The sequence below is a fragment of the Hylemonella sp. GW821-FHT12C09 genome, assembly GCF_058807395.1.
The window spans coordinates 327769-382122 of the sequence record NZ_JBXAQQ010000001.1 but is presented as its reverse complement, the minus strand read 5'-3'; the positions used below and the strand labels follow the sequence as shown (position 1 = coordinate 382122).

General features: G+C 66.6%; 56 protein-coding genes (1 of these 56 only partly in view). 39 read left to right on the top strand and 17 right to left on the bottom strand.

All coding sequences use genetic code 11. The features are described from left to right. The 3 genes from AC1RRP_RS01935 to AC1RRP_RS01925 all read right to left on the bottom strand — a co-directional run. Window positions 1-1334 carry the 5' portion of a sensor domain-containing diguanylate cyclase gene (locus AC1RRP_RS01935; RefSeq protein WP_493032703.1) on the bottom strand. Its footprint begins 259 nt before the window's first position, so only the first 1334 of its 1593 coding nucleotides appear in the window; it begins with the start codon at window positions 1332-1334; its stop codon lies beyond the left edge, outside the window. A gap of 97 nt (window positions 1335-1431) precedes the next feature. Beyond that, complete coding sequence (locus AC1RRP_RS01930) at window positions 1432-2109, bottom strand: response regulator (protein ID WP_493033426.1); 678 nt, start codon at window positions 2107-2109, stop codon at window positions 1432-1434. Then, window positions 2099-4024 (bottom strand): type IV pili methyl-accepting chemotaxis transducer N-terminal domain-containing protein, encoded by a 1926-nt coding sequence (locus tag AC1RRP_RS01925; protein ID WP_493032701.1) that lies wholly within the window; start codon window positions 4022-4024, stop codon window positions 2099-2101. The genes AC1RRP_RS01930 and AC1RRP_RS01925 overlap by 11 nt, the downstream gene beginning before the upstream one ends. 135 nt (window positions 4025-4159) lie before the next feature. On the opposite strand from AC1RRP_RS01925, the gene AC1RRP_RS01920 reads away from it, so the two are divergent. Continuing rightward, window positions 4160-4597 carry a universal stress protein gene (locus AC1RRP_RS01920; protein ID WP_493032699.1) on the top strand — a complete coding sequence of 146 codons (438 nt, stop codon included), beginning with the start codon at window positions 4160-4162 and terminating at the stop codon, window positions 4595-4597. A gap of 148 nt (window positions 4598-4745) precedes the next feature. Here the strand turns inward: AC1RRP_RS01920 and AC1RRP_RS01915 are convergent, their stop codons facing one another. The 4 genes from AC1RRP_RS01915 to AC1RRP_RS01900 are packed head-to-tail and all read right to left on the bottom strand — an operon-like array spanning window position 4746 to window position 9182. Continuing rightward, window positions 4746-5501 (bottom strand): SDR family NAD(P)-dependent oxidoreductase, encoded by a 756-nt coding sequence (locus AC1RRP_RS01915; protein ID WP_493032697.1) that lies wholly within the window; start codon window positions 5499-5501, stop codon window positions 4746-4748. 17 nt (window positions 5502-5518) lie between these two features. Continuing rightward, on the bottom strand, window positions 5519-6184 hold the full coding sequence (locus AC1RRP_RS01910) for an RluA family pseudouridine synthase (protein WP_493032695.1): 666 nt from the start codon (window positions 6182-6184) through the stop codon (window positions 5519-5521). Continuing rightward, entirely contained in the window at window positions 6168-8249 is a 2082-nt protein-coding gene (locus AC1RRP_RS01905) for a PAS domain-containing hybrid sensor histidine kinase/response regulator (RefSeq protein WP_493032693.1), read from the bottom strand. The genes AC1RRP_RS01910 and AC1RRP_RS01905 overlap by 17 nt, the downstream gene beginning before the upstream one ends. Window positions 8250-8264: 15 nt before the next feature. After that, window positions 8265-9182, bottom strand: a complete 918-nt coding sequence (locus AC1RRP_RS01900; protein WP_493032691.1) for an adenylate/guanylate cyclase domain-containing protein — start codon at window positions 9180-9182, stop codon at window positions 8265-8267. Between the two features lie 287 nt (window positions 9183-9469). Here AC1RRP_RS01900 and AC1RRP_RS01895 point away from each other — a divergent pair, with 287 nt between their 5' ends. After that, window positions 9470-10015: a cyclic nucleotide-binding domain-containing protein gene (locus AC1RRP_RS01895; protein WP_493032689.1), complete on the top strand. Its 546-nt coding sequence runs from the start codon at window positions 9470-9472 to the stop codon at window positions 10013-10015. A gap of 5 nt (window positions 10016-10020) precedes the next feature. On the opposite strand, the gene AC1RRP_RS01890 is transcribed toward AC1RRP_RS01895, so the two are convergent. After that, window positions 10021-10959 carry a MerR family transcriptional regulator gene (locus AC1RRP_RS01890; RefSeq protein ID WP_493032687.1) on the bottom strand — a complete coding sequence of 313 codons (939 nt, stop codon included), beginning with the start codon at window positions 10957-10959 and terminating at the stop codon, window positions 10021-10023. Window positions 10960-11152: 193 nt separating this feature from the next. Here AC1RRP_RS01890 and AC1RRP_RS01885 point away from each other — a divergent pair, with 193 nt between their 5' ends. From AC1RRP_RS01885 to AC1RRP_RS01850, 8 genes are read left to right on the top strand one after another with little or no spacing between them, the layout of a single operon-like run. Further along, complete coding sequence (locus AC1RRP_RS01885) at window positions 11153-12445, top strand: NAD(P)/FAD-dependent oxidoreductase (protein WP_493032685.1); 1293 nt, start codon at window positions 11153-11155, stop codon at window positions 12443-12445. Next, window positions 12442-13242 (top strand): DUF1365 domain-containing protein, encoded by an 801-nt coding sequence (locus AC1RRP_RS01880; protein ID WP_493032683.1) that lies wholly within the window; start codon window positions 12442-12444, stop codon window positions 13240-13242. Before AC1RRP_RS01885 ends, AC1RRP_RS01880 begins: the two co-directional genes overlap by 4 nt. Continuing rightward, a complete protein-coding gene (locus AC1RRP_RS01875) occupies window positions 13239-14462 on the top strand; it encodes a class I SAM-dependent methyltransferase (RefSeq protein ID WP_493032681.1) in 1224 nt (407 codons plus the stop codon). The genes AC1RRP_RS01880 and AC1RRP_RS01875 overlap by 4 nt, the downstream gene beginning before the upstream one ends. Window positions 14463-14503: 41 nt before the next feature. After that, window positions 14504-15007 (top strand): chalcone isomerase family protein, encoded by a 504-nt coding sequence (locus AC1RRP_RS01870; protein WP_493032679.1) that lies wholly within the window; start codon window positions 14504-14506, stop codon window positions 15005-15007. A gap of 13 nt (window positions 15008-15020) precedes the next feature. Continuing rightward, window positions 15021-16292, top strand: a complete 1272-nt coding sequence (locus tag AC1RRP_RS01865; RefSeq protein WP_493032677.1) for an MFS transporter — start codon at window positions 15021-15023, stop codon at window positions 16290-16292. Further along, window positions 16289-16849, top strand: coding sequence for a DUF3833 domain-containing protein (locus AC1RRP_RS01860; protein ID WP_493032675.1), 561 nt, complete (start codon window positions 16289-16291; stop codon window positions 16847-16849). Before AC1RRP_RS01865 ends, AC1RRP_RS01860 begins: the two co-directional genes overlap by 4 nt. A 2-nt stretch (window positions 16850-16851) precedes the next feature. Next, complete coding sequence (locus tag AC1RRP_RS01855; protein ID WP_493032673.1) at window positions 16852-17658, top strand: SDR family NAD(P)-dependent oxidoreductase; 807 nt, start codon at window positions 16852-16854, stop codon at window positions 17656-17658. Beyond that, window positions 17655-18083 carry a nuclear transport factor 2 family protein gene (locus AC1RRP_RS01850; protein WP_493032671.1) on the top strand — a complete coding sequence of 143 codons (429 nt, stop codon included), beginning with the start codon at window positions 17655-17657 and terminating at the stop codon, window positions 18081-18083. The genes AC1RRP_RS01855 and AC1RRP_RS01850 overlap by 4 nt, the downstream gene beginning before the upstream one ends. Before the next feature lie 2 nt (window positions 18084-18085). Here the strand turns inward: AC1RRP_RS01850 and AC1RRP_RS01845 are convergent, their stop codons facing one another. Together AC1RRP_RS01845 and AC1RRP_RS01840 are read right to left on the bottom strand one after the other, a co-directional pair. Then, a complete protein-coding gene (locus AC1RRP_RS01845; RefSeq protein WP_493032669.1) occupies window positions 18086-18661 on the bottom strand; it encodes a TIGR02444 family protein in 576 nt (191 codons plus the stop codon). Between the two features lie 20 nt (window positions 18662-18681). Beyond that, entirely contained in the window at window positions 18682-19602 is a 921-nt protein-coding gene (locus AC1RRP_RS01840) for a LysR family transcriptional regulator (protein ID WP_493032667.1), read from the bottom strand. Window positions 19603-19765: 163 nt separating this feature from the next. Between AC1RRP_RS01840 and AC1RRP_RS01835 the strand changes: the two genes are divergently transcribed. The 22 genes from AC1RRP_RS01835 to AC1RRP_RS01730 all read left to right on the top strand — a co-directional run bounded on the left by AC1RRP_RS01835 (window position 19766) and on the right by AC1RRP_RS01730 (window position 44297). After that, window positions 19766-20776 carry a tripartite tricarboxylate transporter substrate binding protein gene (locus AC1RRP_RS01835; RefSeq protein WP_493032665.1) on the top strand — a complete coding sequence of 337 codons (1011 nt, stop codon included), beginning with the start codon at window positions 19766-19768 and terminating at the stop codon, window positions 20774-20776. Between the two features lie 86 nt (window positions 20777-20862). Further along, window positions 20863-22335 carry a UbiD family decarboxylase gene (locus AC1RRP_RS01830; protein WP_493032663.1) on the top strand — a complete coding sequence of 491 codons (1473 nt, stop codon included), beginning with the start codon at window positions 20863-20865 and terminating at the stop codon, window positions 22333-22335. Next, complete coding sequence (locus tag AC1RRP_RS01825) at window positions 22332-22928, top strand: UbiX family flavin prenyltransferase (protein WP_493032661.1); 597 nt, start codon at window positions 22332-22334, stop codon at window positions 22926-22928. Before AC1RRP_RS01830 ends, AC1RRP_RS01825 begins: the two co-directional genes overlap by 4 nt. Before the next feature lie 46 nt (window positions 22929-22974). After that, the gene (locus AC1RRP_RS01820) at window positions 22975-24186 is read left to right on the top strand and encodes an amino acid ABC transporter substrate-binding protein (RefSeq protein ID WP_493032659.1); all 1212 of its coding nucleotides are present in this window, start codon (window positions 22975-22977) and stop codon (window positions 24184-24186) included. Window positions 24187-24201: 15 nt separating this feature from the next. Beyond that, the gene (locus AC1RRP_RS01815; RefSeq protein ID WP_493032657.1) at window positions 24202-25068 is read left to right on the top strand and encodes a branched-chain amino acid ABC transporter permease; all 867 of its coding nucleotides are present in this window, start codon (window positions 24202-24204) and stop codon (window positions 25066-25068) included. 8 nt (window positions 25069-25076) lie between these two features. Beyond that, on the top strand, window positions 25077-26894 hold the full coding sequence (locus AC1RRP_RS01810) for a branched-chain amino acid ABC transporter ATP-binding protein/permease (protein WP_493032655.1): 1818 nt from the start codon (window positions 25077-25079) through the stop codon (window positions 26892-26894). Further along, entirely contained in the window at window positions 26894-27601 is a 708-nt protein-coding gene (locus tag AC1RRP_RS01805; protein WP_493032653.1) for an ABC transporter ATP-binding protein, read from the top strand. Before AC1RRP_RS01810 ends, AC1RRP_RS01805 begins: the two co-directional genes overlap by 1 nt. Window positions 27602-27614: 13 nt before the next feature. Continuing rightward, window positions 27615-28388 (top strand): sterol desaturase family protein, encoded by a 774-nt coding sequence (locus AC1RRP_RS01800; protein ID WP_493032651.1) that lies wholly within the window; start codon window positions 27615-27617, stop codon window positions 28386-28388. A gap of 21 nt (window positions 28389-28409) precedes the next feature. Next, on the top strand, window positions 28410-29192 hold the full coding sequence (locus AC1RRP_RS01795; protein WP_493032649.1) for an SDR family NAD(P)-dependent oxidoreductase: 783 nt from the start codon (window positions 28410-28412) through the stop codon (window positions 29190-29192). A 10-nt stretch (window positions 29193-29202) separates the two neighbouring features. After that, complete coding sequence (locus AC1RRP_RS01790) at window positions 29203-30660, top strand: aldehyde dehydrogenase family protein (RefSeq protein ID WP_493033424.1); 1458 nt, start codon at window positions 29203-29205, stop codon at window positions 30658-30660. Window positions 30661-30806: 146 nt separating this feature from the next. Further along, on the top strand, window positions 30807-31682 hold the full coding sequence (locus tag AC1RRP_RS01785) for a helix-turn-helix domain-containing protein (RefSeq protein WP_493032647.1): 876 nt from the start codon (window positions 30807-30809) through the stop codon (window positions 31680-31682). Between the two features lie 142 nt (window positions 31683-31824). Next, entirely contained in the window at window positions 31825-34809 is a 2985-nt protein-coding gene (locus AC1RRP_RS01780) for a xanthine dehydrogenase family protein molybdopterin-binding subunit (RefSeq protein ID WP_493032645.1), read from the top strand. Next, window positions 34806-35639: an FAD binding domain-containing protein gene (locus AC1RRP_RS01775; protein WP_493032643.1), complete on the top strand. Its 834-nt coding sequence runs from the start codon at window positions 34806-34808 to the stop codon at window positions 35637-35639. Before AC1RRP_RS01780 ends, AC1RRP_RS01775 begins: the two co-directional genes overlap by 4 nt. Then, on the top strand, window positions 35636-36139 hold the full coding sequence (locus tag AC1RRP_RS01770; RefSeq protein ID WP_493032641.1) for a (2Fe-2S)-binding protein: 504 nt from the start codon (window positions 35636-35638) through the stop codon (window positions 36137-36139). Before AC1RRP_RS01775 ends, AC1RRP_RS01770 begins: the two co-directional genes overlap by 4 nt. Next, on the top strand, window positions 36132-37688 hold the full coding sequence (locus tag AC1RRP_RS01765) for an AMP-binding protein (RefSeq protein WP_493032639.1): 1557 nt from the start codon (window positions 36132-36134) through the stop codon (window positions 37686-37688). The genes AC1RRP_RS01770 and AC1RRP_RS01765 overlap by 8 nt, the downstream gene beginning before the upstream one ends. A 33-nt stretch (window positions 37689-37721) precedes the next feature. Further along, window positions 37722-38534, top strand: coding sequence for an enoyl-CoA hydratase/isomerase family protein (locus AC1RRP_RS01760; protein WP_493032637.1), 813 nt, complete (start codon window positions 37722-37724; stop codon window positions 38532-38534). 53 nt (window positions 38535-38587) lie between these two features. Beyond that, window positions 38588-39757 carry an ABC transporter substrate-binding protein gene (locus AC1RRP_RS01755; protein ID WP_493032635.1) on the top strand — a complete coding sequence of 390 codons (1170 nt, stop codon included), beginning with the start codon at window positions 38588-38590 and terminating at the stop codon, window positions 39755-39757. Between the two features lie 8 nt (window positions 39758-39765). Then, entirely contained in the window at window positions 39766-40659 is an 894-nt protein-coding gene (locus AC1RRP_RS01750; protein ID WP_493032634.1) for a branched-chain amino acid ABC transporter permease, read from the top strand. Continuing rightward, a complete protein-coding gene (locus tag AC1RRP_RS01745; protein WP_493032633.1) occupies window positions 40652-41662 on the top strand; it encodes a branched-chain amino acid ABC transporter permease in 1011 nt (336 codons plus the stop codon). The genes AC1RRP_RS01750 and AC1RRP_RS01745 overlap by 8 nt, the downstream gene beginning before the upstream one ends. Beyond that, on the top strand, window positions 41662-42411 hold the full coding sequence (locus AC1RRP_RS01740; protein WP_493032631.1) for an ABC transporter ATP-binding protein: 750 nt from the start codon (window positions 41662-41664) through the stop codon (window positions 42409-42411). Before AC1RRP_RS01745 ends, AC1RRP_RS01740 begins: the two co-directional genes overlap by 1 nt. Window positions 42412-42419: 8 nt before the next feature. Beyond that, a complete protein-coding gene (locus tag AC1RRP_RS01735) occupies window positions 42420-43127 on the top strand; it encodes an ABC transporter ATP-binding protein (protein ID WP_493032629.1) in 708 nt (235 codons plus the stop codon). A gap of 465 nt (window positions 43128-43592) precedes the next feature. Then, entirely contained in the window at window positions 43593-44297 is a 705-nt protein-coding gene (locus AC1RRP_RS01730) for an alpha/beta fold hydrolase (RefSeq protein WP_493032627.1), read from the top strand. Window positions 44298-44373: 76 nt separating this feature from the next. Here AC1RRP_RS01730 and AC1RRP_RS01725 read toward each other — a convergent pair whose 3' ends face one another. Beyond that, the gene (locus AC1RRP_RS01725; RefSeq protein WP_493032626.1) at window positions 44374-45249 is read right to left on the bottom strand and encodes an NUDIX hydrolase; all 876 of its coding nucleotides are present in this window, start codon (window positions 45247-45249) and stop codon (window positions 44374-44376) included. Between the two features lie 79 nt (window positions 45250-45328). Between AC1RRP_RS01725 and AC1RRP_RS01720 the strand changes: the two genes are divergently transcribed. Beyond that, a complete protein-coding gene (locus tag AC1RRP_RS01720; RefSeq protein ID WP_493032624.1) occupies window positions 45329-46240 on the top strand; it encodes an SDR family NAD(P)-dependent oxidoreductase in 912 nt (303 codons plus the stop codon). 12 nt (window positions 46241-46252) lie between these two features. Here the strand turns inward: AC1RRP_RS01720 and AC1RRP_RS01715 are convergent, their stop codons facing one another. From AC1RRP_RS01715 to AC1RRP_RS01705, 3 genes are read right to left on the bottom strand one after another with little or no spacing between them, the layout of a single operon-like run. Beyond that, window positions 46253-46897: a glutathione S-transferase family protein gene (locus tag AC1RRP_RS01715; protein ID WP_493032622.1), complete on the bottom strand. Its 645-nt coding sequence runs from the start codon at window positions 46895-46897 to the stop codon at window positions 46253-46255. 49 nt (window positions 46898-46946) lie between these two features. Beyond that, window positions 46947-47228, bottom strand: coding sequence for a DUF1294 domain-containing protein (locus AC1RRP_RS01710; protein WP_493032620.1), 282 nt, complete (start codon window positions 47226-47228; stop codon window positions 46947-46949). Continuing rightward, window positions 47225-47464: an oxidoreductase-like domain-containing protein gene (locus tag AC1RRP_RS01705; protein WP_493032618.1), complete on the bottom strand. Its 240-nt coding sequence runs from the start codon at window positions 47462-47464 to the stop codon at window positions 47225-47227. The genes AC1RRP_RS01710 and AC1RRP_RS01705 overlap by 4 nt, the downstream gene beginning before the upstream one ends. Before the next feature lie 100 nt (window positions 47465-47564). On the opposite strand from AC1RRP_RS01705, the gene gshA reads away from it, so the two are divergent. Further along, a complete protein-coding gene (gene gshA / locus AC1RRP_RS01700) occupies window positions 47565-49121 on the top strand; it encodes a glutamate--cysteine ligase (protein ID WP_493032616.1) in 1557 nt (518 codons plus the stop codon). On the opposite strand, the gene AC1RRP_RS01695 is transcribed toward gshA, so the two are convergent. Beyond that, window positions 49083-49316 (bottom strand): hypothetical protein, encoded by a 234-nt coding sequence (locus AC1RRP_RS01695; protein WP_493032614.1) that lies wholly within the window; start codon window positions 49314-49316, stop codon window positions 49083-49085. The two genes, gshA and AC1RRP_RS01695, sit on opposite strands and share 39 nt — an antisense overlap. 656 nt (window positions 49317-49972) lie before the next feature. Between AC1RRP_RS01695 and ylqF the strand changes: the two genes are divergently transcribed. Genes ylqF through AC1RRP_RS01680 form a run of 3 tightly spaced genes read left to right on the top strand, consistent with a single transcriptional unit; the run spans window position 49973 to window position 52131 of the window. Then, on the top strand, window positions 49973-50962 hold the full coding sequence (gene ylqF, locus AC1RRP_RS01690; protein WP_493032612.1) for a ribosome biogenesis GTPase YlqF: 990 nt from the start codon (window positions 49973-49975) through the stop codon (window positions 50960-50962). Beyond that, the gene (locus tag AC1RRP_RS01685; protein WP_493032610.1) at window positions 50959-51870 is read left to right on the top strand and encodes a DHH family phosphoesterase; all 912 of its coding nucleotides are present in this window, start codon (window positions 50959-50961) and stop codon (window positions 51868-51870) included. The genes ylqF and AC1RRP_RS01685 overlap by 4 nt, the downstream gene beginning before the upstream one ends. A gap of 57 nt (window positions 51871-51927) precedes the next feature. Continuing rightward, window positions 51928-52131, top strand: coding sequence for a putative motility protein (locus AC1RRP_RS01680; RefSeq protein WP_493032608.1), 204 nt, complete (start codon window positions 51928-51930; stop codon window positions 52129-52131). An 8-nt stretch (window positions 52132-52139) separates the two neighbouring features. On the opposite strand, the gene AC1RRP_RS01675 is transcribed toward AC1RRP_RS01680, so the two are convergent. After that, window positions 52140-52433 carry a 2Fe-2S iron-sulfur cluster-binding protein gene (locus tag AC1RRP_RS01675; RefSeq protein WP_493032606.1) on the bottom strand — a complete coding sequence of 98 codons (294 nt, stop codon included), beginning with the start codon at window positions 52431-52433 and terminating at the stop codon, window positions 52140-52142. Between the two features lie 162 nt (window positions 52434-52595). Between AC1RRP_RS01675 and AC1RRP_RS01670 the strand changes: the two genes are divergently transcribed. Then, window positions 52596-53105, top strand: coding sequence for an NAD(P)H-dependent oxidoreductase (locus tag AC1RRP_RS01670; RefSeq protein WP_493032604.1), 510 nt, complete (start codon window positions 52596-52598; stop codon window positions 53103-53105). After that, entirely contained in the window at window positions 53102-53401 is a 300-nt protein-coding gene (locus AC1RRP_RS01665) for an NAD(P)H-dependent oxidoreductase (protein WP_493032602.1), read from the top strand. The genes AC1RRP_RS01670 and AC1RRP_RS01665 overlap by 4 nt, the downstream gene beginning before the upstream one ends. Window positions 53402-53411: 10 nt before the next feature. Here AC1RRP_RS01665 and AC1RRP_RS01660 read toward each other — a convergent pair whose 3' ends face one another. Beyond that, the gene (locus AC1RRP_RS01660) at window positions 53412-54305 is read right to left on the bottom strand and encodes a LysR family transcriptional regulator (protein ID WP_493032600.1); all 894 of its coding nucleotides are present in this window, start codon (window positions 54303-54305) and stop codon (window positions 53412-53414) included. Window positions 54306-54354 lie beyond the last annotated feature (49 nt).

Below are 54354 nucleotides of genomic sequence, written 5' to 3'. Positions count from 1 at the left end.
CGGGCCAGGAAATCGGAAGCCCGGATGCTGGCGGCCAGGGTCTTGGCCACTCGCCGCAGGACATGGTCTCCGGCTTCGTGGCCATGGCTGTCATTGATGCGCTTGAAGTGGTCGACGTCCACCATCAGCACCGTGTAGCGGGCCCCTGTGCGTTTCAGGCGCATGAATTCGCCGTGCAGGCGTTCGTTGGCCGCCATGCGGTTGGGCACACCGGTCAGGACATCGTGCCGCGAGAGGTGCCTCAGTTCCGAGTTCGCCTTCTCCAGTTCGGCGGTACGCTGGTGGACCTTTTCCTCCAGCTCCGCGTTGAGCTGGAGGATCCTTTTTTCCGTCGCGTCGCGTTCCGCTTCCTGGGCTTCCTCCAGCTGTTCGATGGCGCGGTGGCGGACCTGGTAGATGTAGAGGCCGAAGACCGAGAGGAACAGGATGACCGCAAACAGCGCTGCCCTGAACTGCACTTCCTTGTGCCAGGGGGCATACAGGACCGAGAGCCTGCGGTCGATGGAAATGACCAGGGGCTTGTCCACCGGGGTCGTGGTGGGTGCGATGCGGGCGAAGGCGATGGTGCGTTCCACGTTGGTGGCGGCGGCCAAGCCGGTGATGATGTCGTCTTTTTTGCCGCTGTCCATGAAGCGCTTGAACAGGGAGCCGGGCCGCTCGACCAGGTTGGTGCCGGTGACCTGTTCCGGGTCGGGCATGCGGAAGACGATCCTGCCGTCCGCGTGGATCAGCGAGGCATGCACATCCTCTGCATACAGCAGCGATTCCAGCAGGATCCGGAAGTAGTCGGGATCCAGGATGGCCAGCACATAACCGTTGAAACGCCCCCGGGCGTCGGCGACCATCATGCCTGCGCCCACCGCGTACTGGCCCAGGGGCGTCGCAAAAGGCGGGGAGATGTGCAAGAGGGGCGGGTCGGCCGCGCTGCGGATGGTTGTGTAGCGTTCGGAGTCGAGGAAGCTCAGCCCGCGCAGCTCCGGCCGGTTGCTGGCGATGACCTGACCATCGCGGCCGACCAGCAGGATGGAGCGCACCCCGGTCTGGGCGGCCACCATGATGGCCAGGAGTTCATCCAGTTCCCGGCGGTTCAGCGTCTGCGCCTGTACCGCCCCGCGGATCGACTGCAGGGCGTTGCTGGTGGTCTGCAGGCGCCGGCTGAGCGTAGCGTCGGCCACCTTGATGTTGTGCATCAGGCGGCTCCGGCCTTCCTGCGTGATGGACTGGAAGTCCCGGTGCAGGTCCCAGCTCAGCAGCAGGGCCAGGCCCAGCAGGCCGAGCAGGACCCCCACCCATTCCTTGCGGTGCTGCAACCGGTGCCTGCTTGCCTTGTCCAACTTGATTCCAAACGACGTATCAGTCCGGGTAGTCTATCGGCGGGCCGGACAGCACGGCAATCCCGGGTAGACCCGGAGCCGGCCGCTGTCGAGCGGCTCAGTTCACCCCCGCGCTGGTCGCCAGCACCGCCGCCTGCACGCGCGTGCTCACCGCCAGCTTGCGCAGCACGTGCTGCACGTGGATCTTGACCGTGGTTTCGGCGATGCCGAGGTCGGTGCCGATCTCCTTGTTGCTCGCGCCGCGCGCGATGCCGCGCAGGATGTCGCGCTCGCGCGGCGAGAGCTGGTCCAGCAGGGCCTGGGCCGGGCTGGGCGCGGCAGGTGTGGGCGCGGGGGGCGTGCGCCCGTTCTGGAAAGCCGAGACCAGCTTGCTGGTCATCTCGGGCGCCACCACGTTTTCGCCGCGCATGACACGGGCGATGGCCGTGGCCAGTGCGTCGCCTTCGATGGTCTTGAGCAGGTAGCCGGCGGCGCCGGCCTTCAGCGCCGTGCCCAGGTCCTGCTCGTCCTCGCTGACGGTGAGCATGAGCACACGGGCCTGGGGCGCGGCTTCGCGCAGCGCGGGCAGGGCGTCGACGCCGCGCACGCCGGGCAGGTGGTTGTCCAGCAGGATCAGGTCGGGCTGCAGTTCCTGCGCGCGGCGCTGGGCCTGGCCGGCATCGGCCGCGTCGCCCACCACCTCGAAGTTGGGTTCGCGTGCCAGCAGGGCGATCAGGCCGCGGCGAAACAGGGTGTGGTCGTCGACCACCAGGATGCGGATGCGCTCAGGCTGCATGTTCAAGGGGGCCGGTTGCCGGCAGGGTCGGGGCGGGCGCGCGGGCGGCGACCAGCTGGGCCGGCAGGGTCAGCACCATGGAGGTGCCGCTGCCCGGGGTGGAGATGAGTTCGACCCGTGCGCCGATGCGCTCGGCGCGCTCGCGCATGATGCGCAGGCCCACGTGGCTCTCGTCGATACCGTCGTCGCGGGTGTCGAAACCGCTGCCGTCGTCACGCACCTCGAAGCGCCATTCGGGCTGCTGCTGCACATCGAGCCAGACCTGCGAGGCGCGGGCGTGCTTGCGCACGTTGGAGAGCGCCTCCTGCACGATGTGCAGCACCTGGATCTGCAGGTCGGGCGCCAGCGGCAGGCCGTGGCCCTGCATCTGCAGGTGTCCCTTCAGGCCGCTTTGCAGTTCGAACTTGTGCAGCGTGGTGGTCAGCGCGGTCTCGATGTCTTCGGTGTTGGTGCGGGTGCGGAAGTGCATCAGCAGCTCACGCACGTCGCCATAACTTTCGCGCACGCCCGCATCGATCTCCTCCAGCACCTTGGCCATGCCCTGCGCGTCTCCTGCGGCCAGGGCGTCGCGCATGAGCTGCACCTGGATCTTGAGGAAGGCCAGGGACTGTGCGATGGAGTCATGCAACTCGCGCGCCAGCAGGTGGCGCTCCTGGGACACCGCGGCCTCCATGTCCAGGGCGTTCAGGCGCAGGTTCTCCATGGCGCCGGCCAGGTGGCTGGCCAGGGCTTCGAGCAGGGAGCGTTCGGCGGCCGAGGGCTCGGTGCGGGCGTGGAAAAACAGGTCCACCTCGCCCATGAGGCGTTCGTGCAGGCGCACCGGGATGTTGACCAGCGACTCGAAACCGGCCTGCCCGCACAGGCGGTCGCGCGTGTCGCCCAGCGTGTGGATGGGGATGACGCGCAGCCCGGCGCTGGTGGCCGTGCTGGCGCCGCAGTCGCAATCGCCCTTGTGGATGCAGTGCTCGGCTTCCACCATGTCGGCGGGCAGGCCCTGGGCGGCCAGCATGAGGTAGCGCTGGTTGGATTGGTCGGACCAGCGCAAGGCCACACCGTCGGCATGCGCGATGCGCTGGATGCTGCGCACGAAACCCTGGGCCAGCTCGTCGAGCGAGGTGCTGCGCGCCACCAGCGCGGTGATTTCGTAGAGGCTGGCCAGGCGTTCGCGTTTTTCTTCCAGCTCGGCGGTCTTCTCGGCCACCTTGGCTTCGAGGTTGCGGTACATGGACTGCAGGTGCGTGGCCATGTCGTTGAAGCCTTCGGCCAGGGTGCCGAACTCGTCACTGCTGACGCGCTCGACGCGCGCGTCGAAGTCGCCGCCCTGGATCTTCTCGATGGCCCGCTTGAGCAGGCCCACGGGTTCGAGCACCAGCAGCTGGCCGACATAGAGCAGCACCACCGCGCCCAGGACGACCAGGGCCATCAGCGTGGTCTGCAGCAGGTGCAGGATGGCCGTCCAGCGCGAGATATGGGTCTCGATGCCATGCACGAAAGCATCGATGTCGGCGACGAAGGCCATGGTCTGGATGCGCAGGCCCGACTGGGCCACGCCGGATTCGAGCAGGGGGCGGAAGGCTTTCCAGTCGCTCTCGATGACGACAAAGCGCTCCTGCACGGTGTCGTCCCAGGGCACGAAGAGCGGGCGCTCGGGGTCGCCCGTGCGCAGCACCTGCAGGCTGGCCTCGAACTCCTGGACCAGCGGCAGCAGCTCCGTTGTCTGCCCGGCGCTGCGCGCCAGGGCCATGCGGTAGGCCTGCATGCGCATGCGCCCGGCTTCGTTGACGGCGGCCGCACCGCCATCGAGCTGCCAGGATACCCACAGCGTGGCCGCCGTGGCCAGCAGGGCCAGCAGCAGGAAGGGGGTGGCGGCCAGCGTGAGCTTGGCGGCCAGGCTGCGTTGCTTCTGGGGTGTCATGGTGGTTGCGTTGCGGGGGCTCCAGTGTGCGGTCAAAGCGGTCGCCCGGGCCGGCTTGAATCTTGATACGGATCAAGCCGGCGCGCAATAGCCGGTCTAAAGTGAGGCGGTATCCGCTTCGACCAGGAGGTTTCCATGTTCCAGCATATCCTGTTGCCTACCGATGGGTCCGAGCCGGCCATGCGCGCGGTGGCGCGCGGCGTCGAGCTGGCCCAGCGTCTGGGGGCCCGGGTCACGGTGATGACCGCACTCGAACACTTTCCGGCCGGCATCATGGCCAGCGGCTACCGGCCCCACGACGAACCCCAGGAGGTGCCCGGCCTGCAGGCCGCCACCTACTGGCTGGAGCAGGCCGAGACCGTGGCGCGCGCCGCTGGCGTGCCCTGCGAACGCCTGCTCATGCGCGAGCAGAAGATCGTCTACCGCGCCATCCTCGATGCGGCACAACAGTGCGGCGCCGATCTCATCGTCATGGGCACGCACGGCATGGGTCTGATGGAGCGCCTCTTCGTGGGCAGCCAGACGCAGCGCGTGCTGGCGCACACCGCCATCCCCGTACTGACGCTGCATTAGAGAAGCTCCCCCAGGCTCCGCTCCTGCGTTCGTTACACCCCCCCCTTTCAAGAGAAGGGGCAACGCCAGTGGCCCGGCCAAGCCGGTTCCACGGCGTTCCGCGATCCATCCCGTAGGTCTGCCAGGTCTTCGTTGATCGGGTGTCTGCTCATCCACGCACGTCGGCTACGGGTTCGGCGCCGAAGTCCGGCCGGTCCAGATACGCCAGCACCTTGCGCGCGGCGGCCTCGGGGCTGTCGAGCTGGCCGGCACTCTTGAGCTGTTCAAAACGTGCGCGGTCGGGGAAGGCCGCGGCATCGGCGCCGCGCAGTTGCACCTGCATGTCGGTGTCGATCACGCCGGGCGCCAGCGAGCAGACCTTGGCGCCCTGGGGCTTGAGCGCTTCTTCCAGCGCCAGGCAGCGTGTGTAGTGGTCCATGCCGGCCTTGGCCGCGCAATAGACAGCCTGCGAGGCCATGGGCCGGCGGCCCAGGCCCGAGGAGATGTTGAGGATGCGGCGCGGTACGCCCCAGCCTTCGGTGGCGGCCAGGAAGGCCGCGCAAAGCGCCAGGGGCGCTTCCAGGTCCACGCGCAGGGCCTGGGCCAGGTCGTCGGGGTCGATCTCCGACAGCGGCGCAATGCGCGGGATCGTGCCGGCGTTGTTGATCAGCGTGGCGCCGGCATGGCGCATCCTCGGGCGGCCCAGCCATTGCCGCAGCATGGCCGCGGCCTCGCGGCTGTGCGAGAGGTCCAGTGGCCACTGTTCCAGCGGGCAGCCGGCCTGTGCCGCCAGCGCCGCCAGCGCCGCGTTGTCCTTGCGCGAGAGGCACAGCAGGGTGTGGCCGGGCGCCAGCAGCTGCTGTGCCATGGCCAGGCCCATGCCGCGCGAGGCGCCGGTGAGGATGTACAGATGGGTATCGGCCATGGGGTTCTCCTTGGACATCAGAAGGGGGGCGGGCTGTACCAGTGCAGGGCTTCGCCCGTGGCGGGGTGCGTGAGCGCCAGCTCGGCGGCGTGCAGTTGCAGGCGCGGGCAGCGTGCCTGGGTGTCGGCGTCCGCATAGAGGGCGTCGCCCAGGATGGGGTGGCCGATGGCCTGCAGATGCACGCGCAGCTGGTGCGTGCGGCCCGTCACCGGCTCGAGCTCCAGCCGGGTCTGCGGCCGGCCCCTGGCATCGTGCTCGTGCGCCAGCACGCGCCAGCGCGTCTGGCTGGGCTTGCCGCCGGCGTCCACCCTCTGGCGGGGCCGGTTGGGCCAGTCGCTCATGAGCGGCAGGTCGATCTCGCCCCCCTCGGCGGGCGGCGGCGGCACGTGGCCGGCGACCAGCGCCACGTAGCGTTTGCGGACCGAACGGGATTCGAAGGCCATGCTCAGCGTGCGCTGCATCGCGCTGCCGCGCGCCATCAGCAGCAGGCCAGAGGTGGCCATGTCCAGCCGGTGCACGATCAGCGCGTCGGGCCACAGCGCCTGGGCGCGGGCGCTGGCACAGTCCTGCTTGTCGGTGCCGCGCCCGGGCACCGAGAGCAGGCCGGCGGGTTTGTCCAGCACCAGCAGCGCGTCGTCGGCGTGCAGGCAGGCAATACCGACGGGTTCAGCGCTGGGGCTCACCCTGGATCAGGCGCTGCACGGTGTCGCACAGCTCCGAGACGTCGTTGGGCTTGTGGATCAGGGCACGGGCACCGGCTTCCAGCGCGCTGGCCTCGATCTCGGGCGTGATGTAGCCCGAGGCCAGTGCCATGGGCAGCTTGGGGCGGATGCGGTGCGCGTCCTTGAGCAGCTCGACGCCGCTGTAACCCGGCATGTTGTAGTCGGTCACCAGCAGGTCGTAGTCGTCGGGCTGCGCGCGCAAGGCGGCCAGCGCGGCCTGCGGGTCGGTGTAGACGCTGACCTTGAAACCGCGCCGCGCCAGCACGCGCTCGACCAGGAAGGACAGGGCCTGGTCGTCATCGACGTACATCACGTGGCGGCCGAAGCCCATGGCGGTCTGCAGGCGCGTGGGCTCGGCCGGCGCGGGAAGGCTGTCGCTCTCGGCCTCGGCCGCGGGGAAATAGAGCGTGAATTCGCTGCCGTTGCCGGGCGAGCTGCTCACGTCCACGGTCCCCAGGTGGGTGCGCATCACGCCGTGCACCACGGCCAGGCCCAGGCCCGTGCCCTGGCCCACCGGCTTGGTGGTGAAGAAGGGTTCGAAGATGCGCTGCAGGGTCTCGGCCTCCATGCCGCTGCCGCTGTCACGCACGGCCAGCGTCACGTAGCGGCCCTCGGTCAGGCCCAGGCGCTGGCACTCCAGCATGTCGGGATGGGTGCTGTCGAGTTCGATGCTGACCGTGCCGCGCGCGTTGCCGATGGCGTGGACGGCGTTGGTGCACAGGTTGATCAGGGCCTGCTCGACCTGGGTCGCGTCGGCCAGCACGGCCGGCGTCTCGCGCAGGCGCACCTGCAGGTCCACCGCAGGCGGCAGCGTGACCTTCATGAGGCGCACCGATTCCTGCACCACCTCGACCAGCTGGATCGGGTGGCGCTTGGGCGGCTCGTTGCGGCTGAAGGTCAGGATCTGGCGCACCAGGTCACGACCGCGGCGGCCGGCCTTTTCGACTTCGGTCAGGCAGACCTGCACCGGCGAGTCGGCCCCGGCATCCTGGCGGGCCAGCGTGACGTTGCCCAGGATGGCGCCCAGGATGTTGTTGAAGTCGTGCGCGATGCCGCCGGCCATCGTGCCGATGGCCTGCATCTTGTGCGCCTCGCGCAGCTGCGCTTCGAGGATGTTGCGCTGCACTTCCATCTCGCGGCGCGTCGTCAGGTCGCGCGCGAAGACCGTGGTGATGTCGCCGTCGCCTTCGGGCTGGCGTTCGCGCGAGACGCTGACTTCCAGCATCAGGGGACGGCCTTCCACGGTGCGGCCTATCACTTCGCCCAGCGTGGCCTGGGTCGAGAGGCGGGTGGCGGCGATCGCGCCGATGGCCTCGGGCAGGAAGCGCCCGAGCGAGGTCTTGAGCGCCTGCTCGGGCGGGCAGTGGAAGAGCGCGGCGGCGGCCGGGTTGAAGACGGTGATGCGCTGCTCGCCGTCGACGCAGATGATGGCGTCCAGGGACGAGTTGATGATGGCGGCCAGGCGGTTCTCGGAGAGGCGCAGTTCCTCGTTGCGCTGCTGCAGGGCCAGCGCGCTTTCCTGCAGCGCGCGGCGGCGTTCCTGCAGCGCGCGCCGCTCGGTCAGCAGCGGGCCCTGGTCGATCACGGCGCAGATGAAATGGGTCAGGTCGCGGTCCTGCGAATACTGGATGCGTGCGATGTGCAGGTCGCCGGTGAAGCGGGCCTCCAGCCCGCTGGAGAACACCACCTCGTTGGTGTCGCTATGGCCCTGGATCTTGGCCTCGTCCAGCGACTGCTGCACGCGCTCCACGTGGTCGGGTGTGACCAGGGGCAGCAGGAAGTTCAGCGGCGGGTCGGATTCCTTGGGCCGGAACAGCTTGAGCGCCATGGCGTTGCTCTGCTCCACCATGCCGAACTCGTCGACCACCATGAGTCCTAGCGGCACATTGGAGAACAGCGACTCGAAACGTTCGGAAGCGCCCTCGGCGGCGATGCGGCTGAATTCGAGCGCGCTGTTCTGCGCTTCCAGTTCGGCCTGGTAGGCGCGCAGATCGTCGATCAGCTTGGGGAGGGCCCGGCGGGTCATGGCGCTAGGACCGGCTCAGTTGTTCTTGTTGGTGAACCAGAAGCTGACGATGGGGGCGGTCGGGTCGTCGAAGGAGGCACCCAGCGCCATCTCGCCCTTGTCCAGCAGCACGCATTCCTGGCGGCGCAGGGAGATCACGGCCGAGGAGCCGGCAAAACGCACCCAGGTGCCGTAGCTGCTGATGTCCGAGAGGACGAAGAGTTCGCCGCGGCGATCCAGGCGGGCGTGCAGGCGCGAGACGCGCGGGTCGAGCACCGCGAACTGGGCGTCGTTGCCGCGGCCCAGGAAGACCGGCATGTCCATGGCCTCGAACAGGATGTTGTGCTCGCGCCAGGTCAGCTCGATGGTACTGGGCAGGCGGCTGCTGGGCGCGCCGACCGTCTCCAGACCGGCCTGCATGGTCATGATCTCGGAGGTGGTCTCGCGCTGCCAGTCGATGCGGTAGACGATGATGGGCTCGCTCTTGCCCCGGATGTCCATGGGGCCGAGGTTGCGGTAGTTGATGTCGCCGTCGTTGTACAGCGCCTCGATGACGCTCTCGGACGCAAAGATCTGCTCGGCGCCCGACAGGTCGCTCAGGCGCGAGGCCATGTTGACGGCGTCACCGAAGCAGTCGCCGTCCTGTTCCACCACTTCGCCGCGGGCCAGCCCCACCTTGACCTGCATCTTGCTCAGGCCCGGCATGCTGCTGCTGCGCTCGCGCTGCATGCGCTGCATCTCGACCATGGACAGCACGGCGGCCTGGTTGTCGGAAAAGGAGGCCAGCACCCCGTCGCCCAGGTACTTGATGACACGCCCGCCGCGCGCCTGGAAGGTCTTGCCTATCCAGTGCGTGGTGCGTGTCACCAATTCAGCCGCCCTGGCATTGCCCAATGCCTCGAACAGCCCGGTACTTCCGGTCAGGTCAGCAAAGACGATGGTGAGGACGGCCATGCGATCGGAATGTTGGAGAGTATGCGTATGCTTATTATGCCGGCCCCGCCACGGGGCGCGGACGCGGCCATGGAGGCCGAGCTGATCGGCGACAAGTATACGGGTCGTCCGGTTTCTGGACGGCCGGGCGGCACCCGGCGCAGGCGCCGCCGGTCCAGCTGCGCGCGGCGTAAGACGCGCTGCCACCGTGCGAAAAATGCCAGGCCGTGGCGTGCCACGGCCGCCACCGCTGTGTAAGATGTGCGATGTACCGCCAGCAGGCGGTGCGCCACAGGGGACACAAGAACATGGGCATCAATCCTGCCATCGTCCAGAACATCGCCGAGCGGGTGCGGGCCGAGGTGTTGCCCCCGCGCGCTGCATCGGTGCTCAAGCTCGACCCGGCCATCATCCAGAAGATCGCGCAGAAGGTTCCGATTTTTGCGGGCATGAGCCAGCCTTGCCTGCTGGACACGCTGGCCACGGGCGAACATTTCACGGTCCAGACCGGCGAAGCGGTGTTCCGTGAAGGCGACATGGGCAACTCCTTTTATGTCCTGATCGCCGGCGACGTGGTGGTCGAAAAGATGCGCGACGGCAAACCGGTCGAGTTGGCGCGCCTGGGTCCGGGCGAGTGCTTCGGCGAGATGGCCCTGGTCGGCAACGACGTGCGGTCGGCCACGGTGCGCGCCACCGGCCCGCTGGTGGCCATGCGTTTCTACCGCGAACTCATCGATGCCAACCCCGAGAGCGCCTCGGCCATCTACCGCAACATCGCCCGCATCCTGGCGGGCCGCCTGGGCGAGTCCAGCCTGATGCTGGCCGATCTGAAAAAGCGCGACAGCGCAGCCTGAGTTCCTCATGCCGACGGGGTCGGCCAGGGCTGGCCCGCACTCCACAGGCCCAGCAGACGGCCGATGTCTTCCAGCCGGGGTACCGGGGTCACGCCCTCGGGGGGGCGCCGTTGCAGCACCGGGTGGCTGCCACCGGCCCAGATCTCGATCCCGGCCGGCAGCCGGCTGCGCAGATCCTGCAGGCTGCGCTGCAGCAGCTGCGCATTGAAGGCCGGGCTGAAGCTCAGGCCCACGATCTGGGCGCGGTTGGCCTGCGCCGCGCGCACGATCTCGGCCACGGGTGTCTGGGCCCCGAGCGAGACGCATTCGCAGCCTTCCAGAACCAGGGTGATCTCGGCCATCAGCAGGCCCAGCATGTGGGATTCCTGCGGAAAGGTTGCCAGCAGCACCCGCGGGCGGCCCGGGCGCGGCATGGAGGCCATGCTGCCCAGGGCGCTGCGCAGCACGGCGGTCACGCTCTCCGTATACATATGTTCCTCGAACACCTGGATCTCGCCGCGCACCCAGGCTTCGCCTACCTGTGCGTTCAGCGGCGCCAGCAGTTCGGTCAGGAAGCGGCCCAGGCCCAGTCGCAGCACGGCCTGGTTCAGGGTGCGGCGCAAGGCCATCACCTCGTGCTGGCGCACCAGGTCCAGGACGGCCTGCAGTTCGGGGGTGAGGGGGGAGTGCGTCGGGACCGGGGCCGAGTCCAGCAGCAGTTGCTGCAACTCGGCCAGCGACAGGGGCACCACGCGCCCGGGGCGCTGGCCGGCCCCCAGCAGGCGTGCAATCAGGCGCAGGCGCTCGACCTGCTCGGACGGGTACAGGCGCTCGTCGAAGGCGTCGCGCACGGGCTGCGGGAAGCCGTAACGGCGTTCCCATACGCGCAGCGTGTCCTTGGAAAGACCCGTGTCGCGCTCCACCGCGGCGATGGGCAGGTCGGTGCCGGCCGTCGCGCCTGTCATTCCTGACTCATCAGTAAGGTCTTTCACTATAAATCTTTTTGTCTAGGACAAACGAAGATAATCTTCGAAAACAACGCGATATTAACTGTTTAACCTAAGTTTTGTCCATGTCAAAAATTCTTTCCAACTGCTCCCGCTGGTCAGGCAAATCGGCCGTTCCGGGCGTCCCGGGCCCGTGGAAGCGAGCCTGCACATGAAGGTCGCCATCGTCGGCTCCGGCATTTCCGGCCTGGCCGTGGCCCATGCTTTGCAGGGCCATGCCGAGCTGACCCTGTACGAGGCGGGTGACTATTTCGGCGGTCACACCCACACGGTGGACGTGACCTTGCCCACCCACCATGGGTCCGTCACCTGGGGTGTGGACACCGGTTTCCTGGTCTTCAACGAGCGCACCTACCCCAACCTGATCCGCCTGTTCGGTGAACTGGACATCGCCACCGCCAAGACCGACATGTCCTTCTCGGTCCAGGCCGGTGGAGCCGGCCGCCGGCTGGAATGGAACGGTGCGAGCCTCAACAGCGTGTTTGCCCAGCGCAGCAATCTGCTGAACTGGCGCTTCCTGCGCATGCTGCGCGAGGTGCTGCGTTTCAACCGCCTGGCCACGACCCTGGCCGAAGCCGGGGCCGATGCGCAGCTGTCCCAGCCCCTGGGCGAGTGGCTGGACGAACAGCGTTTCAGCGTCGAATTCCGTGACTGGTACTTCCTGCCCATGATGGCCTGCATCTGGAGCTGTCCGACGGTGCAGATGCTCGAGTTCCCCGTGGCCACCATGATCCGCTTCTGTCACAACCACGGCCTGATCCAGGTGAACAACCGCCCGCAGTGGTGGACGGTGACGGGCGGCGCGCGCCGTTATGTCGAGAAGATCGTGGCGCGCATCCCCGACAAGCGTCTCAATACTCCCGTGCGCGCCATCGAGCGCGACGACCACGGCGTGACGCTCACCACCGACCATGGCGCCCAGCGTTTCGACCAGGTCGTGCTGGCCACCCACTCCGACCAGGCCCTGGCCCTGCTGCGCCGGCCGTCGGCCGAAGAAGGCCGCGTGCTGGGTGCCATCCGCTACCAGGCCAACCGCGCCGTGCTGCACACCGATGCCTCCGTGCTGCCCGAGCGCCGCCTGGCCTGGGCCGCCTGGAACTACGAGCGCGCACCCGCCACCGGGCAGGAAAGCAGCCGCGTCTGCCTGCACTATCTGCTGAACCAGCTGCAGCCGCTGCCCTTCGAGCAGCCGGTGGTCGTCAGCCTCAACCCGCTGCGCGAGATCGAACCGCAGCATGTGCTGGGCGACTACGCGTACGCGCATCCGGTGTTCGACCTGGGTGCCATTGCCGCGCAGAAGGAACTGCCCAGGCTGCAGGGCCGCCAGCGTACCTGGTACGCCGGCGCCTGGACCGGCTACGGTTTTCACGAAGACGGCCTCAAGTCCGGCCTGTTGGTGGCGCAGCAACTGCTGGCGCGCATGGCCTATCGGGAAGCTGCATGAGCCAGCCCGACGTGCCCCTGATCGCCCGCGGCCAGGTGCGCCACACGCGCCTGCGCCCGACGCGGCACGCTTTTGCCTACTCCACCTTCTTTCTCATGCTGCCGCTGCGCAGCATGTGCCGCTATGGCAGTGGCGAGCTGGCGCACAACCGTGCCGGCTGGCTCAGCTTCCATGACAGCGACCATGGCGACGGCCGCGGTGCCGCGCAGGGCGGGGCGCTGGGCTGGATGGAGGAGTTGCTGCGGCGCGAAGGCATCACGGATGCCGACGGCGAGATCTGGTTGCATTCCTACCCGCGTGTGCTGGGGTACGCCTTCAAGCCGGTGAGCTTCTGGTACTGCCACCGCCGCGACGGCACGCTGCGCGCCATCGTGGCCGAGGTCAACAACACCTTCGGCGAGCGCCACTGCTACCTGCTCGATGCGCCGCGCTACGGCCAGGAGCAGCGCGCCAGCAAGGTCTTCCACGTCTCGCCCTTCTGCCGCGTGGAAGGCGAATACCGCTTCCGCTTCATGCGCACCGAGCGTGCCGGCTTGGAGCGCACCGTCGCCTGCGTCGACCTGATGGATGCCCAGGGCCTGCTGCTGCAGACCAGCGTCAGCGGCGTGCTGCAGCCCTATACCGCGCTGAGCGCGCGCCGTGTGCTGTGGCGCCAGCCGGCCATGACGCTGGCGTTGATCGCCCACATCCATTGGCAGGCCGTGCGCCTGTGGCTCAAGCGCGTCCCCTTTTTCGCCAAGCCGGTGCCTCCCGCCGACTTCGTCACCCGTTCCATCCCTCCAGCCTCCACGCCATGAACACCACCACGGCTTCCCGCCTCGTGCTGCCGCGCAGCGCGCCCGCCAGTGCCCGCTCCGTCCTGCGCCTGCTCGAACGACTGCAGCATGGCACGCTCTCCCTGCAACTGCCCGACGGCACCCAGCTGCGCTACGGCAACGGCGAGCAGCCGGCTGCCAGCCTGGTGCTGCACGACTGGGCCGTTTTCGGCGCCACGATGAAGTCCGGTGACATCGGCTTCGCCGAAAGCTACATGGCCGGCCAGTGGACGACCTCCGACCTGGCCGCACTGCTGCGCCTGTTCATCCGCAACCGCCAGGCGCTGGAGGAGGTGATCTACGGCAGCTGGCTGGGCAGCCTGTTCTACCGCCTGCGTCACCTCTTCCACCGCAACACCCGGACCAACAGCCGCAAGAACATCCACGCCCACTACGACCTGGGCAATGCCTTCTACCGCCTGTGGCTGGACGGCACCATGAACTACTCCTCGGCCTGGTTCGAGGGCAAGCTGGACGGCGACATGGTTGCCGCCCAGCAGGCCAAGGTGCGGCGCGCGCTGCGCCTGGCGGGTGTGCAGCCGGGTGACCGCGTGCTGGAGATCGGCTGTGGCTGGGGCGCGCTGGCCGAGATGGCCGTCACCGAATTCCAGGCCGCGCTGACCGGTGTCACGCTGAGCACCGAGCAGCTGGGTTGGGGCCGGGAGCGCATGCGCAATCTGGGGCCCGAGGCCGCCGCGCGCGCCGACCTGCGCCTGCAGGACTACCGCGACATCAACGACGGCCCGTATGACGCGATCTGCTCCATCGAGATGGTCGAGGCCGTGGGCCAGGAATACTGGCCGACCTACTTCCAGAGCGTGGCGCGATTGCTCAAGAGCGGTGGCCGTGCCTGCATCCAGAGCATCGTGATCGAGGACCGCCTGTTCGAGCGCTACCTCCACTCGACCGATTTCATCCAGCAGTACATCTTCCCCGGTGGCTGCCTGCCGTGCCCCGCCGAGTTCCGCCGCCAGGCGCAGGCGGCCGGCCTGAAGGTGGTGGACGAACTGTCCTTCGGTCCCGACTACGCCGAAACCCTGCGTCGCTGGCGCCGCCAGTTCCTGGCGGAGCGCAGCCGCATCCTGCAACTCGGATTTGACGAAAGGTTCATGCACCTATGGGAGTTCTACCTCGCCTACTGCGAAGCGGCCTTCGACGAAGCCAATATCGACGTGATCCAGTTCACGCTACAAAAAGCGTAGCAACTTTCGCCGGACTCGTCCTGCTGCTGGCCGCCGCGCCGGTGCTGGCCGAGAGCGTGCCGCCGCCGGCGCGGGTTGCCTCGCCCCTGCTGGCGCAGCCGCGCCAGGCCGGCAGCGGCCTGTACACCTGGTGGGGTTTCGACGTCTACCAGGCCAGCCTGTGGGTCGAGCCCGGTTTCGATGCCGCGGCCCTGCCGCGCCAGCGTTATGCGCTGGAGCTGCACTACCGGCGCGACTTCAAGGGGCGCGACATCGCCCAGCGCTCCATCGACGAGATGCGTCGCGTCGGCCCCTTCAGCGACGCGCAGGCGCAAGCCTGGCTGCAGGCCATGGTCGCGGTCTTTCCGGATGTGTCCAACGGCGACCGACTGACCGGCGTGAACCTGCCGGGCCGCGGCGCGCAGTTTTACGCCAACGGCAAGCCCGCGGGGGAAATCGCCGACCCCGAGTTCGCCCGCCTGTTCTTCGGGATCTGGCTGTCGGAGCAGACCTCGGCCCCGAGGTTGAGGCTGGCCCTGCTGGGCCAGTCCGCGAGCGCCCGCTGAACGGCAAACCTGCATGACGACCTCTTCCACACTCTCGGTCGCGCAAGCCTGGCGCTATGGCCTCATGGGCCTGCCGCTGGCATTCGTGGCCTTGCCACTGTATGTGCTGCTGCCCAACCACTATGCGCGCGAGTTCGGCGTGCCGCTGGCCACGCTGGGCGCCTTGCTGCTGGCCACGCGCCTGGCCGATGCGCTGATCGATCCGCTGCTGGGCCGCGTGAGCGACCGGCTCTACCGCCGGTCCCCGGTCACGCTGCTGGCCTGGGCCGCGCTCGCGTGCGGGCTCATGGGCGGGGGGTTTGCGCTGCTCTTCTTTCCTCCGCTGCGCAGCGGGGGCGGCCTGCTGGTCGTCAGCGCCGTGCTGCTGATGCTCACCTACGCCAGCTTCAGCGCGGTGACCCTCTCGCACCAGGCCTGGGGTGCCTTGCTCGGGGGTGACGCCGTGCGCCAGAGCCGCCTGGTGGCCTGGCGCGAGGGCCTGGGCCTCGTCGGTGTGCTGCTGGCGTCGGTGGCGCCCGTGCTGTGGGGGCTGGACGTCATGGTTGGCCTGTTCTGGGGCGCCTTGCTGCTGGGCTGGCTGGCCTGGCGCGCGGCGCCGCGCCCGGCGGCCGATGCGATCACGGGTACGGCGTCCGAGGCCGGCCATCTCTGGCAACCCTGGCAGCGCGCGCCCTTTCGTCGCCTGCTCGCGGTCTTCATGTTGAACGGCATCGCCAGCGCGGTGCCGGCCACGCTGGTGCTCTTTTTCGTGCAGGACCGGCTGCAGGCGTCGGCGTCCATGGAGCCGCTCTTTCTGGGCAGCTACTTCCTGAGTGCGGCCCTGTCCATGCCCCTGTGGCTGGCCGCCGTGCGCCGCTTCGGCCTGGCCCGCAGCTGGCTGGGCGGCATCGGGCTGGCGGTGGCCGTCTTCGTCTGGGCCAGCACCCTGGGCAGCGGGGATGCCTGGCTCTTCATCGCCATCTGCGTGCTCTCGGGCGCCGCCTTGGGTGCCGACCTCGTGATGCCTGGCGCCATGCTGGCCGGCCTCATTGCGCGCGCCGGTGACCTGGGTCGCACGCAAGGCGCCTACTACGGCTGGTGGAACTTCGCCACCAAACTCAACCTCGCCCTGGCCGCCGGCCTGGCCCTGCCCCTGCTGGGTTTCTACGGTTATGCGCCTGGCGCGCGCGAGCCCCAGGCCCTGCAGTCGCTCACCATCGCCTACTGCCTGCTGCCCTGTGCGCTCAAGCTGGCGGCGGGTGGCCTGCTTTATGTCTTCTTTATCCATCGCAAAGGGTCCTCATGAAACGTCGTCTCCTGCTGACCGGCGCCGCCGCGCTTGGCGCCACCACCCTGGCCGGCTGTGCCTCGCCCACCGTGGCCGATTACGCCCAGGAAAAACCCGAGCTCGACCTGCGCCGTTATTTCAACGGCACGGTGGATGCCTACGGTGTCTTCACCGATCGCTCGGGCAAGGTCGTCAAGCGTTTCACCGTGGTCATGAACTGCAGCTGGAGCGGCGAGAGCGGCCGCGAGGTCGGCGTGCTCGACGAAGACTTCACCTACTCCGATGGCACGACACAGAAGCGCATCTGGACGCTGCGTCGCCGCCCTGGGGCCGGCAGGCAGGGGCTCTATGTCGGCACCGCCGGTGACGTGGTGGGCGAGGCCCATGGCGAGGAGCGCGGCAACGCCTTCTACTGGGCCTACGACCTGGACCTGCCGGTGGACGGGCGCAACATCGTCGTACATTTCGAGGACTGGATGTACCAGATGAACGACCGCGTCATGCTCAACCGCGCCACCATGAGCAAATGGGGGGTGCGCCTGGGTGAAGTCACCCTGTCCTTCAGCAAGCGCTGACCATGGCTCTCAATCCTCCCCTGCGCAACTGGGCCGGCAAGACGGTCTGGCTGGTCGGTGCCTCCAGCGGCATCGGCCAGGCCTGCGCCGACCTGCTGCACGCACAAGGCGCCACGGTGTTTGTCTCAGCCCGCAAGGCGGATCAGCTCGATGCCTGGGTGGCCGCACACCCGGGTGCCGATGCCCAGGGCCGGCCGCGCGCCGTGGCCCTGGCGCTGGATGTCACGGACCGCCGCGCCCTGCAGCTGGCCAGCGACGCTGTCGCCGAGCGCGGCCCGCTGGACCTGGTGGTGTACTGCGCCGGCTATTACCTGCCGGTCGACGCCCGGGCCTACAGCCTGGAGGAAATGCTGCGCCACGAACAGGTCAACTACGTGGGCGCTCTCTACCTGCTGGAGGCGGTGTTGCCTCAGCTGCAGCGGCAGGCCGCGGCGGGGCAGGGCGGGCACTTGAGCCTGGTCAGCAGCGTGGCGGGCTTCCGCGGCCTGCCCAAGAGCCTGGCCTACGGCCCGACCAAGGCCGCGCTCATCAACCTGGCCGAAGCCCTCTACCTGGACCTGGGTGCCCTGGGCCTGGGCGTGAGCGTGGTCAACCCCGGCTTCGTCGAGACGCCGCTGACCGCGCAGAACGATTTCAGGATGCCCGCGCTCATCACGCCCGAAGTCGCAGCGCGCGAGATGCTGGCCGGCTGGGCGCGCGGCGACTTCGAATTGCATTTTCCCAAACGCTTCACGCGCTGGCTCAAGTTCATGCGCCTGTTGCCCTACCGTCTCTACTTCCCCCTGGTTAGAAAGGCCACCGGAGCATGAGCCATGCCGTCGAAAAGATCGCCGTCTTCTTTGAAACGCTGACGCCGCAGAGCGTCGAGCGTTTTCCCGAGTTCTATACCGAAGACGCGTATTTCAAGGACCCCTTCAACGAGGTGCGCGGCATCCTGCCCATCCAGCGCATCTTCCGCCACATGTACGTCAACCTGCACGAGCCACGGTTCGTCGTGACCGGCCGCGTGGTCGAGGGCGAGCAGGTCCTGCTGACCTGGGATTTCCATTTCCGTTTCCGCAACTTCAAGACCAGCGAGCTGCAGACCATCCGCGGCGCCACGCATCTGCGGCTGGCCCATGACGGGCGCATCCGCTCGCACCGGGACTACTGGGATGCGGCCGAGGAGCTTTACGAGAAGCTGCCGCTGGTGGGCGGGCTGATGCGCTGGTTGAAGAATCGCGCGAACCGCTAGGGTCAGGCTGGTCCGCGGGGCAGCTCCTGAGGCATCGCGCCTGCCTGGCACTCGAGGGTTTCGATGGCTTGTTGTACTTGCGGCAGTTGCAGGTGCTGCGCAGGCAGCTGGCTGAGTTGAAGGTACAGGCGAACCACCTCTCGGACAGTTGTTCCGCTGCGCTGACCGGCAGCGGGTGGCGCAGCCTGCGCCTGGAATTCGAGATGTAACATGGCCAGGGTCACCTTCTCGGCCTGCAGCTCGGCCTGCTTGACCTCTTGCCGGATGCGTTCAAGTAGCGCCCGCGGGACCGGGGCGATGCCGTCTTTCATGTCTTGGCGCAGATGGCGCAAGGGCAAGATCACGCGCTTCCGCCAGCCGCGCACCCGCTGGTCTGACGCTTCCAGCTGCGCCGGTGTCAGCGGCCGGCCCTGGTTCGCGGCGTAGAACGCATACAGCAGGACGCAGACATCCACGCCGGCGTGCGCCTGCAGGGCCAGGCAAGCGGGCGCTACCCCCGACTTGGCGTACAGAGCCAGCGCATAGCGCCACAAGGGCGACTCCATCGGGTCATCGTGGCGGATCGGGTCGCTGGTCATGGGGGCTACTGCAGTGGGCGTCAGGGACGGACTGGTGTTGCTGGAGATGTTGCTGTCCGGGACTGCGCGTGTTGCTCCAGCATGGCGATGAAGGCCGAGGCCGCCGGGCTCAAGGCTCGCCGCGGGTGGGTGACGCACACGACGTGGCGTACCAGCGTCGGCTCCACGATGGTGTGGGCCAGCAGGACGCCTTCCTCCACCCGGCTGCGAACGGCGATCCGTGGCAATAGGGTGGCATAACTGCCCATCTCGACCAACTGCAGGAGGGCGTTCATCGAATCCACTTCCAGCGCAGGCGACAACTCGACGCCTTCGACCTGGGCGAAGCTCTCCAGAATGTCGCGCAGGCCGTGCAGTCGCGTGGGCAGCACCAGCTTGAGGGCTGTAGCCTGGCGCAGCGCGACGGTTTCGCTTAGCGGCGCGTGCCGCAGCCCCGTCACGAGGACGAAGTCCTCGCTCAGCACCGGGTGGCTGTTGAGGGCCAGCTTGCGACGTGGCTGGTTGATGATGGCCGCGTCCAGCAGCCCTTCGGTTACGGCTTTGCACAGGGCTGGCGTGTAGCCATCACTCAGCGACAGGGTAACGCGTGGATGGGCTTCGGAGAATTCGGTCACGGCGCCCGCCAGCAGGTCCTGCGCCACGGTGGCGATCAGCCCGATGGACACGTGGCCGCTAAGTTCGCCATCTGTCTGCATCAGCAGCTCGCGCGCGCGGGCAAAGTCGCCCATCACCGGGCGAAACAGCTTGTACATCTGACGCCCTGCCGGCGTGGGCTCCATGCCGCGCGTGCTGCGGATGAAGAGCTGCTGTCCGAGCTCGCTCTCCAGCTTGGCCAGCTGCATGCTCAGGGCCGGCTGCACCACGTTCAGGCGGCTGGCCGCCTTGGTCATCGACCTCTCGTCATAGAGCGAGAGAAAGTATTGAACCTGACGGAATTCCATGGCGAAAAGGGTGGTCGGACGGTGTTGTGATGGAAATCACGATTCGTGATTATTGGCATCAATATATATTAATTGACGTGATGGATGGGGGTTTTTAGACTGCCAAGCATTCAACCTGCCGTGCATACCGGTTGCCTGCAGCTCATAACGAAGGAGATACACCGTGTCTGGAAATTCCAAGATTCGTCCGCTGTCGCGCCGGCGTTCCCTGTCGGGCTCCATGCTGGCCTTGGTGGCCTGCGGCGCGCTCCTGGGCAGTGTCCAGGCGCTGGCCCAGGTTTTCCCGAGCAAGCCGGTACGCATCGTCGTACCCTACCCGCCGGGCGGCTTTAACGACACTTTGGGCCGTCTGGTGGCCAACCAGCTCAGCAGGACCTGGAAACAGTCCGTGATCGTGGACAACAAGCCCGGTGGAGGCACCGTCATCGGTACTCAGGCCGTGGCCATGTCGCCAGCCGACGGCCATACCTTGCTGGTGATCCAGTTTCCGTTTGCCGCCAACCCCTGGCTGTACAAATCGCTGCCTTACGACAGCGAGAAGGCCTTCGCGCCGGTGGTGCTGGCGGGCCGCTCGCCCATGCTTCTGGTGACCCACTCGAGTTCGTCCCTGCGCACCGTGGACGATGTGCTGGCGCGAGCCCGGGCCAAGCCCGAAGCGCTGAACTACGGTTCCTCGGGCGCGGGCTCCTCCAATCACCTGGCGATGGCCTACTTCGAGTCGACGGCCGGCGTGAGGCTCATGCAGGTGCCCTACAAGGGCAGCACGCCCCTGCTGACCGACCTGGCCGGTGGTCAGCTCGACCTGGCCTTCGACGCGTTGCCCCATGCGCTGCCTTTCATCCAGTCGGGCAAGATGCGCGCGATCGCCATCGCCAATGCCAAGCGCTCGCCGCTGATGCCGGACCTGCGCACGGTCGGCGAGTCCGGGGTGCCGAACTATGAGGTGTCGTCCTGGCACGGCTTTGTGGTCCCCGCCGGCACGCCGGCGGCCGTGATCGAGCGCCTGAATCGCGATATCAACGCGGTGCTCGCCACGGACGAGGTCCGGAACATCTTTGCCCAGCAGGGCGTCGTCCCCGATGGCGGCACGCCGGCCCAGTTCAAGTCGTTCATCGATGGCCAGATGGCTTTATGGAAAAAAGTCATCGTGCAAGGAAACATCACGGCCGAGTAAGCGGCCACGGGCCCAGCCAACCAGGATCCCAACGGGCCATCGGACGATGGCCCGCGGGAGAAGGCCGGCCTGCAGTTCAAACCAACATGGATAAACCTCTCATGACGAAGCAGCAGACCCCCAACGTACCCCGCTCGGACTTGCGCGAATGGCTGGCGCATCTGGAGGCCACCGGTCGGCTGGCCGTGCTGCGCGAGGGCGTGGCGCTGAAGCACCGGCTGGCCGCCGTTGCCAAGCGGCTCGATGGTCACCAGGCCAGCTACTTTCCTGATGCCGGTGCCACTGGCATGCCCGTGGTGTCGGGTTTCATGTCGCGGCGCAGCTGGATCGCCGAGGCCATGGGCGTGCCCGAGTCTGACATGCTGGCGCATTTTCGCAAGGCAGCCGACAGCCCGCTACCCTGGCGCGAGGTGCAGGCTTCGCAGGCGCCCTGCCAGCAGGAGGTCGTGCGGGGTGCCGATGTTCTTAAGCTGCTGCCGGTGCCGACCCACAGCGAACACGACAACGGCCCTTACATCACCGCCGGTCTGGTGATCGCACGCAACCCGGTGACGGGCGTACAGAACGTCTCGATCAACCGCATCCAGGTCCATTCAGGAATCCGCATGGCCATCCTGATGCTGCCGCGCCACCTGATGGCCTTCTACAAGGAGGCCGAGTCGCGCAACCAGGTGCTGGAGGTGGCGGTGGTGATCGGGGTGGACCCGCTGACGCTGCTGGCGTCGCAGGCGATCGCGCCGATCGACTATGACGAACTCGGGATTGCGGGGGCCTTGCATGGCGCGCCTCTGCCGGTGGTTAAGTGTCGGACTAACGAGGTACGGGTGCCGGCCAACAGCGAGATCGTGATCGAGGGGCGGCTGCTGCCCGGCGTGCGCGAGCCCGAAGGGCCGTTCGGCGAGTTTCCGAAGTACTACAGCGCGCGCGAGCGCCGCGAGGTCATCGAGGTGGACGCCATCACGCATCGCCACAACCCGATCTACCACACCATCGTGCCGGCGGAAATGGAGCACCTGCTGCTGGGCTCCATCCCGCGCGAGGCCACCTTACTGGCGCACCTGCAGCGCAGTTTCCCCAATGTCCTGGACGTGCACCTGTCGATCGGCGGGGTGGGGCGCTACCACCTGTTCGTCAAGTTGCGCAAGACGCACGAAGGCCAACCCAAGAATGTGATCTGTGCCGCTTTCGGTGCCCACTACGACATCAAGCAGGTGATCGTGGTCGACGACGATGTGGAGGTGCACGACCCGGAACAGGTGGAGTGGGCCGTGGCCACGCGCTTCCAGGCCGATCGCGACCTCGTGGTGATTGCCGGAGCACAGGGTTCGGTGCTCGATCCGTCTACCACCGTCGGCCAGGACTACCAGGAAGGCGGCGCGCCGCCGGCGCATCTGCAAGGGCTGAGCGCCAAGATGGGGTTGGACGCGACCCGTCCGGTGGTCTACCACGAGCATGTGTTCACCAAGGTGCGCGTCCCCGGCGAGGCCGATGTCGATCTGAAGCAGGAGGTACGTTCCGAGGCACGCATCGACTGGCGTACCGGTGGCGTCAAGGCATGAGCCGACCCGATCGCAAGCGACTGATCGTCGCCATCACGGGCGCCAGCGGCGCGATCTACGGCGTGCGCCTGCTCGAGCAGCTGCGCGACCTGCCGGAGTGGGAGACCCATCTGATTGTGTCGGCCGCGGGCGTCCTGACCGCCGTCGAGGAGCTCAACCTCAAACGCGCTGACATCGAGGCGCTGGCTGATGTCGTGCACAACGCCAAGGACATCGGCGCGGCGGTCTCGAGCGGCTCGTTCCACACCGCGGGCATGGTGATCGCACCGTGCTCGATGAAGACCTTGGCGGAGATTGCCCACGGCATGGCCGGCAACCTGGTCAGCCGCGCGGCCGACGTGGTGCTTAAGGAGCGCCGCCGCCTGGTCCTGCTGGCGCGCGAGACGCCTCTGAACCTGGCCCACCTGCGCAACATGACCGCCGTGACGGAGATGGGCGGGATCGTGTTCCCGCCGATGCCGGCCTTCTATACCAAGCCATCGTCGATTGACGACGTGGTCAACCACACGGTGGGACGGGTGCTCGACTTGTTCGAGATCGACCACACCCACCTGGTGCGCCGTTGGCAGGGACTCGGCGTCCAGGATCAGTAAGTTCGAAGTCCCGGTTTCTTGACATTCAACAACGAGGAGACATGAGATGAAGACAATCAACCAGCTCATTGCGGCCAGCACCGTGGCACTGACCAGCGCCCTGACCCTGCTGCCGGCCCACGCCACCCTCGGCTCGTGCAGCGAGGCGATCGTGTTGGGCACCACCATTTCCGAGACGGGGCCGTTCTCGACCCTGGCCGACCGCTGGCGCAAGATGACGGAGGTCTTTGCCGAGGAAGTCAACAAGGGTGGCGGCGTATCGGTGAAGTCCTGCAACAAGAAGCTGCCGCTCAAGTTCGTGATCTATGACGACCAGAGCGTTCCGGCCACCGCCGTCGCCCTGTTCGAGAAGATGGCCACGGTCGATAAGGTCGATTTCTTCGTCGGTCCGGACTGGTCATCGCTGGGCGGTCCTGTGCCGCCGGTGGCCGAGAAGCACAAGATTCCCATGGTGATGGCCAACGTGGCCACGCCGTCTGTGTACGATCGCGGCCTGAAGTACATCTGGGGCACGCCTTTCCCGGTGGTGCCCAACTGGTCGGCGCGTTATTTCGAGATGATCGGCAAGGTCAGCCCGAAGCCCCAGACCATCTTCTTCATCACCCACGACAACCCGGTGATGAAGGGCATTACCGCGACCTGGAGCAAGAAAGCCGAGGAGCAGGGCCTGAAGGTGCTGGGCAATGAAACCTTCTCGCCCGAACTCAAGGATTTCACGGCGTTGATCGCCAAGGTCCGTGCCGCCAAGGCCGACATCATCTACCTGAGCTCCTACGACAACGCCTCGGTTCCCCTGGTACAGCAGATGCGCCAGCTCAAGGTGCGTGCCATGGACGTGCACCACACCATGCTCACCGGCGCGCTGCACCGCCAGGTCGGCAAGGACATCGAGGGCATGACCGGCGAACTGAGCTGGTACCCGGGTGTCAAGGGTGACTACAGCGACTTGGTCGAGACCGTGATGAGGCGTGCCGATGTGTCGATGTTCGACTACATCTGGACGCTGGGCCGCCTGACTTCCTACTTGACCATGATCCAGGCCATCGAGAAGGCCGGCGTGGTGGACCGGGAGAAGGTCAAGGAAGCCTTGTTCAAGGCCACGGTCAAGTCGCCCGCCGGCGACGTGACCTTCGACGAGCGCGGCTTCCCCAACACCGGTGCCTTTACGGTGCAGATGAATGGCGGAAAAGTCAATGTCGTGTGGCCGCCCGAGGTGGCCACCGGCAAGCTGGTCTGGCCATCGCCGACCTGGAAGTAAGCGGACGTCACGAAGATGGAAGTCCTGCTCCAGGTTCTTATTGGTGGGGTGCTGCTGGGCGGACTGTACGCGCTGGTCGCGTTCGGTCTGTCGCTGATCTACGGTGTCGTGCGCATCCTCAATTTTGCACACGGCACCCTGCTGGCGGTCAGCGGCGTGCTCGCCAGCTTGGCGTACGCCAGCTGGCAACTGCACCCGGTTCTGATCGCAGTGCTGCTGGCGCCGCTGCTGTTCGTCTGCGCCTACGGCTACTACCACGTGCTACTGCGCCCGCTGGCCAAGCGCAACCACTTCGAGGCCACGGTGGGCACGGTGCTGGTGACCGTCGGCACGTTGATGATACTTTCGGACCTTACGGCCAAGGCCGCCGGTGCCACCCAGCGCAACATCCCCTTGCGGCTGGAGGCGCTGGAGTTTGGCGAGATCGTCATCTCGACCACCCAGCTGCTGATCCTTCTGGGCATCGCGCTGCTGACCGTGGTGATGCACCTGATTCTTACGCGCACTTGGTTCGGGCGTGCGGTGCGCGCGGTGACGCAGGACCCGGTCGGGGCCCAGATCTGCGGCGTGCAGAGCACGCGCATGAAGGCGCTGACCTTTGCCTTCGGCTCGGCAACGGTCGCCATCGCGGCCGTGCTGTACGTGCTGTCCTTCCCCGTGGATCCCTACATGGGCTTCGGGCTGACGGTCAAGGCCTTCACCATCATCGTCGTCGGCGGCGTCGGCAACTTGCCGGGTGCCCTGCTGGCGGGGATCTTTCTCGGCGTGGCCGAAGGCCTCACCGGCCTGTACTGGAAGCCCGAATGGGCGCCTGCGCTCAGCGTGGTCCTGATGCTGCTGATCCTGGTGGCGTATCCCAAGGGCGTTGGAGTCAAAGCATGAAACATGGCATGTCACGCCCCGCCGGCTGGTTGACAGGCGGTGTCGGAGTGCTGGCGCTGGCAGCGCTGCCCTTCGTCAGCAACGCCTACATCACCACCATCGCATTCACTGTGCTGATCGCCTACATCCTGGGCCAGAGCTGGGACTGGGTTGCCGGCGAGATGGGTTACGTCAACCTGGGGCATTACTGCTTCTACGGCATCGGGGCCTACGCCTTCTCGATTGCGCTGGTCGGCCAATGGCCGCTGGTTGTCGCGATCAGCTTTGCGGTGCTGATCACAGCCCTGGCCGCGCTCGTCATCTCGGTGCCTCTGTTCCGGCTGCACGGCGACTACTTTGCCTTCGGCACGCTTGCGCTGCTGCCGCTCATGGAGGTGCTGGCCTACAACCTCACGCCGGTGACCAACGGAGCCGACGGCATCGTGTTGCCGGTGGAGCAGGTCCTCAAACCGGCCTACCTGATCTCTCTCGGGGTGTGCGTGCTGACCTTCATCGTCACGCTGCGCATCAATGCAGCGCGATTCGGCTACGCGCTCAAGAGCATCCGCAACGATGAGCAGGTGGCTGAGACTGTGGGTGTGCGCATCGCGCCGGTCAAGCGGCGCGTGCTGATGCTCAGCGCCAGCTTCGGCGCTGTGGCAGGCGCCTTGCAGGCCTGGCAGATGAGCTACATCGACCCGGCCACCGTCTTCGGCCTGAACGTGGCGCTGGTGCCAGTGGCCATGGTGCTGTTCGCCGGTTCCGGCCTGCGCTGGGGTCCGCTGGTTGGCGTGCTGGTGCTGGCCACGCTGCAGCAGTGGTTGCTGGTCAGCATGAAGGGCTTCCAGGCCACCCTGTACGGCCTGATCGTGCTGCTCATCGGGCGCTTCATGCCCGGCGGCTTCCTGCGCGCCAAGTGGGTACGACGCGTGCCGCTGCTCAGCGGCCTGGCGCGCGAGCATCACGAGTACATGGGCGAGTCGGATGCCAAGGCGGTTCCCCAGATGGCCAAGGACGGCGGCGCCGTGGCGCTGCCGCTGCCGCGCGTCCAGCCGGAGAGCGGGAAGCCCCTGATCGAGTTGCAGAACGTATGCATGCAGTTCGGCGGCAACGTGGCCGTCAACGACGTCAGCCTCAGTATTCGCCAGGGCGAGATCGTCGGCCTGATCGGACCCAACGGCTCGGGCAAGACCACCCTGTTCAACTGCATTTCTCGGGTGTACACGCCTACCGGTGGGCGCGTGATGTTTGCCGGCCAGGACTTGAGCCAGGCGAGCCGTGACGAGATCGCTCGTCTGGGCGTCGGGCGCACCTACCAGATCCCGCGCCCCTTCGGGGACCTGACGGTGCAGGAGAACATCGCCATTCCCTTGATGTTCAACGAAGCGCCGCTGTCGCCGCGCGATGCGATGCGCGAGGCGCGTTCCTTTATCGAGTACGCCGAGTTGAGCCACCGCCTGCGCGACCGTGCCGACAGCCTGTCGGTGCAAGAGCGCAAGGCGCTGGAATTCGCCCGTGCGCTGGCCTGCAAGCCGCGCCTGCTGCTGGTCGATGAGGTCGCCTCGGGCCTGACGCCGGTCGAGGTGCAGCGCTTCGTCGAGCACATCCGGCACGTGCGCGACCGCTACGGCATCACCGTGATCTGGGTGGAGCACATCTTCTCGGCATTGGAGAAGGTGGTCGACCGGGTCATCGTTCTGGAGCAGGGTTCGCTGATCGCCGACGGTCCCCTGAGCCAGGTGGTCAAGGACGAGCGTGTGCTCAATACCTATCTTGGCAGCGCTGCCCAGGCCAGCACCAAGACCAAGGTGCATAAATCCCCGCAGCGGGCAGAGGGAGTCGTCTGATGCTGACGCTGAAGAACCTGAGTGTGGACCACGGCGCCTTGCGCGCCCTGTGGGACGTTTCCCTGCACGTGGGCAAGGGTGAGCGCGTGGGCCTGCTGGGTGCCAATGGCGCGGGCAAGTCCACCGCGATGGGGGCTATCGTCGGCCTGTACCCTAGCGAGTCCGGCACCATCACCTACGACGGCCGGCTGCTGGATCGCCCTTCGACGGCCCAGACGGTGGCCGGCGGAATCGCCCTGGTGCCCGAAGGCCGACGCCTGTTTCCCGCGATGAGCGTGCTGGAGAACCTTGTCATGGGGGTCTATGCGGCGGCCAGCCGCAAGGACCTCGATGCAACGCTTGAGCGCGTCTACGCGCTGTTCCCGATCCTGCGCGACAAGGCGCGCCAGAACGCCGGCGAACTCAGCGGCGGGCAGCAACAGATGGTGGCCATCGGCCGTGCCCTGATGTCGCGACCCAGGCTGCTGCTGCTGGACGAGCCTTTCATCGGCGTGGCTCCGAGGCTGGTCGACGAGATCCTGGAGGCCTTGCGCAGCATCGCCGACGAGGGCGTGACCATGCTCCTGGTCGAGCAGAACACCCACCGCGCCCTGGACTTCGTGGAGCGTGCCTACGTGATCGAAAACGGCCGTACCGTGCTGGAGGGTGACCGCCAGTCGCTGCTGGACGACCCGGCCTTTGCCGCCAAATTTCTCGGACTTGAGTAGAAGGAGACACACCATGAACAGAGAACAGGAAATCGTTGCCCGCTCTAAGGCGTTTCGCGACGAGTACCGCGCCTCCACGCCGGGCTGGTACCGGGGTGAGATGCATCTGGCCTTCACGCTAACCTTCACCCTCGGCGTCATCTGGTACTGCGCCAGCCAACTCGGTACCACCGCCTGGCAGGAGTGGGTCTACGTGATGGTGCCGATGTTCCTCTTTGGCAACTGGGCCGAGTGGGCGGCGCACCGCTACCTGCTGCACAGTCCCAAGAGCCTGTTGAAGATGGCCTACAAGCGGCACGTGGCGACACACCACCAGTTCTTCTCGCACAAGACGCTGGACTATCACGGCCACCGCGACTGGCGTGCGCTGCTGTTCCCGCCTTTCGCTCCCGTCATGTTCGTGATGGCCGCGCTGCCGGCGGCCATCACGCTCGGTGTTCTGTGGACGGCGAATGCAGGCTACATCGCCATGATGACCATGGCTGGCTACTTCCTGATGTACGAGGGCCTGCACACGCTATCGCACATCGAGCACCCGCTGCTGGACCGCCTCCCGCTGGTCAACACCGTGCGCCGCATGCACGTGCTGCACCACAACCCGGACTTCATGCACACGCGCAACTTCAACCTGACCTTCCCCCTCTGTGACGCCCTGTTCGGCACCAGCGACCTCAGCTCGGGGGTGGTTGGCACGCTGTTCAACGGCATGTCGGATGAGAACCGCAAGGAAGAAGATCGCCGCAAGCTCGATGCGCAGCAAGTCGAGCGCAACACCGGCACTCACTGAGAACCCCCAACTGGAATCAATATGCTAGAGAACTTGAAACAATGGGCCCCGCGGCTGGACGGTCGCGTGGCGATCGTCACCGGTGCGGCCCAGGGCATCGGCGCGCGCTACGCGCAGGCGCTGGCCGCCGAGGGCGCCCGGGTGGTGTGCGCCGACGTCATCGACGCGGCCCCGACGGCGGCGGCCATCAATGCGGCGGGCGGCCAGGCCATTGCGGTTCGGGTCGACGTTACCTCGTCTGCGTCCACCCGCCAGATGGCGGCCGTGGCTGTCGAAGCCTTTGGCCGCATCGATATCCTGGTCAACAACGCCGGCCTCTTCACCAACCTGGCCCTCAAGCCCTTCGAGCAGATCGATGGCGCTGAGTGGGACAAGGTGATGGCGGTCAACGTGCGCGGTCCGTTCGAGTGCAGCAAGGCGGTGCTGCCCGCCATGCGCCAGCAGGGCTATGGCAAGATCATCAACATCGCCTCGGGAACGGTGTTCAAGGGTGCGCCGATGCTGCTGCACTACGTCAGCTCCAAAGGCGCCGTGGTCGCCATGACGCGCAGCATGGCGCGCGAGCTGGGTGACGCCGGCATCCGCGTCAACACGCTTGCGCCGGGTCTGACGGCCAGCGAAAACACCCTGGCGAACCCGGCGTGGCAGGGCGTCGTGAGCGCCAACAACATCGCCAGCCGTGCCATCAAGCGCGAGGTCACGCCGGAAGACCTCTGCGGCACACTGCTCTACCTGGCCAGCACCGACAGCGACTTCGTGACCGGCCAGGTCGTCGTGGTCGATGGCGGTTCCGTGATGCATTGAGTCCATGAACATGAGTCTTGAAGCCCGTAACCTGATCGATGGCCAGTGGCAGGATGCCGCGAGTGGCCGCTTTGAACCCAGCCTGAACCCGGCCGACGGGACCGTGATCGGCCGTTATGCCGCCAGCGGCGAGGTCGACGCGCAGGCCGCGATTGCCGCGGCCCGCTGTGCCTTCGACCGTCCGGACTGGGCGCAGTCGCCACGCCTGCGCCAACAGGTCATGCTGAACTGGGCCGACCGCCTGGAGGCGCGCGCCGACGAGCTGGCACGCCTGCTGACGCTGGAGAACGGCAAGGTCCTCGCCCAGTCACACGGCGAGATCGGCGCCGCCATCTCCGAGATTCGCTACTACGCCGGCCTGACCCGCTACATCCCGGGCCATGTGTTCGAGGTCGAGCCCGGGGTGTACTCCACCCTGCTCAAGGAGCCCGCCGGCGTGGCCGGTATCATCGTGCCCTGGAACGCACCGGTCGTGCTGCTGATCCGCTCGCTCACGCCGGCGCTGGCCGTTGGCTGCACTACGGTGATCAAGCCCGCGCCCCAGACAGCGCTGATCACCGCCGCGGTGATCGCCGAACTGCACGCGGTCGCCAAATTGCCCAAGGGCGTAATCAACCTGGTCAGCGAGCTCGGTCACGACGTGGCCCAGGCGCTCACCACTTCCGCGGGGGTCGACGTCATCAGCTTCACGGGTTCCAATGCCACCGGCCAGCGCATCATGGCGGCGGCGGCGCCCACCATGAAAAAGCTCTCGCTCGAACTCGGCGGAAAATCCTGCTGCCTGGTGTTCGACGACGTCGACGTCGCCCGCGTCGCGCCCCAGCTGGCCGCGGCCGCGACGATCATTTCCGGTCAGCAATGCACCGCCGCCCGGCGCGTGCTGGTGCACGCCTCGCGCTACGAGGAGATGAAGGTCGCGCTGTCGGGTGCGCTGCAGGCCCTGGTGGTGGCGCCTGGCGGCGCTGCCGGTGCCCATGTCGGCCCGCTGATCGACGCGCCGTCGCACCGGCGCGTGGGCGAGCTGATCCGGCAGGCCATGGACATGGCCGACGAGGTTATCCTGCGCGGCGGGCGCCCATCCGGTCTGCCGGCGGCAGGCCACTTCATGAGTCCGACCCTGGTGGCGCACCGCGATACCGGCGCCTTCTTCGTGCAGGACGAGATCTTCGGCCCCTTCGTGGTGCTGGAGAAGTTCGAGGATGAACGCGAGGCCGTGGCTCGTGCCAACCACAGCGAGTACGGCCTGTCGGCCAGTGTCTGGACGCAGGATGGCGCACGCCAGATGCGTGTGGCGCGGGCCTTGCGCAATGGCACCGTCTGGATCAACGACCACAACAAGCTCTATGCCGAGGCCGAGACTGGTGGTTACCGCCGCAGCGGCCTGGGTCGCCTGCACGGTTATGACGCCCTGATCGACTTCGTGGAGATTAAGCACGTTTACCACAACGCTGGCGTCGTCATGCCCTGAGCCAAGGGGAAGAACGAGGGCCGGTCGATTGGTCAGCTTGCAGGTGGCTGGTTGAGAAGCTGGGTCTGTATCCGGGTTATCCGGGGTGTGGGGCGGGGGTCGCGCACGCTATGCTGTGCGGGTTTTCCGTCACCACATCATCCATCGTGTCCTCAGCGGTCAAAATCTTCCAGGGGCGGTTCGGGCGCGTCGCTTTGCTCGACATGAATGCGCCTCTGGTCGGGCACGCCCATCACCACTGTCACATCCTGATCAAGGCCGGCGGGGTTGACAGCGCCTTTCGAGTGCGCGGAGAGCTCGCACCGTTGACCGATGACTTGGCGGTGCTGGTCAACGCCTGGGAACACCATGCCTATGAGCACCCGGCACCACCGGAACAAAACACCCTGATCCTGGCGCTCTACATTGAGCCAGGTTGGCTGGCCGAGATCCAGCGCTCGCTGGCGCTGTCCAGTCATCCGCGTTTCTTTCCAAAGTCCACTGTGAAGCTCAACGCGGTGACGCGTAAGAATGTCGAGGAATTTGTGTTGGAGTTGTGGTGGGCTGACGAGGTCTCGCCCGGCCGGTTGGAGCATCTGCTGTTCGAGCTGATCATCGAGGTGATAGAAAGCTGCTCGGGCTGGCGTGACCTGTCCAGCCCTCTCAAGAGCCGCCCACCGGCGGCCATGGATCCGCGCATCCGCCAGACGATTGCGGTGATGAAACAGGATGTCGCCGGCGACTTCGATGTTGATGACTTGGCCGACAAGGCAGGCCTGTCGCGGGCCCATTTCTTCACTCTGTTCCAGCGCGATACCCAGGTCACCCCTCTGGTCTACGCCAACGTGCTGCGCTTCGAGGCTGCGGTCCAGCGATTGACCCAGGGGCGCGACGCTGTCGGCGATATCGCGCACGATCTGGGTTTTTCTGCGCCCAGCCATTTCTCGCGCTTCTTCCGCGCCCACCTGGGTATCACGCCCACCGACTATCGGCGTGTGGTCAACCTGTTCGATCCGCCCGCTGAAGGCGCCGACCTGCTGTAAACGAAGTCATCAGACTTTTTGGTCAGTTTTCTGACCTATTGGTTCAAGTCCGGACTTTTACGTTAACGCCTTGTCTCCTGTTTGCCGACACTAGGTCGGACAGAACAGCGCGCCCAGCAAGGGCCGTATACAGGAGACAGATTTGCGAGCAGCTTCCCCCGTGGCCCCGGGCTCCACCGCTTTCGTGGGGCAGCGTCTCGAGCGTTTGGAAGATGCTGCCCTGCTGACCGGGCGTGGCGTCTACGCCGACGACGTGGGCGTCAAGCCAGGTACCTTGCAGGCCGCCGTGCTGCGCTCGCCGCATGCCCATGCCACAGTGCGTTCCATCGATATCGGTGCGGCTCTGCAACTGAGGGGGGTGCGCGTCATCCTTACCGGTGACGACGTGCAACGCTGGGCCCAGCCCTTCGTGGTGGGCGTCAAGCAGCCCATGCAACATTGGGCGCTCGCTGTCGATCGTGTCCGCTATGTCGGCGAGCCTGTGGCAGTGGTGGTGGCCGAGGACCGATACATTGCCGAAGACGCGCTGGACCTGATTCGTGTCGACTACGAAGTGCGTCCGGCGGTGGTCGCGATCGATGTCGCCTTGAGCGGGGAGTCGCCGTTGCTGCATGACGCCGTCGGCAGCAACGTGGTGTCCGATCGCCACTTCAGCTATGGAGAACCCGACGCCATTTTTCCGGGCAGTCTGCGTGTCTCCACGACGGTGCATTACCCGCGCAACAGCTGCTCGCCGATGGAGTGCGCGGTGGTCATCGCCGAGTACCTGGGCGAGGACGAAGGCTACGAGGCCTTGTCCAATTTCATGGGGCCCTTCTCGCTGCACGCGGTGATGGCCCTGGCGCTCAAGGTGCCGGGCAACAAGCTGCGCCACAAGGTGCCGCGCGATTCGGGTGGCAGCTTCGGCGTCAAGCAGGCAGTGTTCCCTTATGTCGTGCTGATGTGCCTGGCCGCACGCAAGGCCGGCGCGCCGGTGAAGTGGGTCGAAGACCGGCTGGAGCACCTGAGTGCCGCCACCTCCGCTACCGCCCGTCTGGCGACGGTCGCCGCCGACGTACGCGACGACGGCCGCATCCTGGCGCTGCACTGGGACCAGGTCGACGAGGTGGGGGCCTACCTGCGCGCGCCCGAGCCGGCCACGTTCTATCGCATGCATGGCTGCCTGACCGGTGCCTACGACATCCCCAACCTGAAGGTGCGCAACCGGGTGGTCGTGACCAACAAAACGCCGACCGGTCTGGTGCGCGGCTTTGGCGGCCCACAGGTCTACTACGCGTTGGAGCGGCTGCTCGATCGCATCGCTATCGAGCTCAAGATGGATCCGGTCGAGCTGCGCCGCCGTAACTTCGTCAAGGCCAGTCAGTTCCCCTACAAGGCTGCTGCCGGCGCGGTGCTCGACTCGGGTGACTACGACCGGATGGTGGACATGACCCTGGCGGCGGCACGCGAACAGGGGCTGTACGAACGCCAGCGCGCCGCGCGCGCCGCCGGGCGGCTGTACGGCATCGGCGTGGCCGCTGTGGTGGAGCCCTCGGTCTCCAATATGGGTTACATCAGCACCGTGCTCACACCCGCGCAGCGCGCCAAGGCTGGTCCGAAGAACGGAGCGATTGCCAGCGCCACGGTGGCCGTGGACCTGCTGGGTGGCGTCAACGTCAACATTGCCTCGGCGCCCGCCGGCCAGGGCCACATGACGGTGTGCGCCCAGGTGGTGGCCGACGCGCTCGGCCTGCAGCCGGCCCAGGTGATGGTCAACGTCGAGTTCGACACCGCCAAGGATGCCTGGTCTGTCGCCGCCGGCAACTACTCCAGCCGCTTCGCCGGTGCGGTGGCGGGTGTGGTGCACCTGGCCGCGCACAAGCTGCGCGACAAGCTGGCGCTGATCGCGGCCGACCAGTTCGGCTGCCTGCCGGCCGAGGTGGCCTTCGCTGGCGGCGAAATCTACAACACTGCCAACCCGGCGCTGCGCCAGCCCTTCATCCGGCTGGCGGCCAATCCGCATTGGGCGCCGGCGTTGCTGCCCGAGGGCGTGAGCCCGGGCTTGCGCGAGACCGCCTTCTGGACGCCCGCGGTGCTGGCAGCACCCGATGAGGCCGACCGTGTCAACACCTCGGCCACCTACGGTTTTGTCTTCGATATCTGTGGCGTGGAGGTGGACGTCAACACCGGTGCGGTGCGCGTGGACCGCTATGTCACTGGGCACGACGCCGGGCGCCTGCTCAACCCGGCGCTGGCCGACGGGCAGATCCAGGGTGCCTTCGCGCAGGGCCTGGGGGCGGCGCTGCTGGAGGAGTTTCGCTACGGCGGCGACGGCAGCTTCCAGTCCGGCACGCTGGCCGACTACCTGATGCCCACGGCCTGCGAGACGCCCGACCCTGTCATCGTCCACCTCGAAACCCTGTCGCCTTTCACCCCGCTGGGGGCCAAGGGCCTGGGCGAGGGCAACAATATGAGCACGCCGGTGTGTATTGCCAACGCCTTTGCCGATGCGTTGAGCCCACGCATGGACCTGGCGGATGTGCGCCTGCCCCTGACACCGGGCCGTGTGCTGGAGCTGCTTGAGGTACAGGATCCTTCGCCCCGGGAAATGCCGCGCCCGAAACTGGCCATGCCTGCCGGCGAAGGCCTGGCGCTGCAGGCGCAGGGCGAGGTGGACATACCGGCGCCGCCGGAGCAAGTGTTTGCCGTGCTGCTGGACCCGGTGGCGCTGGCCCGTGTGATCCCGGGCTGCCACGCCCTGCAGTCCACCGGCCCCAACCGCTACCGCGCCGATGTGACCGTGGGTGTGGGCTTGGTCAAGGCGCGCTACGAGGCCGAGATCATCCTCTCCGATATCGACGCCCCGCGCAGCCTGCGCCTGGCCGGCAGCGGCCGCTCCTCGCTGGGCACAGGTGCCGGCGACGGTCTGGTGACGCTACAGGCCACGGCTACCGGAACGCGCCTGAAGTACGACTACAGCGCCCAGGTGGGTGGCAAGGTGGCCATGGTGGGCAGTCGCATGCTCGAAGGCGCCGCCCGCATCATCGTGGCCCAGCTGTTCGAGTCGCTGGGTCGTCAGGCCGGCGGAGAAGCTGTAGCGCCCAGCTGGTGGCGTCGGGTCCTGCGTCTTCTGGGGGTACGCGCATGAAGCCCGCCGCATTTGACTACGTACGTGCCGATAGCGCCGAGGCGGCCTGTGAACTGCTGGCTCGTCACGGCGAGCAGGCCCGCATCCTGGCTGGAGGCCAGTCGCTGATGGCCGTGCTCAACATGCGTCTGGCGCAGCCAGAGATGCTGATCGATATCTCGCGCAGCGTCTCGTTGGCACGCATCGAGATACGGGACGGCTACCTGCAGGTGGGCGCTTCCGCCACCCAGGCCGAGCTGGAGTGGCGTGAGGGCCTGGCCCGCGAGTTACCGCTGCTGCAGCTGGCCTTCCCCCATATCTCGCATTTCCAGATCCGCAACCGCGGCACGGTGTGCGGCTCGATCGCGCATGCCGATCCGTCGGCCGAGCTGCCGCTGTGCCTGCTGGCCCTCAAGGGCAGCGTTGTGCTCAGGCGCGGCACCCGCCAGCGCCTGTTGCCGGCCGACCAGTTCTTCACCGGCATGCTCAGCACAGCGCGAGCGCCCGACGAATTGCTGGAGGCGGTGCGCTTTCCCCTGGTCCGGCCCGGTCAGGGCTTCGGTTTCCGGGAGTTCTCCCGCCGGCACGGTGACTTCGCGGTCTGCGCGGTGGCCGCCATCGCCGACGCGCAGGGGCTGCGCGTGGCCGTGGGCGGCGTGGCTGACCGGCCGATGGTGCGCGAATGGCCGCTGCTGGAAGGCAACGCGCTGGACGACGCGCTCAACGAGTTCGCCTGGGCGCTGGATGCTCGCGACGACCCACAGATCAGCGCGGCCTCGCGCCGCCACCTGGTGCGCCGACTGGGCCGTCAGGCCGTTGCCGAGGCCCTGCAAGCAAGGAATTCCAAATGAACCATGACATTCTTGGGCGCCAGCAGCTGTACCCGGTGACGATCGAAGTCAACGGTCGCAGCCGGCGCGGTCACAGCACGACGCGCACACTGTTGAGCGACTACCTGCGCCACGAGTTGGGTCTGACCGGCACCCACGTGGGCTGCGAGCATGGCGTGTGCGGTGCCTGCACGGTGCAACTGGACGGCGTGGCCTGTCGCTCCTGCCTGACGCTGGCCGTGCAGGCCGATGGCCGGCGGGTCGACACCGTCGAAAGCCTGGCTGGCGAGGGCGGGGTGCTGTCCGAGCTACAGGCCGCCTTCAAGCGCCACCACGCGCTGCAGTGCGGCTTTTGCACCGCCGGCATCCTGATGTCCAGCACCGACTGGCTTCAGCGCCTGCGCCAGCAGGGCCGCAAGCCCAGCGAGCAGGACGTGCGCGACATGCTTTCGGGCCACCTGTGCCGCTGCACGGGTTATGCGCCCATCGTCAAGGCCTTGATGGAGGTGGCAGATGCTTGATTTGGGACGGACTTTCCTGCAGAGCGTGGAGCGGTCGCCGAGGGCTATCGCGCTTGTCGACGGCTCGCAGCGTCTGAGCTATGCGCAGTGGGCGCTGAAAATCGGCGCGGTACAGCGCGGCCTGCGCGAGCTGGGCCTCAAGTCCGGCGACCACCTGCTGTCGGTACTGCAAAACCGCGTCGAAGCGGCCACCTTGCACTGGGCCTGCCAGTTTGCCGGCATCGTGATGACGCCGCTGAACTGGCGCGCCAAGCCAGAGGAGATTCTCCACTGCCTACGGGATGCGGCGGCCTCGGTGCTGGTCTATGAGCAAGCGTCGGCCAGTGCCGTGTACGAGGCTGTGACAGTCCACCGGGCCACGCTGGTCTACGTAGGCGAGGGGGACACCAGCGGCCTGCGTTACGCCGACTGTTTCAAGGGCGAATACACCCCCGTGCCACAGGCCCAGGCATTGGACCTGTCGCTGATGCTCTACACCTCGGGAACCACCGGCGCACCCAAGGGAGTGCCGCGCCGCCAGCACGCCGAACGCGTGGCCGCGCTGGCGCACGTGGCACAGAACCGGTACGGGTATGGCGAATGCACGCTGGGCGTCATGCCGCTGTACCACACCATGGGGGTACGCTCGTTGCTGGCGCTGGCTTTGGTCGATGGCTGTTTCGTCTGTATGCCAAAGTTCGACGCCGCGCAGGCGCTGGCCCGTATTCAGTCCGAGAAAGTCAGCCATCTCTATCTGGTGCCCACCCTGTACCACGACCTGCTGGCGCATCCCGACTTCTCCCGCACTGACATCTCATCGGTGCGTCGCCTTGGCTTCGCCGGTGCGCCGATGCATGACGCGCTGCTGTTGCGTCTGCAGGCAGCCTTCAAGCCCGACTTGTTCGTCAACCACTATGGCAGTTCCGAGATCTATACCTTCGCCATCAACCAGGATGCTGTCGGCAAGCCAGGCTCGGCCGGGCGTGCCGGCCTCAACACCCGCCTGCGCGTGGTGACGTTGGACGGCAAGTCGGTCGAGGAGTTGGCCGCGCCTATGGAGGAGGGGCAGATTATTGCCGACTTGCTCAGCGACGAGGCCTTCGAGGGTTACCACAACCGGCCCGACGCTAACGCGAAGAGCCTGCGCGACGGCTGGTACTTCACCGGTGATACCGGCTACGTAGACGCCGACGGCGACTTGTTCGTGACCGGCCGGGTCGACGACATGATCATCAGCGGCGGCGAGAACATCTCGCCGGTCGACATCGAATCGGTGCTCTCGCTGCACCCGGCCGTGGACGAGGTGGCTGTGGCTGGTTTGAAGGACGAGCGCTGGGGGCAGCGTGTGGTCGCCTTCGTCAAGCGCAAGCAGAACGTCTCTTCCGAGGGGCTGGACCAGCACTGTCGCACTTCCGATCTGGTCAACTTCAAGCGCCCGCGGGAGTATGTCTTCGTCGATGAAATTCCCAAGTCGCCCGTGGGCAAGGTACTGCGCCGCAAGCTGGTGGCCGGCGACTACACGCCCGAAGCCGAGCCGGGCACCGGCCTGCCGCCAGTGCCGCCCGCTTGAACTCATTTCCTCCGCTCAACCTAAAGGACAACCATGCAACTCAGCGATCTTCAGCACCCGGCCGTGACCCTGAGCCGCGATCTCGACGGCTACCGCGTCGAGATCGACGCCTCGAAGCAGCGCGCCGACATCATCCTGACTCGCCCGCCGTTCAACGTCATCAGCATGACGCAGCGCGAGCAGCTACGCATCACTTTTGAAGCGCTGGATGCCAACGATGACGTGCGTGTCATCGTGCTACGCGCCGAAGGTGAGCATTTCTCCAGCGGCGGCAATATCATGGGCTTTCTGGAAGCCAGTCCGGAGCACGTCTCCAAGCTGGCCTGGAACGTCGCGGCACCTGCTCGCTGCAGCAAGCCGGTGATCGCGGCCAACCGCGGCTACTGCTTCGGCGTGGGCTTCGAGATCTCGTTGGCCTGCGACTTCCGCCTGGTTACGCCGACAACGTTGTACGCACTGCCCGAGCAGAAGCTCGGGCAGATCCCGGGCTCGGGCGGCTCGGCCCGCCTGCAGAAGATGGTGGGCATCACCCGCACCAAGGACATCGTGATGCGTTCGCGCCGCATCCCCGGCCAGCAGGCCTATGACTGGGGCGTGGCCACGGCCATTGTGCCCGACGCCGAACTGGAAACAGCCACCAACCAGTTGGTCGACGAATTGCGTTCGTTCTCGCCGCTGGCCCAGCGCACGGCCAAAAAGCTGCTCAACGACACCGAGGATTCGCCTTTGACCGTGGCGATCGAGCTGGAAGGCCACTGCTATTCACGCCTGCGAAGCTCGGAGGACTTCCGCGAAGGCGTGGAGGCTTTCCACGACAAGCGCACGCCGAAGTTCGTCGGCCGCTGATTCCGCAACGTTCCCGTCAACCCAGAACCCCAACGATCCGAAGGAGACATGACATGAAAACCAAGATGATTCCCACCCTGATGGCCGCCGCTGCCTTCACCGCCGGTGCCTATGCCCAGACCGGCCCGATCCGCATCGGCGTGGTCACACCGCTGTCGGGCACCTATGCCGGCATCGGCCAGCAGGTGAAATGGGGCCTGGACCTGGCCGCCAAGGAAATCAACGCCAGCGGCGGCGTGTCCGGCCGCCAGATTGAACTGATCTACGAAGACGAGGAGGCCAACCCGGCCGTGGCCGTGCAAAAGGCGGAGAAGCTGTTCCAGGTCAGCAAGGTCGACTTTCTGACCGGCACCGTGAACTCCGGCTCCACCCTGGCCGTGGGCCAGGTGGCCGAGCGCAACAACCGCCTGATTGCCACCACGGTGTCCTTTGCCGACTCGATCACCGCCGACAAGTGCTCGCCCAACGTGTTCCGTGTCAACGCCCGCGCCGGCATGCAGTCCGCCGCGCTGGCCGACTGGATGGCCTCCACCAGGCCGAACGCCAATGTGTTCTACCTCGGTCCGGATTACGAGATGGGCCGCAGCACGGTGGCGGCGTTCAAGTCGGCCGCCGAGGGTAAGGGCGCCAAGACGGTAGGCGAGGTGTTCGCGCCGCTGGACAACAAGGACTACTCGCCTTTCTTTGGCCAGATGCGCTCGGCCCGACCGAGCGTGATCTACACCTCGGTGGCCGGCAACGACACCGTGCGCCTGTTCACCCAGATGGCCGAGTTCGGCCTGAGCCGCAACGTGCAGGTGGTGGGCGCTTCGGGCACGGTGACTTCGCAGAACCTGCAGGCTATCGGCAAGGCGGCCGACGGCTTCGTGACCGGCGTGGGCTACTCGCCCAACATCGACAACGCCGACAACAAGAAGTTCGTCGCCAGCTTCGAGGCGGCGAACAAGGCCCAGCCTGACCTGTACGGCGCCGACAGCTATGGCGTGCTGTTCTTCTACAAAGCTGCGGTTGAAAAGGTCAAGAGCACCGACACCGACAAGGTGCGCGAAGCCATGCGCGGCATCCAGTGGTCCACGCCGCAGGGTCTCAAGACCATGCGTGCCGGTGACCACCAGGCCATGCAGGACATGTACGCCGTGCGCGTGAACGGCGGCAAGTTCGAGATCGTCGGCAAGGTGGCGGCCGCTGCGGCCATCGGCCCTGACAGCTGCACCAAGTTCTGAGGGCGACCATGACCGAAGCCCTGGAATGGCTGCAATTTGTCCTGGCGCCGCAGATGATCAACGGCCTGTCCATCGGCGTTGCCGTGGTACTGATGGCGCTGGGCCTCACCATCATCTTCGGACTGCTGGACGTCATCAATATGGCGCATGGCGAGTTCTACGCCATCGGCGCCTATCTGGCGGTGGCCCTGCTGGGGCTCGGTCTGTCCTTCTGGTGGGCGCTGGCGCTCACCCCCGTGCTGATGGCGGTCCTCGGATATGCCACGGAGAGAGGACTGATCCAGCGGGTGTTCCACAGCAAGGACCGGCATACGCTCACGCTGCTGCTGACCTTTGGCCTGGCCATCGTGCTGGAGGACGTGCTCAAGATCATCTTTGGCGCCAATCCGCTGCGCGTCGAGACCCCGATCACCGGGGGGTCCGAGCTCTTCGGGCTGTTCTTCCCGAACTATCGTCTGTTCGTCATGGCGGCGGGTGGGCTGCTGATCGCCGCCGTCTGGGTGCTGGTGTTTCGCACCTCGCTGGGCGCCATTGTGCGCGCGGCGGCCTTCGACCGCCACATGAGTGCCTCCCTGGGCGTGCCGGTCTCGCGTGTCTACGCCGCCACCTTCGCCTTCGGCGTGGCGCTCGCCGGCCTGGCGGGCGTGCTGCTGGCGCCCATCTACTCGGTCTTTCCGACCATGGGCCGCGACTTCGTGCTGATCGCCTTCAGCGTGGTCATCATCGGCGGCATGGGCTCGATCAAGGGCGCGGTGTTGGCCGGGCTGCTGCTCACGCAGGTGCAGTCCATCTCCAGCCTCTTTATCTCCCCGGTCTGGAACGATCCGCTGCTGTTCGGCATCATGGTGCTGGTGTTGATGTGGCGACCCCAGGGCCTGTTCGGAAAGCTCGGTCATGCCTGACAACCAACTCAATCGCGCGCGTGCACCCGATGCGCTGCGCCTGTTCAGCCTTCTGTTCTTCGCGGGAGCCCTGGTCTTTGCGCTGGTGGCGACGCTGGTAGGCGACGTCTTCTTCCTGCGCCTGGCCACCGAGGCCCTGATCTTCGGCGGGCTGGCGCTCTCGGTCGACCTGTTGCTGGGGCGGGTGGGCCTTCTGCCGCTGGGCCAGGCGCTGTTTTTCGGCCTCGGGGCCTATGTTTCGGCGCTGGTGCTCAAGGAATGGCACGCCTCCTTCTGGCTCAGCCTGGCCGTCTCTCTGCTGGCGAGTGCGCTGGCCGGTCTGGTCGGCGGCATCATTGCCATCCGCTCCAAGGGCGTGTACTTCGCCCTCATCAGTTTCGGACTGGCCCAGGTGGTTTCCAAGGTGGTGTTCAACACCCGCGAACTCGGGGCTTCCGACGGCATCATCGGCGTGCCTGGTGCGGCCGTGGTCCCGGGCCTGGATTCGACCGCACCGACCGGCTTCTTTCTTGTCACGCTGGCTGTGATCTTCGTGATCTACCTGGGCTTGCGCTACCTGATGGACACGCCCTTCGGGCGCCAGCTCTCGGCCATCCGAACCAACGAGGATCGGGTGCCCTTCCTGGGCTTCGATCCCTGGCGCTACAAGCTGCTGGCTTTTGTCGGCGCGGCCTGTATCGCCGGTGTAAGCGGCGCCTTGTACCCGATGCTACGCGGCTTCGTGTCGCCCGAGCTGATGTTCTTCCAGGTTTCCGGGAATGCCGTGATCAACGTGATCGTCGGCGGCGCCGGCACCCTGATCGGCCCGCTTTATGGCTCGGCGCTGCTCACGGGTTTGAGGTCGGTGGTGGGCTCATTTACCGCCCACCACCAGATCATCATCGGCCTGCTGTTCGTGGTGGTGGTGATCGTGTTCCCGCGGGGCCTGATCGGCTACCTGACGCCGTTGCTGCAGCGCCGTCTCGATGCACGGCGTTCACACCACCATCAAGGAGATCAGTGATGGAGTCCATCCTTTCTGTACAAGGACTGGGCGTGCGCTTCGGCTCGCTGCAGGCCGTCAATGATGTCACGTTCGAGGCCCAGCGCGGCAAGATCACGGCCATCATCGGACCCAACGGGGCCGGCAAGAGCAGCCTGTTCAATCTGATCAGCGGCGCGATCACGCCTTCGTCCGGTCAGGTCTTGTTCGAGGGCCAGGACGTCACGGGCGCCTCGCCCGACAAGATGTTGCGCTCGGGCCTGTCGCGTTCCTTCCAGATCACCAACCTGTTCTTCGAGCTCCCGGTGCAGGAGAACCTGCGCCTGGCGGCTCAGTTTCTCGAGCAGGGTCGCGGCCTGTTCCGGCCCCTGTCGGCCAGCACCCGGGCCCACGAGCGGGTCGAACAGCTGGTCGAGCAGTTTGGCCTGCAGTCCAAGCGCTACGAGCTGGCCGGCTACCTGTCGCACGGCGAGCAGCGCCGCCTGGAGATCGCGGTTTCGCTGGCTGCGCACCCGCGCATGCTGTTACTGGACGAACCGACCCAGGGCATGAGTCACGCCGACACCCGGGAGACGGAGGCCCTGATCCGTGGCCTCGCCGCCGAACACGGCTTGAGCATCTTGCTGGTCGAGCATGACGTGGAATTGGTCATGAACCTGTCGGACCACGTGGTCGTTATGCACCAAGGACAGAAGCTCGCAGAGGGCGCACCAGCGCAGGTGCGCGGCAATGCCAGTGTGCAGGCCGCCTACTTCGGCGAACATCACTAGGAGACACGATGCTGGAACTACGGGATGTACACACCCATTACGGCCTGAGTCACGTACTGCAGGGTATCAACTTGCGGGTAGGCGCGGGTGAGGTGATTGGTCTGTTTGGCCGCAACGGTGTGGGCAAGACCACCGTCATGAAGACGATTGCCGGCTGGGTCCAGCCTACGCAGGGGGAGATCATCTTCGGCGCGCGTGCGCTCAACGGCATCATGTCCGATCAGATCAGCCGCTTGGGTATCGGCCTGGTGCCGGAAGACCGGCGCATCTTCCCAGGCCTGACGGTGGAAGAGAATCTGCGCCTGGGTTTCATGCAGGCCCCGGGCCGCAGCCGTGCGGAGCAGCAGCGCAAGCTGGATGAGATCTATGGCCGTTTTCCGAGGCTGGCCGAGCGGCGGCGTCAGATGGGTACGACTCTGTCGGGCGGCGAGCAGCAGATGCTGGCCTTTGCCCGAGTGCTGACAGGCGCACCCAAGCTGCTGCTGATCGATGAGCCGACCGAGGGGTTGGCGCCCATGATCGTGGAGGAGTTGTTCGCGCTTATGCGTGGGCTCGTCAAGGAAGGTATTTCCATTGTGCTGGTGGAGCAGAATGTGCACGCCGCTCTGGAACTGACCAACCGCTTCTATCTGGTCGAGCGCGGGCGGGTCACGCTGGAAGGTGATTCAGCCGACGTGAGCTCACGTGCCAAGTTGATCGAGGGCCTCAGCGTCTAGGTTGTGCAGTGAACCTTAGCGAGCATCACTTGGTGGTTGTCCTGGTAGCTACCGCAGCGGTCGTGCAGATCACTCCAGGCATCCGAAAGGTAGCAAGCGAAGCCCTCCGGCCCAAACGGTTGGCACGCCACCGCGTGGCCGGCATGCTGGCGGTCTGAGGCACGCCTGGCCGCATGATTCGCCTGATGAAAGTGGCCTCTCCTGGCTTATCCGATGGCGAGTGTCTGCTCGTCTGCGGAGCCCCCACATGTGCGCGGATCGAGCAGGTTTGCTTCAAAGTTAGGTCACCGCGGTGCTTGTATGTTTCGATGATTCATTGCTCGGTCTGCATCCTCGCTGGAAGAGGTGCCCGGATTGACTGACGTGCCAACACTCCCCTCTCGCTACGTGGACATCCGTTGCGAGGGGAGGTCGATTTCTATCGAATACGCCTGGATTGCGCCTGAACGATGCGAAGCGCCGCTCATGGTCTTTCTTCACGAAGGTCTGGGCTCGGTCGCCATGTGGCGTGATTTCCCGCAACGCCTGTGTCAGGCCTCCCACTGTCGTGGTCTGGTCTACTCGCGTCCGGGCTACGGGTTCTCCACGCCGCGTGCAGGCGATGAAAACTGGACTGTGGACTTCATGCACCGGCAGGCCGACGAGGTGCTGCCGGCCTTGTTGCAGGCCTTGCACGTCGATGCGGGGCGGCAAGCCCTTTGGCTGCTGGGGCACAGCGATGGCGGCTCGATTGCGTTGTTGTATGCCGCCAAAGTCCGTCAACTGGCCGGTGTCATTGTATTGGCGCCGCATATTTGCGTCGAGGAATGCGCCCTCGACAGCATTCGCAAGGCGCGCATCGCCTACGAAAGCGGTACCCTGCGCAAGCGCCTGGCGCCGTTTCACCATGACCCCGATTCGGCTTTCTGGGGCTGGAACCGCGTCTGGCTATCACCGGAGTTCACGAACTGGTCTATCGTGAATGACCTGCCCGCCATCCGCTGTCCTGTGCTGGCCATACAGGGCGAGCAAGATGAGTACGCGACGATGGAGCAGATTCGCGGGATCGCCCGCAATGTCCCTGGGTCTGTCGTCCTCGAGCTATCCGATTGCGGGCACTTTCCTCATCGGGATCATCGAGAGACTTTGTTGCAGAAAATTCCGCGTTTCATGCAGGGACTGCCGATCTAGTTTGCGAGCCGCGCTTTGGGCGGTATTCCGGTTGGGGCCGTTGCACCAATCGAGCCGCAGCAGAGCCCACAGCTCGCTAGTCTTCGAATAGGGCCTCAAAATTACCTTCTGGTTCGAAGCGGCGGTTGCGATAGTAAAGGCGGGTCGGTCCGGGCAAGGCCCGCTCGCGCAGCGTATGGTGAGGGTCCCCGGGGTAGCACAACACGCGCGTACCGTGCTCGTCGTCGTAGGGTTCAGTCAACACCAGCGCGGGAGGCCTGCAGCGTGCCTCGTCCAGTACGCTGCGAACCGTATCGTGCCGGCTCAGATGCGCAAGGCTCATGATCTGCGGTGGCGCAAGTGCGATGCGACCGTCCCAGTACTGGGTTAGCGCAGCGCGCGGCCCCAGCCAAACGCTTTCGGTGGTCTCGTGGTCATCGTGCCGTGCGGTCTGTCCGGACGGCACTGCTGCGACGAAAAAGCGGGTGTCGAAGCGCTTGCTGCTGACCGAGGCCATCTTGGCCGTGATCCAACGCGACCAGGGCAGCACGCTGCGGCTGTCGAGCTTCAGGCCCAGTTGCGTCAGCACCTCGGCAAATCCCTGGCCCGCACGCAGCAGCGCGGTGGCCTGCGCCACCTGTTCGGCGCTGGCGCCATGCGCGTACAGCACCCCCGATTCCTCGAAGGCCTCACGCAGCGCCGCCACGTAACAGCTCGCGGCCAGCTCGGCCGCTGTGTCGGGCTCGCCCAGTGCGCCGTGCAGCGCGGCCAGGGGCTGGTCCAGCTGGAGGGCCAGCGCGGCATCTTGCGCGTCGATCTTGCCGCCGGGGAACACATAGGCGCCACCCAGTACGTCGGACAGACCATGGCGCTTGAGCAGGAAGACCTCCAGCCCGGTGGGCGCGTCGCGCAGCATGACCACGGTGGCCGCGTCGCGCGGCGGGGTTTCGATGAGGGTGCGGTTCAGTTCCATGGTGTCGTGTGCAGGACTCGGCGGGTTTTATTCGTCCATTAAGATTTGACCATACGCTGACATACACAGAGGAGACAGCATGATCGACTTCAAGGGCCGGGTGGCCATCGTGACCGGGGCCGGTGGTGGCCTGGGCCGCCAGCATGCGCTGGCGCTGGCCCAACGCGGCGCCAGGGTGGTGGTGAACGACCTGGGCGGTGCCCGTGACGGCTCGGGCGGTTCGGCCAGTGCCGCACAACAGGTGGTGGACGAGATCCGTGCGGCGGGCGGTGAGGCCATGGCCAATGCGGCGTCCGTCACCGACTTCGAGGCCGTACAGGCCATGGTGCAGCAGACGGTGGAGACCTGGGGCCGCGTGGACATCCTGGTCAACAACGCCGGCATCCTGCGCGACAAGACCTTCGCCAAGATGGAGCTGGCCGACTTCCGTCTCGTGCTGGACGTGCACCTCATGGGCGCCGTGCACTGCTGCAAGGCCGTCTGGCCCCACATGACGGCGCAGAAATACGGTCGCATCGTGATGACCACCTCGTCCAGCGGCCTCTACGGCAACTTCGGCCAGAGCAACTACGGCGCGGCCAAGCTGGCCCTGGTGGGGCTGATGCAGACCCTCTCGCTCGAAGGTGCCAAGAACGACATCCGCGTCAACTGCCTGGCCCCCACCGCCGCCACGCGCATGACCGAAGACCTGATGCCCGCCGAAGTGCTGCGTGCCCTGCAGCCTGAGGCCGTGGTGCCCGCCATGCTGGTGCTGGCCAGTGCCGATGCGCCCACACGCACCACGCTCTGTGCGGGTGCGGGCAGCGTCGAGGCCGCGCACATCACGATGACGCAGGGCGCCTGGATCGGCATCGACGAGAACGCCGACGTGCGCCTGCAGCAGCACCTGGCCGAAGTGCTGGACCGCAGCCACGAAACGGTGCCCGGCAGCGGCAGCGCGCAGGGCCAGCATGAGGTGGGACGCGCCATGGCCATGCTGGGCAAGGGCTGAGCGCCGCTTGCGCTAAGCCTGCTTCGCTGCGAGCTGCGCGCCGAGCGCTGCATCGATGGCCTTGGCGGCCTGGTAGGCCGGGCGCTGCGTGAGCCGGGCGGCGTAGTCCTCGAATTCGGCGCGTTTGGGGATGGTGCCGAACTGCATGCCCCAGATGAGCTGGGCGCCTACGTAGAGATCGGCAGCGCTGAAGGCCGGGCCGCCAAGCCAGCTCGTGCGCGCCAGCGTGCCGGCCAGCGTGTCCATGACCTTGTCGTAGTTGCCGTAGCCGACCATGCGCTCCTGCTTTGCCTCGATCTTCACGCCCAGGGTGCGGTCCACCACCGAGGCCTCCAGCGGGCCGGCGGCGAAGAACAGCCAGCGGTAGTAGGCGGCGCGCTGCGCCGGCGGCGGTGCCAGGCCGGCCGCCGGGTAGGCATCGGCCAGGTAGGCGCAGATGGCGGCGCATTCGGTCACGATCTGCTGGCCGTGCACGACGGTCGGCACCTTGCCCATGGGGTTGAGTGCCAGGTAGTCCGGGGCCTTCATGGTGGTGCCGAAGTCGAGGACGACCTGGCGATAGGGGGCGCCGGTTTCCTCCAGCATCCAGCGCGCGATCTGGCCGCGGGACCAGGGATGCGTGTAGAGCACCAGGTCGCAGCTCGGGGTGTCGGTCATGGGCATGGGCAGTCTCTCTTTCGGGGGTGTGACAGGGGCAGGCCGGATTCTAGGGCGGCAGTTGCCACACCACGGTCATGAGCAGCGCGCCGTTGAGCAGCACCGTGAGCCAGAACACCAGCAGGAAAGCGGTCTTGACCGATTTGTGGCGCAGATGTCGCTGTGCCAGCAGTGCACCCGGCCAGCCGCCCAGCAAGGCCAGCAGGTGCAGCGTGCGTTCGGACACGCGTCGGCGCCTGCGACGTGCGGCCGATTTGTCCCGCGCATAGACGGCATAGGTGGCGAGGCTCATGATCGCGTAGACCAGGCTGATGAGGAGGAGGGCGTTCATGGGCCGTCCTGGCCCTGCAGGCGCAACTCCGCCTCCTCCTGCCAGTACGCCGCCGCCGCATAGAACCCCTCCCACACGCAGCCGTTGCAGCCACGCCCGCAGCAGCCCGTGGGCAGGGGCGGCGGGTTGCGCAGGCTCACCCCGGCGACCTGGGCGCGCTGCTGCAGCGTGGCGACCATGGCCTGGGTGTCGGCCAGCGGGCCTGGTGTGATGAGGGTGCTCGGAGGGTCGCTCATTCGGGGCAAGGGAGGGGTCTTGACCCCGCGCAGCAGGGTTTATCCCGGCATGGTAACTTCCGGGTCCGATTACAAATAGAACAGCCGCAGGATCTTTCGCATGAGCAGCCCCGTCGCCCACCCTCTCCTGGCCTCCGAGCGCCTGCTGGGTATCCGGCGTGGCATCGAGAAGGAGAGCCTGCGCGCGCTGCCCGACGGCAAGCTGGCGCTCACGCCCCATCCCCTGGCGCTGGGCTCGGCGCTCACGCACCCGCACATCACCACCGACTATTCCGAGTCGCAGCTCGAGCTCATCACCGGTGTGCATGCCGGTGTGCAGGCCTGCCTGGACGAGCTCACCGAGACCCACCAGTACACCTACCGCACCCTGCGTGAGGCCGGGCAGGAGATGCTCTGGGTTTCCAGCATGCCCTGCGGCCTGCCGACGGACGAGACCATTCCCCTGGGGCGCTACGGTTCCTCCAACATCGGGCGCGCCAAAAGCGTCTATCGCATGGGCCTGGGCCATCGTTATGGCCGACGCATGCAGACCATCTCGGGCATCCACTACAACTGGTCGCTGCCCGGCGTGAGCAACGCGGAGTACTTCGCGCTGATCCGCAACTTCCGCCGCCACGCCTTCCTGCTGCTCTATCTCTTCGGCGCCTCGCCCGCCCTGTGCCCTACCTTTGTCGAAGGTCGCCAGCACGAACTGCAGTCGCTGGGCGGCCAGGCGCTGTACATGCTGCATGGCACCTCGCTGCGCATGGGGCGCCTGGGTTACCAGAGCGACGCGCAGGCTTCGCTGGCCGTCAGCTACAACAGCCTGGAAGGCTATGCCGCCTCGCTGCACGATGCGCTCACGCGGCCCTGGCCGGCCTACGAAGCCCTGGGCGTGCTCAACCCCGGCGGCGACTACATCCAGCTCGCCACCAGCCTGCTGCAGATCGAGAACGAGTTCTACGGCACCATCCGTCCCAAGCGCACCATCTTCCAGGGCGAGCGCCCGCTGCACGCCCTGCGCGAGCGCGGCGTGGAGTACGTGGAGGTGCGCCTCATGGACCTGGACCCTTTCGAGCCCGTGGGTATCAATGCGCAGACCATGCGTTTCCTCGATGTGTTCCTGCTGCATTGCCTGCAGAGCGAGAGCCCGCCCGACACGCCGCAGGAGATCGCCGAGCTCGCACGCAACCAGCACCTCACGGCCGCGCGCGGCCGCGAACCGGGCCTGCAACTGCTGCGTGGAGGCCAGGCGGTGACGTTGAAGGACTGGGGCAGCGAACTGGTGCAGGCCTGCGAGCCCATCGCACGCGCGCTGGACGCCGCGCACGGTTGCACGGACTACAGCGCGGCCCTGGCCTCGGCCCGTACCGGCCTGGACTCTCCCTCGACCCTGCCATCGGCGCGCGTGCTGGCCGAGATGGCCAGCGGGCATGACAACTCTTTTCTGCGTTTTGTGCGGGCCCGCTCGCAGCAGACGCGCGAGAACCTGCTGGCCCGCCCGTGGACGCCGCAGCAGCAGCTGCGTTACGAGCTGATGGCACGCAAGTCGCTCGAAGACCAGAAGGCCATCGAGGCGGCTGACACCATGCCTTTCGAGATCTTCCGCCAGCAGTACGTCTCGCCGACGCGGCTCGGCTTACCGGCGCGCGCGGCGACGCAGGAAGTACTGGCCTAAAAAGGCGACTCCCAGGACGAGGGCGAACCAGCCCACGATCTGGCCACCGGTCAGCAGTTCCTGTACCGCTGGCGAACGGGCGAAGTACGGGCCCAGCAGGATGACTGCGCCGATCAGGGCGATGGCGATGCCTTTGAAGAGCAGCTCCTGGTCGGCTTTTCTGAGTTGGGCTTCTTGCTTGGCTGGGTTCGTCATAGAGGGATTATCGTTGCCGGTCTGGTTCCTCGCATCTTTTTGTCTTGCGTGGCATTGCCGGGATGTGCCCCCGGCAGGGCAGTGACTTTCTTTTGCTTCGCCAAAAGAAAGTCACCAAAGAAAAGGCGAGCCGGGTTCGTCGTCCCTCCGCTGCGCCACGGGCACGCTGCGTTGCTCGGCCAGTGCGGGAAGTGCAGAAACTCGCCCTGCGGGCTCAGACATCTGCACTTCTTTCTCCGCCCTGGCCTGCGCTACTCGCCTCCTCTCACGGTAATGGGGAGCCGGAGACCAAAACCCAAGACAACAAGGACGCGCCATGGCGCGTCCTTGTGGGGTTCGGCTGTTGGGTTCCCGGCTGTCCGGTTCCCCATGCCGTGTGGCAGGGCTGAGCAGCGCAGCAGCGGGCGGATCAGGGCGGGCGTTGTTTGAGCGCAGCGCGTTGAGCCAGACCCCGCCCGCTGCGAGCAGCGCAAGGAACCGCGCAGCGGCCCTGACTTCGGCTCGCCTTCTCTTTGCTTACTTTCTCTTGGCGAAGCAAGAGAAAGTGAGTCGCCCGCCGGGGCGAGACCCGGCCTGCCACGAAAGCAGTTCCCAATCCAGAAAACGAGCCGTCTCGGCGACAATCTCTACTGCCCAAAACACAGAACACGAAATCCATGGCCGTCCAGTGGTTCCCAGGTCATATGCACCTGACCAAGAAGACCATCGAGGAGCGCATCAAGCACATTGATGTGGTCATCGAGATGGTCGACGCACGCCTGCCGGGCTCCAGCGCCAACCCCATGCTGGCCTCGCTGACTGCCAAGCGCCCCAGCCTCAAGGTTCTGAACAAGCAGGACCTGGCCGACCCGGGTTGTACCGCGCTCTGGCTGGCGCATTACAACGGCCGCGAGGGCACGCGCGCCATTGCCCTGGACACCACCGATGGCAACGCCGCCAAGCGGCTGATCGCGCCGTGCCGCGAACTGGCGCCCACACGCGGCACCAGCATGGCGCGCCCGCTGCGCGTCATGATCTGCGGCATCCCCAACGTAGGCAAGTCCACGCTGATCAACCGCCTCGTGGGCAAGAGCGCTGCCAAGGCGGCTGACGAAGCCGGTGTGACGCGCAACGAGCAGCGCATCGTGCTCGAAGACGGCTTCTACCTGTTCGATACCCCCGGCATGCTGTGGCCGCGCATCATCGTCGCGCAAAGCGGCTACAACCTGGCCGCCAGCGGAGCCGTGGGCCGCAACGCCTTCGACGACCAGGAGGTGGCGCTCGAATTGCTGGACTACCTCAAGCCCCACTACGCGGCCGAGCTGGCCGCGCGGTACGCGCTCAAGGACGTCGCGGCCCAGGAGAGCGACGCCTTGCTCGAGGCCATCGGCCGCAACCGCGGTGCGCTGCAGGCTGGCAACAAGGTCAACCTGCAGAAGGCGGCCGAACTGCTGATCCACGACTTCCGCGTCGGCGCGCTGGGCCGCATCTCGCTGGAGACGCCGCAGGAATACGCGCGCTGGCTGGCCGAAGGCAAACAGCTCGATGCCGAGCGCCAGCTGCGCAAGGAAGCGCTCCAGAGTGCCGGCCATATCCGTACCCAACCCGCCGTCAAGAAATCTGCGCCTCCCCAGGCCGCCGCCCGTCCCAGGAAACCCGCCCGATGAAAACCCTGCTGCCCCAGCAACTGCTGGTCCACCCCGACCGCCACGATCCCTCGCCGCTGGTCCTCTACCACGCACGCTGTGCCGACGGCTTCGGTGCTGCGCTGGCGGCCTGGCTGTATTACGAAGGCCAGGCCGAGTTCCGTCCCTGCGACCATGGTGATGTGAAGACCGTGGACGACCTGCCGCCGCTCGAGGGCCGCGCGGTCTACATCCTGGACTTCTCCTTTGCGCCCGAGATCATGTCGGCCATCGAGCAGCGCGCCGCCAAGCTCGTCCTGCTGGACCACCACAAGAGCGCCGCCGAAAAGCTCACGGGCTTTGCCTGCCGCTGTGGCGTCGTGCATTTCGACATGAGCAAGTCCGGGGCGCGCCTGGCCTGGGAGTTCTTCCAGTCGGACCGCGCGCTGCCCGCCCTGGTGCGTTACATCGAAGACCGCGACATCTGGGCCTGGAAATTCCCCGAGAGCGCGGGTTTCCTCGCCGCGCTCGACATGGAGACCATGGACTTCGAACGCTGGGCGCAGATCGCGTCCTATGACGAAGACGAACTGGCGAACTTCATGCTGCGCGGCCAGGCCATGGACGAGAAGTTCCGCAAGCTCTGCGAGGACATCGCCGCCGGCGCCGAGCCCGTGGTCTTCAACGGCCAGGCTGGCCTCATGGTCAATGCGCCCGGCATGTTCCACAGCCTGGTGGGCGAGATGCTTTCGAAGAAGAGCGGCACTTTTGCCCTGATGTGGAGCGCCAGCAAGGGCGGGCTCATCAAGGCCGGCCTGCGTTCGCAGCGCAGCTTCGACTGCATTCCCCTGGCCGAGAGCATGGGCGGCGGCGGCCATGCCCAGGCCTGCGGTTTCCGCATGGGGGTCGAGCGCCTGCCCGAATTGCTGCGCGGCACGCTGAACGCCTGAGCCTCAAGTTATGGACCGGTCTGCCGATAAAGGGTGTGGAACCACCCGATATCGAGCATGGACGGCATCAGCAACCAGATCATCGCCATCGCCGGCCAGTTGCAGTCGGCGCGGCTCGCGCAGAACGTGCAGGTGTACGTCTTGCGCCAGGCCATGGACATGCAGCAGAGCAGCCTGCAGATCCTGCTGCAGCCTGCTACCGGTCCGCAGCCCCTGGCCACCTCGGGCAGCCTGGGCACGCGGCTCAACGTGCTGGCTTAAAGCCGGTTTCAGTAGCCCTCTTTGAGCACCACGTCCGAGCAGGGGTGGGCCACGCAGGGCAGCACATACCCTTCTTCCTTCTCTTCCGCCGTCAGGCCTGGCCAGTCCATCTCGTAGCGCACCGTGCCGCCGACGAGCTGGCCGATGCAGGTGCGGCAGGTGCCGTTGCGGCAGGAGCTGGGCCAGTCCACACCGCCACCTTCCATGGAGAGCAGCAGCGGCCGGTCGGCCCAGGCGTCGAAGGTCTGGTCGAAGGCCTCGGTGCGGCCGGTGTAGAAGAGGGGGGTGTCGTTCGGGTTCATGGTGCGTGGAGAATGCGCTTTCATTTTAGGCAAGACCCGATAGGCCCGTTGCGGCACGGGGCAAGTTCTGTTTGCTATGAAAAACAGAGCATTTTCGCCAGATCATGGAAGCTTGTAGGCTGTCGTGCCAGCATCACGGGTCCGCACCGCAGGAGCTTATCCATGGACAGCCGCCGCATCCTCATCCTCCAGGGCCACCCCGACGCGTCGGCGCTGCACCTCTGCCACGCCCTGGCCGCAGCCTATGCCGAGGGCGCACGCAGCGCCGGCCACGAGGTGCACTTCGTCGAGATCGCGACGCTCGACTTTCCCCTGCTGCGTAGCCAGCAGGAGTGGGAACACACGGCGCTGCCCGCCGGCCTGCAGTCCGCGCAGGACGAGATCGCCTGGGCCCAGCACCTCGTCATCCTCTTCCCGCTCTGGCTGGGCGACATGCCGGCCCTGCGAGGGGCTCCCTGTCGGGTTTGCAGCGCGCGCGGCGTGGCCTTGCGGCTCGCCCGCAAAACCACGCCCCTTCGGGTTCGAGCCAAAACGGGCCCTTTGCCCACCAAACCCCTTGCGTGTGCTACAGCACACGCTGCGTGGTGTTGGCGGTCAAATCATCCCGTTTTGGACTCGAACGCGCATGCTGCAAACCCGACAGGGAGCCCCCGGGCTTTCTGGAGCAGGTGACCCGCCCGGGTTTTGCCTTCAAGGGTGATGCGGCCGAGCGCAGCAGCAACCCCTTCATGTTCAAGGGCCTCAAGGGGCGCAGCGCGCGCATCGTCGTCACCATGGGCATGCCGGCCCTGGTCTATCGCTGGTATTTCCGGGCCCGCGGTGTGGGCCTGCTCAAGCGCAACATCCTGGGTTTCGTCGGCATCTCGCCGGTGCGCGATACGCTGGTCGGCATGGTGGACAGGCTGGGTGAGGCTGGCGTGCGCAAGTGGCAGGACAAGTTGCGTGCGCTGGGTGCGCGGGCCGTCTGAGGCATCCGGATCAGGCGGGCGCGCCGAAGTGCTCTGCCACCAGTTCGCGCAGCGTCTTGGCGACGTGGCGGCTCAGGCGCGTGGCCGGGCGGGCGGTTGGCACGGCCAGCACCAGCTGGTTGCGCATGGCCGGCGTATGGATGGCCGCCACGTTCAGGGCCTGCGGGTAGTTCCAGGCGCGCAGGGCGCCCTGCGGCAGCACCGTGTCGGCCACGCCGCGTGCCACCAGGCTCAGCACCGTCTGCACCGAATCGACCTCGGCCACCAGCTGCAGCGGCAGGCCGCGCGGGCGGGTGTGCTGTTCCAGCAGCTGGCGCAGGGCATTGGGTCCGCTGGGCATGACCAGCGGGCGCTGTGCCACCTCGGCCAGGCGCATGCGCTTGGGCAGGGGCTGCACGCTGATCAGCACCAGCGGTTCGCGCAGCAGCGTCTCCTGCTGCATCTGGGGCGAGGCGGGCGGATCGAACATCAGCGCCACGTCGATGCGCCCGGCCACCAGCCATTCGCGCAGCCGGATGCTCAGCCCCTCCACCACCGTCATCGTGGCTTCGGGAAACCGGGCGTGGAAGCGCTCGACCAGGTCGGCCGTCAGCACGTGGGCCAGGCGCGGCGGCAGGCCCACGGTCACGCGGCCGCGCGGGCTGGCCTGGCGCTCACGCATGTCCGTGCGGGCCTGTTCGGCCAGATCGAAGATACCGCGCGCATGCGCCAGCAGGGCCGTGCCCGATTCGGTGGCCTGCACGCCGCGACCGGTGCGCTCGAACACGCGCTGCCCCAGTTCCTCCTCCAGCAGCAGCACCTGGCGGCTCAGCGCGGGCTGCGACATGTGCAGGGCGGCGGCGGCGCGGCTGAAGCTGCCGGCCTCGGACACGGCTACGAAGTACTCCAGGCGGGCCAGGTTCATGCCATGCATTCTACGGATAGCTGGTATTGATTCATGGTTGATTCGAGGG

Bases quoted from the DNA above. Each gene is read 5' to 3' on its own strand.
- AC1RRP_RS01890 (WP_493032687.1), bottom strand. From the start codon at position 10,959: ATGACAGGCGCGACGGCCGGCACCGACCTGCCCATCGCCGCGGTGGAG.
- AC1RRP_RS01880 (WP_493032683.1), top strand. From the start codon at position 12,442: ATGAGCCAGCCCGACGTGCCCCTGATCGCCCGCGGCCAGGTGCGCCAC.
- AC1RRP_RS01865 (WP_493032677.1), top strand. From the start codon at position 15,021: ATGACGACCTCTTCCACACTCTCGGTCGCGCAAGCCTGGCGCTATGGC.
- AC1RRP_RS01675 (WP_493032606.1), bottom strand. From the start codon at position 52,433: ATGAACCCGAACGACACCCCCCTCTTCTACACCGGCCGCACCGAGGCC.
- AC1RRP_RS01720 (WP_493032624.1), top strand. From the start codon at position 45,329: ATGATCGACTTCAAGGGCCGGGTGGCCATCGTGACCGGGGCCGGTGGT.
- AC1RRP_RS01850 (WP_493032671.1), top strand. From the start codon at position 17,655: ATGAGCCATGCCGTCGAAAAGATCGCCGTCTTCTTTGAAACGCTGACG.
- AC1RRP_RS01685 (WP_493032610.1), top strand. From the start codon at position 50,959: ATGAAAACCCTGCTGCCCCAGCAACTGCTGGTCCACCCCGACCGCCAC.
- AC1RRP_RS01830 (WP_493032663.1), top strand. From the start codon at position 20,863: ATGGATAAACCTCTCATGACGAAGCAGCAGACCCCCAACGTACCCCGC.
- AC1RRP_RS01660 (WP_493032600.1), bottom strand. From the start codon at position 54,305: ATGAACCTGGCCCGCCTGGAGTACTTCGTAGCCGTGTCCGAGGCCGGC.
- AC1RRP_RS01755 (WP_493032635.1), top strand. From the start codon at position 38,588: ATGAAAACCAAGATGATTCCCACCCTGATGGCCGCCGCTGCCTTCACC.
- AC1RRP_RS01875 (WP_493032681.1), top strand. From the start codon at position 13,239: ATGAACACCACCACGGCTTCCCGCCTCGTGCTGCCGCGCAGCGCGCCC.
- AC1RRP_RS01735 (WP_493032629.1), top strand. From the start codon at position 42,420: ATGCTGGAACTACGGGATGTACACACCCATTACGGCCTGAGTCACGTA.
- AC1RRP_RS01805 (WP_493032653.1), top strand. From the start codon at position 26,894: ATGCTGACGCTGAAGAACCTGAGTGTGGACCACGGCGCCTTGCGCGCC.
- AC1RRP_RS01915 (WP_493032697.1), bottom strand. From the start codon at position 5,501: ATGGCCGATACCCATCTGTACATCCTCACCGGCGCCTCGCGCGGCATG.
- AC1RRP_RS01670 (WP_493032604.1), top strand. From the start codon at position 52,596: ATGGACAGCCGCCGCATCCTCATCCTCCAGGGCCACCCCGACGCGTCG.
- AC1RRP_RS01715 (WP_493032622.1), bottom strand. From the start codon at position 46,897: ATGACCGACACCCCGAGCTGCGACCTGGTGCTCTACACGCATCCCTGG.
- AC1RRP_RS01855 (WP_493032673.1), top strand. From the start codon at position 16,852: ATGGCTCTCAATCCTCCCCTGCGCAACTGGGCCGGCAAGACGGTCTGG.
- AC1RRP_RS01680 (WP_493032608.1), top strand. From the start codon at position 51,928: ATGGACGGCATCAGCAACCAGATCATCGCCATCGCCGGCCAGTTGCAG.
- AC1RRP_RS01845 (WP_493032669.1), bottom strand. From the start codon at position 18,661: ATGACCAGCGACCCGATCCGCCACGATGACCCGATGGAGTCGCCCTTG.
- AC1RRP_RS01820 (WP_493032659.1), top strand. From the start codon at position 22,975: ATGAAGACAATCAACCAGCTCATTGCGGCCAGCACCGTGGCACTGACC.
- AC1RRP_RS01750 (WP_493032634.1), top strand. From the start codon at position 39,766: ATGACCGAAGCCCTGGAATGGCTGCAATTTGTCCTGGCGCCGCAGATG.
- AC1RRP_RS01740 (WP_493032631.1), top strand. From the start codon at position 41,662: ATGGAGTCCATCCTTTCTGTACAAGGACTGGGCGTGCGCTTCGGCTCG.
- AC1RRP_RS01760 (WP_493032637.1), top strand. From the start codon at position 37,722: ATGCAACTCAGCGATCTTCAGCACCCGGCCGTGACCCTGAGCCGCGAT.
- AC1RRP_RS01930 (WP_493033426.1), bottom strand. From the start codon at position 2,109: ATGCAGCCTGAGCGCATCCGCATCCTGGTGGTCGACGACCACACCCTG.
- AC1RRP_RS01840 (WP_493032667.1), bottom strand. From the start codon at position 19,602: ATGGAATTCCGTCAGGTTCAATACTTTCTCTCGCTCTATGACGAGAGG.
- AC1RRP_RS01860 (WP_493032675.1), top strand. From the start codon at position 16,289: ATGAAACGTCGTCTCCTGCTGACCGGCGCCGCCGCGCTTGGCGCCACC.
- AC1RRP_RS01900 (WP_493032691.1), bottom strand. From the start codon at position 9,182: ATGGCCGTCCTCACCATCGTCTTTGCTGACCTGACCGGAAGTACCGGG.
- AC1RRP_RS01825 (WP_493032661.1), top strand. From the start codon at position 22,332: ATGAGCCGACCCGATCGCAAGCGACTGATCGTCGCCATCACGGGCGCC.
- AC1RRP_RS01770 (WP_493032641.1), top strand. From the start codon at position 35,636: ATGAACCATGACATTCTTGGGCGCCAGCAGCTGTACCCGGTGACGATC.
- AC1RRP_RS01895 (WP_493032689.1), top strand. From the start codon at position 9,470: ATGGGCATCAATCCTGCCATCGTCCAGAACATCGCCGAGCGGGTGCGG.
- AC1RRP_RS01725 (WP_493032626.1), bottom strand. From the start codon at position 45,249: ATGGAACTGAACCGCACCCTCATCGAAACCCCGCCGCGCGACGCGGCC.
- gshA (WP_493032616.1), top strand. From the start codon at position 47,565: ATGAGCAGCCCCGTCGCCCACCCTCTCCTGGCCTCCGAGCGCCTGCTG.
- AC1RRP_RS01705 (WP_493032618.1), bottom strand. From the start codon at position 47,464: ATGAGCGACCCTCCGAGCACCCTCATCACACCAGGCCCGCTGGCCGAC.
- AC1RRP_RS01745 (WP_493032633.1), top strand. From the start codon at position 40,652: ATGCCTGACAACCAACTCAATCGCGCGCGTGCACCCGATGCGCTGCGC.
- AC1RRP_RS01815 (WP_493032657.1), top strand. From the start codon at position 24,202: ATGGAAGTCCTGCTCCAGGTTCTTATTGGTGGGGTGCTGCTGGGCGGA.
- AC1RRP_RS01795 (WP_493032649.1), top strand. From the start codon at position 28,410: ATGCTAGAGAACTTGAAACAATGGGCCCCGCGGCTGGACGGTCGCGTG.
- AC1RRP_RS01710 (WP_493032620.1), bottom strand. From the start codon at position 47,228: ATGAACGCCCTCCTCCTCATCAGCCTGGTCTACGCGATCATGAGCCTC.
- AC1RRP_RS01775 (WP_493032643.1), top strand. From the start codon at position 34,806: ATGAAGCCCGCCGCATTTGACTACGTACGTGCCGATAGCGCCGAGGCG.
- AC1RRP_RS01695 (WP_493032614.1), bottom strand. From the start codon at position 49,316: ATGACGAACCCAGCCAAGCAAGAAGCCCAACTCAGAAAAGCCGACCAG.
- AC1RRP_RS01730 (WP_493032627.1), top strand. From the start codon at position 43,593: ATGGTCTTTCTTCACGAAGGTCTGGGCTCGGTCGCCATGTGGCGTGAT.
- AC1RRP_RS01905 (WP_493032693.1), bottom strand. From the start codon at position 8,249: ATGACCCGCCGGGCCCTCCCCAAGCTGATCGACGATCTGCGCGCCTAC.
- AC1RRP_RS01920 (WP_493032699.1), top strand. From the start codon at position 4,160: ATGTTCCAGCATATCCTGTTGCCTACCGATGGGTCCGAGCCGGCCATG.
- AC1RRP_RS01790 (WP_493033424.1), top strand. From the start codon at position 29,203: ATGAGTCTTGAAGCCCGTAACCTGATCGATGGCCAGTGGCAGGATGCC.
- AC1RRP_RS01810 (WP_493032655.1), top strand. From the start codon at position 25,077: ATGTCACGCCCCGCCGGCTGGTTGACAGGCGGTGTCGGAGTGCTGGCG.
- AC1RRP_RS01765 (WP_493032639.1), top strand. From the start codon at position 36,132: ATGCTTGATTTGGGACGGACTTTCCTGCAGAGCGTGGAGCGGTCGCCG.
- AC1RRP_RS01925 (WP_493032701.1), bottom strand. From the start codon at position 4,024: ATGACACCCCAGAAGCAACGCAGCCTGGCCGCCAAGCTCACGCTGGCC.
- AC1RRP_RS01800 (WP_493032651.1), top strand. From the start codon at position 27,615: ATGAACAGAGAACAGGAAATCGTTGCCCGCTCTAAGGCGTTTCGCGAC.
- ylqF (WP_493032612.1), top strand. From the start codon at position 49,973: ATGGCCGTCCAGTGGTTCCCAGGTCATATGCACCTGACCAAGAAGACC.
- AC1RRP_RS01885 (WP_493032685.1), top strand. From the start codon at position 11,153: ATGAAGGTCGCCATCGTCGGCTCCGGCATTTCCGGCCTGGCCGTGGCC.